This is a genomic window from Microbacterium sp. NPDC058389 (genome assembly GCF_042722305.1).
Taxonomy (GTDB): Bacteria; Actinomycetota; Actinomycetes; order Actinomycetales; family Microbacteriaceae; genus Microbacterium.
Window position 1 is genome coordinate 1 of record NZ_JBHXJQ010000002.1, and the last position, 56,045, is coordinate 56,045.

Genomic DNA, 56,045 nt, shown 5'->3' on the forward strand with positions numbered 1-56,045 from the left:
CCGCCGGGTAACCTGGGCCCCCCCGGGGTCGGCGCCCGGGTTGGGCGGGCGCCCCCCCCCCCCGGTCGGGTGCGGCGCCTCCGTCACAGCGGGCGGCCGGGCGAAGCCCGGCCCGGCTCACAGGGCCTTCTGACCCTTCTTGCCGACGGCCACGGCGACCGTGTCGGTCGCGGTGTTGCCCGCCGCGTCCGTCGCCGTCCACGTGAAGCGGTAGACGGCGCCGTTCACGGCCTTGACGTCGACCGAGCGGTCGCCGGTCTGCGTCCACGAGCCGCCGCCGGTCACCGTCACGTCGGTCAGGGCGACCTGGACGTCACCGGCGCTCTCGTCGGCGGCATCCACCGTGAAGTTCACCGACGTCGTCTTGCCGTTCGGCGGCATGATGACCTCACGGTCGGCCGTCACCTCGATCGTCGGCGGCGTGACGTCCGGCGGCGTGAGCTGCAGGCCCACGATCACGGGGTCGTGGTCGCTCGAGCGGTACGGGTCGGGCGCGTACAGCGCGTCCTGCGCCGGCAGCTTGAACGACGTGTCGTAGTCGATGAGGCTCGGCTCGTCGGCGTTGATGTGCCACGCCGCCGCTCCCGTCACGTCTGCGGCGAGCGCGGGCTGTGCGAGCGCGTAGTCGAGGTACCCCGACTGGCCGTCGAACACGTACGAGTACGCGTGCTCGCCGCCGAACTGCTTCTCCAGGTCGGTGAAGCCGCCGTTCACGAACGCGTCGATCGAGTCCTCGTAGTCGTACGAGTTGAGGTCGCCGATCACGACGGCGCGCCCGTCGGGTGCCACGGTCTCGTTCAGCCACTTCGTGAGCGCCGTCGCGGCCGCGGTGCGGGTCGCGCTGCAGTTGCCCTGGCCGTCGCCGAGGTCGGGGCTCTCGCTGCACGCCGAGCCCTTCGACTTGAGGTGGTTCACCGACACGACGAACTCCTCGCCGGTGGCGGTCGACGCGAAGCGCTGCGTCAGGCCCGGGCGGTTGCGGTTGTCGAGCCAGGCCGGGTCGACGGCGCTCGTCATCAGCTGGAAGTCGCCCACCGGGGTGACCGACGCCGGCTTGTAGATGAGCGCCGTGGCGATCGCGTCGGTGCCGATCACACCGGTGCGGACCGCCGCATAGGTGCCGGCACCCACCTCGGCGTTGAGCGCGTCGACGAGCGCCTGCACGGCCGGCACGTTGTTCTCGGCCACCTTGTCGTTGTTCTCGATCTCGAGCAGGCCGAACACATCGGCGTCGATCGCGGCGAGCGCCGACACGATCTTCGCCTGCTGACGCTGGAACTCCTCGGTGGTGTCGGCGCCGCGGTAGTAGCTGTCGTCAGCCGAGTTCTCGGGAGTCGGGTCGATCGAGGTGAAGTAGTTCAGCACGTTGAAGCTCGAGATGCGCACGTCGCCGCCCACCTCGGGCACGTCCGGCCGGGGATTCGCGACGGTGAAGTCCGCACCCTCCGTGGGCTGCACGTTCCAGCCGAAGCGGTAGTCCAGGATGCCGGTCGCGTTCTGCACCAGGTCGCCGGTGCGGAACGAGTGGTCGAGGCTGAACACCTGTCCGTCCGGGTGGATGGCCGGGTCGGGGTTCTGGGTGCTGCGGCCGTCGTCGAGGATGATGCTGCCGGCGACGTTCGCGGCCAGCACCGCGTTCGCGTCGGTGCCGGGCTCGGCCACCGCCGTGGGCGAGTCCTGCCGCCCATCGGTGAGGGTGACCGTGCCGAACCGGCCGAAGTCGAACGTCTCGCCGATCGTCAGCTGCTGCGGGAGCGTCACGTACATGCCCTCGAGCGCTTCGCGCTGGGCCTCGGATGCCGGCAGGCTGAAGACCGTCGGCTCGGGGATGGTGGCACCGCTGAAGCAGACCTTCACGTCGGCGGCGTCGATCTCGGTGAGACCGCTGAACTCCTTGGCGGTCCCGGCGACGCTCACCGCCTGGCCGACCTGGACGTCGATGCCGCCCGGCTCGTACACGAAGATGCCGTCGGACGTCGCCGGATCGCCGTCACCGGCGTCCTGCACGTAGAAGCCGTCGAAGCCGCCCTGCTGGAAGTCGCCGACGACGACGCCCGCGATGAGCACCTTCTGGCCCGCGATGGGCGTGGCCGCCCCGGAGCCCTGCACCGAGCCGATCGTCACGGGCGTGGCGGAGCAGTCCGCGACCGGGTCGGGGTCGGGGTCCACCCAGCGCGTGCCGAGCCCGTCGAAGGTGTCCTGGGGGAAGCCGGCCCATTCGACCGACGGGTCGAAGGCGTTCGATCCGTCGGGGTCTCCGACGACGATCGAAGGCAGGCGGCGAAGTGTGTGGTTCAGGGTGCTGGTGTCACCGGCACCCCACGCCGCACCGGGGTCGACGCCGATCTGGCCGAAGACGTCGACGACCGTGGTGCCCTTGACCAGCGCGACGGCGTCATTGCCGTTGTACAGGCTCGCGGTCGTGGTCTGGTCGGCGAGCGCGAGCAGGCCGGCGGCGGCGGCGCTCTGCACGACGACGAAGACGTCGTTCGGCGCGATCGACCCGGTCAGCGTGACAGTCTGGCCTGCCGTGGCGGAGCCGTTGGAGAACACCTGCAGCTTGTAGCCGGTGGCGGCGAGGTCGACGGCCGTCGTCGACGGGTTGTAGATCTCGATCGCCTTGTTGTTGGACGATCCTTCGACGTACTCGCTGATGAGCAGATCGCCGGATGCCGCGGCCGCGGGTGCGGTGACGGCGACGGCGCCGGCGGCGCCGAGTGCGAGAGCCGCGAGAGCGGCGACGAGTCTGCGGGGCGAATGGGACACAGGACCTCCACGTGACGTCAGGCGGTCGGTGGACCGCGCGTGCGAAACGGGCAGGCCGGTCGCCTCCCCGTCTGTCACAAGCTAGGGGAGCGGCATCCGCTCCCGAAAGACCCTGAGAGGAGAACTCCTTAACGTTCGGTGTCGTGTCGGTCCAGAATGGTAGGCATGACCGCCGGCGACGTGGCACCCTTCCGTGTCGTGTTCGTGTGCACCGGCAACATCTGCCGTTCCCCCATGGCCGACGTGGTCTTCCGGGGGTTCGCGGATGCCGCCGGCCTCGGTCCGCGCGTCGCGTCGACGAGCGCCGGCACGGGCGATTGGCACGTCGGCGAACGCGCCGATCAGCGCACCATCGACGCCCTTGCGCGTGCCGGCTACGACGGGTCGCACCACCGGGCGCGACAGTTCACGCACACCGACTTCGCCCGCAGCGACCTGGTCGTCGCCCTCGACCGCAGCCATGAGCGGATCCTCCGCGGCTGGGCGCGCAACGAGGCCGACGCCGACAAGATCGCGCTGCTGATGTCGTTCGACGCGTCGGCCCACACGCTGGACGTGCCCGACCCGTACTATGCCGGCCCCGGAATGTTCGACGAGGTGCTCGGTATGATCGAAAGCGCGAGCCGGTCGCTCTTCCGGCAACTCGAACCCGCGATCCGCCCGGTGTCCTGACCGGGGGTGCCGCGACGTCTTCGACGACACCGACGGGAGCCACCGTGACCTCTCTTCCTCCGCAGCCGCTCAGCCCTCTCGACGGCCGCTACCGCGCCGCCGTCGGCGAGCTCGGCGAGTTCCTGTCCGAGGCGGGGCTGAACCGCGCCCGCGTCGAGGTCGAGGTCGAATGGCTGATCGCCCTCACCGACCGCTCGCTGTTCGGCACGGCGCCGCTGTCGGACGACGACAAGACGAAGCTCCGCGCCCTGTACCTGGACTTCGGCCAGGCCGAGATCGACTGGCTCGCCGACAAGGAGGCGGTCACCCGCCACGACGTGAAGGCCGTCGAGTACCTCGTGCGCGACCGGCTGTCGTCGCTCGGCCTCGACGCCGTCGCCGAGCTCACGCACTTCGCGTGTACGAGCGAGGACATCAACTCCACCTCGTACGCGCTGACGGTCCGGCGCGCGGTCGAGCGCGTGTGGCTGCCGAAGCTCCGCGCGGTCACGGCGACCCTGTCGGCGCTCGCGGTGAAGCACCGTGACGCCGCCATGCTGTCGCGCACCCACGGCCAGCCGGCCACGCCCTCGACCATGGGCAAGGAGCTCGCCGTCTTCGCGTGGCGCCTGAACCGCGTCGCCGACCAGATCGAGGGCGGCGAGTACCTCGCGAAGTTCTCCGGCGCCACCGGCACGTGGTCCGCGCACCTGTCGGCCGCGCCGGACGTGGACTGGCCCGAGCTGTCGCGCTCGTTCATCGAGGGCCTGGGACTCGACTTCAACATCCTGACGACCCAGATCGAGTCGCACGACTGGCAGGTCGAGCTGTACGACCGCGCACGGCACGCGGGCGGCATCCTGCACAACCTCGCGACCGACATCTGGACCTACATCTCGATCGGGTACTTCACCCAGATCCCGGTCGCCGGTGCCACCGGCTCGTCGACGATGCCGCACAAGATCAACCCGATCCGCTTCGAGAACGCCGAGGCCAACCTCGAGATCGCGGGCGGGCTCTTCGCGACGCTGTCGCAGACGCTCGTCACGAGCCGCCTGCAGCGCGACCTCACCGACTCGACGACGCAGCGCAACATCGGCGTCGCCTTCGGGCACGCGCTCCTCGCGCTCGACAACCTGCAGCGCGGCCTCGGCGAGATCTCGCTGGCCGAGAGCGTGCTGCTGGACGACCTCGACGGCAACTGGGAGGTGCTCGCGGAGGCGATCCAGACCGTCGTGCGCGCCGAGATCGCGGCGGGCCGCTCGCAGATCAGCGACCCGTACGCGCTGCTCAAGGACCTCACGCGCGGCCGCCGCGTCGGAGCCGCCGAGCTCGCGGAGTTCGTGCGCGGCCTCGACATCGGCGACGACGCCAAGGAGCGCCTGCTGGCGCTCACGCCCGCGACCTACGACGGCCTCGCCTCGAAGCTGGTCGACGAACTCGGCTGACCGGCTCCCGCCGGAAGGAACGCGCCTGACCTCATCGCAAGGTCAGGCGCGTTTCGTCTGCGGGCGCTGGAGCGCCCTCCGCTCAACGACCGGTGTCGTCGGGGGATGCCGCGGCGCCGGGCTCGTCGCCGGCCTCGGGCTCGTCGCCGGCTGCGGGCTTCTCGGGCTCGTCCGGCAGCAGGACGGGCTTGTCGATCTGCTTGGTGACCTGCGCAGGATCGACGGCGAGCAGCAGCAGCGACACGATCAGCAGCACGGCGATGAAGCTCACGCCGGCGATCACCAGGGCCACGACGACGGCGCGCGAGGCCTCGCCGGCGGTGCGCTGCTGGAAGAAGCCCATCGAGACGAGCGTCACGACACCGGCGAACAGGGCCGCGCCGAACGCCATCCCCAGCAGCTGCAGGGGCTTGAGCAGGTCGCGGCGGGTGGGGCTTTCGTGGCTCACGCGGAGTCCTTCCGGTCTGCCTGCGGGGCGGGCGCGGCGGCGTCGGGCACGACGGCGTCCGCTTCCACAGGCGCGGCGGCGCGCGGCGAGAAGCCGGCGATGCCGAGATAGACGGCGACGATCGCGGCGTAGCCGCCGAACAGCCCGACGCCGATGGTGATGCCCGTGAGGGTGCCGGTGACACCGGCGTCGTCGAGACGATAGGTCAGCGAGTACGCGGGCTGCACACAGAGCAGTGCGATGCCGAGCAGGATCGTCAGGGCGCCGACGACGATCGCGTCGCGGCTCTCGGAGCGGGGACCGACCGGTGCGACCGGACGGGCATCGGCGACTCCGGGCGCGATCTCGCGGCGCGCGGTGCGGGTCGACAGACCGCGCCACCCGGCGACGAGCTCGATGACGCCGCTGGCGAGCGCCCACGCGATCACGATGACGAAGTAGCCGGTCACGGTGCGCAGCGGGAAGAGACCGCTCGCCATGCCGGCGACGAGGGTGACCGCGCCGAGCGAGGCCGACGGCCACCGGCGGCCGGCGGGGTAGACGAGCCACACCGCGAGCAGGTGGACGAGGGCGGTCGCGATCGCGAACCCGCTGAACACGGCGCTGCCGACCGCGGCGGAGTGATCGGACGAGAACGTGATCATGAGCGCCGCGATCGCGGCGAACGCGGCGCGCGCGAGCTGCACATGGCGCACGTCGAACGTGCGGGATTCGGCTGTGGTCACGGTGATCCTGCGAAGAGGCGGGTTCTCAGATGCGAGAACGGATGCCTCCAGTCTACGTGGGTCGAAGCTCGGAGCTCCCCGTGCCCGCGGCGGCCGGCATCCAGGTCACCCGAGCGTGTCGAGGATGCCGGTGAGCAGCTCGAACGTCGTGAGCGGCGAGATGATCGCGAAGCGCAGCACGGGCTCGCCGTGGTGCGAGCTCGGCACGACGAAGCCCTGCTGGTCGTCGAGGAGCTTCGCCGACCAGGCCTCGTAGTCGGCGAGGCTCCACCCGTCGCGGCGGAACACCACCACCGACAGCTGCGGGTCGCGCACGAGCGACAGCCCGTCGCGGGCGGAGATCTCGTCGGCGATGCGCCGGGCGAGGTCGACACCGTGCGCGATCGTGGCGCGGTACTGCTCGGTGCCGTGCGTCGCGAGCGAGAACCACAGCGGCAGGCCACGCGCCCGCCGGGTGAGCTGGATGGCGAGGTCGGACGGGTTCCAGTCCGGCTTGCCCGTGAGGGTGTCGAGGTACTCGGCCTTCTGCGTGTGCGCGGCCAGGGCGAGCTCGGGCTCGCGGTAGATGAGGGCGCACGCGTCGAACGGCGCGAACAGCCACTTGTGCGGGTCGACGATGAGCGAGTCGGCGAGCCCCACGCCCTCGAACGCGGGACGCAGCTCGGGCACGAGCATGGCGGCGAGGCCGTAGGCGCCGTCGACGTGGAACCACACCCCGCGCTCGCGGGCGACGGCTCCGATGCCGGCGATGTCGTCGACGATGCCGAAGTTCGTCGTGCCTCCGGTGGCGACGACCGCGAACACCGCGTCGCCGTGCGCGTCGAGCACCCGCGCGACGGCATCGCCGCGCAGGCGGCCCTCGGCGTCGACTTCGGCGGCGGCGACGTCGACGTCCATGACGGCCGCAGCCGATGCGATCGACGAGTGCGCTTCGGCGCTGCACACCACGACCCAGCGCGACGGCGTCGGGCGACCCTCTTCTGCGACGCGGCGGCGTGCGGCGTCACGGGCGGTGACGAGCGCCGACAGGTTGCCGATGGTGCCGCCCTGGACGAACACGCCGCCGGCGGTCGCCGGCATCCCGAACTCCGTCGCGAGCCAGTGCAGCACCTCGTTCTCGGCGAAGACGGCGCCCGCACCCTCCATCCACGAGCCTCCGTAGACGGCGGATGCCGACACGACGACGTCGAACGCGAGGGAGGCTTTGCTGGGGGCCGAGGGGATGAACGACAGGTACCCCGGGTGGTCCGTCGAGATGCAGGCCGGTGCGAGGACGTTCTCGAACAGGGCGATGGCACGGCGCGCGCCGATGCCGTCGGCGGTGATCGAGCCCGAGGCGAGGCGCTCCAGGTCGCGCGGGGTCATCGGCTTGTCGAGCGGCACGTCCCGGTACAGCGCCCGGCGGCGGGCGTAGTCCAGCACATCGTCGACCACGTGGGTGGTGTCGGACGAGATGGCGTGCATGTGGTCGGGCGAGGTCACGGTGGTTCCTTCCATCGGCGTGGCAAGGGTATGTCGGATGCCGCGCCGCCTTCAATCGCCTCGGGCGCCGGGCAGAGCGCCGACCCCCTGCGCGGTCGGGGCCCCGCGCGTAACGTGTGGGGCAGAGGGCGGCGAACGCCCGCCCCCGGGGGGAAGTGATTCCGATGACGAACCTGACCGAGTCGCACGAGGGTGGCGCCGCCCCGGCGGGGACCATGCGCGCCGCGGTGGTGGTCGCGCCCGACCGGCCGCTGGAGCTGCAGGACGTGCCGATCCCGTCGCCGGGCCGCGGCCAGGCGCTGGTGAAGGTGCTGACCTCGGGTGTCTGCCACACCGACCTGCACGCGGCACGCGGCGACTGGCCGGTCGCACCGAAGAAGGACCTGATCCCGGGGCATGAGGGCTACGGGCGCGTGGTGGCGCTGGGCGAGGGCGTGACCACGCTCGCCGTCGGCGACCTCGTCGGCAACGCGTGGCTGTGGAGCGCCTGCGGCGTGTGCGAGTACTGCCGCACGGGCTGGGAGACGCTGTGCCCCCAGCAGCAGAACGGCGGCTACTCGGTCGACGGCAGCTTCGGCGAGTACATGCTCGTCGACGAGCGGTTCGCCGCCCGCATCCCGGACGGTGTGGACCCGGTCGAGGTGGCGCCGATCCTGTGCGCGGGCGTGACCGTCTACAAAGGCCTCAAGATGACCGAGGCGCGGCCGGGCGAGTGGGTCGTCATCTCGGGCATCGGCGGGCTGGGCCACATCGCCGTGCAGTACGCGCGGGCGATGGGCCTGCGCGTCGCGGCCGTCGACATCGACGACGACAAGCTGGAGCTCGCGCGCAGGCACGGCGCAGAGGTGACGGTCAACGCGATGACCGAGGACCCGGCCGCGGCGGTGCAGGAGCAGACCGGCGGGGCGCACGGCGTGCTGGTCACGGCGGTGCACCCGAAGGCGTTCGGCCAGGCCGTGGGCGTCGCCCGCCGCGGCGCGACGGTGGTGTTCGTCGGACTGCCGCCGGGAGACTTCCCCGCCGAGATCTTCGACATCGTGCTGCGGGCGATCACGATCCGCGGATCGATCGTCGGAACGAGGCAGGACATGATCGAGGCGCTCGACCTCTATGCGCGGGGCCTCATCCACCCGACGGTGACGGTCGAACCGCTCGACGACATCAACGACATCTTCGAGCGCATGGAGCAGGGCAAGATCGACGGCCGCATCGTCATGCAGTACGAGTGACGAGCCCCGAGGGGCGGGGCGGCGCGCTCCGCCCCTCGTGGTCCGCGGATGCTGTCGCGCATCGGGCAGGAATGGAGAAGCGACCGGATGCCGTGCCCCGTAGCGTGAACGACATCAGGCGCACAGCGCCCCGAGCGTGAAGGAAGTGGATCATGGCTGAGACGACATCCGAGAACCTGTCGCAGATCGAACGCGACGCCGTCAAGCAGCGCGCCAAGGAGCTGCGGGAGCAGGCCAAGGCGGGCAAGAACCGCGAGGCGGGCCTGAAGCAGATCCAGGAGGCGATCGACAAGCTCGACGGACTCGACAAGCAGATCGCCGAGGCGTTCCGCGAGCTCGTGCTCGACGTCGCGCCCGAGCTCATGCCGAAGACGTTCTACGGCTTCGCCGCTTTCGCGAACAGCGACGGCAAGGTCGTCGTGTTCTACCAGCCGGCCAGCAAGTTCAAGACGCGGTACGGCACGATCAGCTTCGACGACCCGGCGCACCTCGACGACGGCGACGTCTGGCCCGTGAGCTACGCCGTCCTCGCGTGGAACGCCGACATCGAGGCGAAGTTCCGCGCGCTGGTGAAGACCGCGGCCTCCTGAGTCCCGCCGCGCCGGACCTGCCGGCCGCGAGGGCCTGCGGCTCAGGCGAGGAACTCCAGCCCGGCCTCGCGGAACACCCGCGACCCCGGCGCATTGAAGTGGTGCCGCCCCGGAATCTCGAGGAATGTGCCGTTCGGGGCGGTCGCGGCCAGAGCCCGCGACCGCTCCAGGATGGCGTCCTCGGTTCCGGTGGCGAACAGCACCGGCTGCTGCGGCGGCCGCTCCGGGTCGGGGTCGGCGTCGCCGAACCGCATCCCCTCGGCCAGCCCGATGAGTGCGCGCAGGTCGTTGTCGGGCACGCGCTCGGCCAGGCGCACGTAGTTCTGGGTCACCATGTCCTCGACCGGGGTGCCGTGCTCGGCGTAGGCCCGGGCCTGCTCGATGCGCAGCCGGCCGAGCGGGCGCCCGTCCGGGATGCCGCCGAGCACGGCCCGCCCGACATGCTCCGGGGCATCGACCGCGAGCTGCCAGCCGACGCGGGCGCCGAGCGAGTAGCCGAGGTAGCGCACGTCGTCGACGAGGTAGGTGTCGAGCACCGCCATCAGATCGCCGACGAATGCGGCCATCGAGTACGCCTCGGCGTCGTGCGGCTTGTCGCTGGCACCGTGTCCGCGCTGGTCGACGCCGATGACGCGATAGCCCGCGCTCGTCAGCATGCGCACCCAGCCGGTGTCGACCCAGTTGTCGCGGCAGCTGGACGCGAACCCGTGCACGCACAGCACGGTGTCGGCGTCGGGCTCCCCCCACGAGTAGGTCGCGATCTGGTACCCCTCGGCCGACATGATGTAGCTCGGGCGTGGCATCTCGGTGCGCACGAGCGGCGCGACGGCATCCATACCCGCCATTCTGCTCCCGTGCGCTCGGGCCTCGGCGTTCGCGGTCGCGGGACGCGTCAGAACACGTCCCACTCCTGGGCGCGGTCGACCAGCGCGTCGATGACGCGGCCGGTCGCCGGAGAGGGAGCCTCGGCCGCCCGGATCGCGAGGTGCAGCGTGTTGATCGGCGCCTCGTCGGGCCGGTGCACCACGACCACGGCGCCCGCGTCGATCGCGGGCTGGGCGAGGTAGCGGGGCAGCGCCGACACGCCGGCACCGGCGACGACCGCCGCCAGCACGCCGCGCAGGTCCGGCACGGTCATCGCGACCCGGTTCGCCGGCCGATGCCCGAACTGACTGCGCCAGTACCGCCGCACGATCGACAGCTCTGCGTCGTAGGCGATCAGCGGCAGGTGCTGCAGCGCGGCGGCGGGGTCGGCCGCCAGTCGTGCCGCGTCGACGGTGCCGGCCATCGACGGAGCGCCGACCAGCACGAACTCCTCGTCGACGAGCCCGCGATAGCGGATGCCGCGCATCGGCGTCCGCACCGACGACACCACGACGTCGAGCTCGGCGTCGGCGAGGCTCGCCAGCAGGTCGTGGGCGAGTCCGAGGGCGAACTCGACCCGCACACCGTGCGCGGTGAGCGGGGCGAGGGCTGCGACCAGCCTGGCCGCGGCGACATCGCTCGCCGCGCCGACGCGGACCGTCTCGGGCTCGGCCGCCGCGGGCGCCGCCCACACGTCGCGCAGCCGGTCGACGGGCTCCCCGATGCGCGCGGCGAGCGCATCGCCCGCGGCGGTCGGCGTGACACCGCGGGCGGTGCGCACGAGCAGCTCGGCGCCGAGCTCCGCTTCCAGGCGGGCGATGCGCTCGCTCACCGCGGGCTGGCTGACGCCCAGCCGACCGGCTGCGGCCGTGATCGATCCCGCGCGGTGGACCTCGAGGTACGTGTGCAGCAGGTCGAGCTCTTGCATGCGGCATCCACTCATCAAGAAATCTATGGCTGAGCCAAGCGTACGAAATGATCGCGATGGATGCCTCGTTCCTGACCTCAGCGGTTCGCCTGAGCCGCCGAACAAGGAGCAGACATGGCACACGTACTGATGGCAGTCACCGCGGCCGACACGATCGCACTCGCGGACGGCTCGGCGCACCCGACCGGGTTCTGGGCGGAGGAGCTCGTCGAGCTGCACCGCGGGCTGATGGCCGCCGGCCACGAGGTGACGATCGCGACGCCCGGGGGCGCGCGTCCGCCGGTCGACCCGGGAAGCCTGTCGGGCGATGCGGCCGGCGACCTGCGGGTCTACCTCGACGGGATCGACGGCCTGCTCGCGCAGCCCCGCGCCCTCCACGCGGTACACGACGGCGAGTACGACGCGATCGTCCTGCCGGGCGGCCACGGCCCGATGGTCGACCTCGCCGTCGATCCCGACCTGGGGCGCCTGCTGGTGGACGCGGCCGAGCGTGAGGCCGTCGTCGGAGTGCTGTGCCACGGACCGGCGGGGCTGCTCAGCGCCGTGCGCGAGGACGGCTCGTTCGCGTTCGCCGGCCGCCGGATCGCGGTGTTCACCGACGAGGAGGAGCGCCAGGGCGGGCTCGGCACGGGCACCCCGTATCTCGTCGCGTCGCGTCTGGCCGAGCTCGGCGCGATCATCGAGCCGGCGGCGCCGTGGTCGGTCGAGGTCGTGCGCGACGGTGCACTGGTCAGCGGCCAGAACCCGCAGTCGAGCGTCGCGACCGCCGCGCGCCTCGTCGAGGTGCTGGCGGAGCGGGCCGGGCAGAATACCGAACCCGGTGCTCGCTGACAACCCTCCTGAGGCTTCGCGCGAACGTGCCTAGCGTCGGCGCAGCGACCCCCGACGGGGCCACCCGCCCCGCCGTCGGATCGCGGTATCGAGTCCGCCACACGAAGGGAGATCCGCCATGGGTCTGGACGACGACATCAAGCACAACGCCGAGGACATGAAGGGCAAGGTCAAGGAGAAGATCGGCGACGCGACCGACAACGAGCGCCTGCAGGCCGAGGGCATGGCCGACCAGGCCAGCGCGAAGGTCAAGAAGGCCGGCGACGACGTCAAGGACGCACTGACCGACGACCGATGACCCCGAGAGGGCGCCCGGGATCAGCGAGGATCCCGGGCGCCCTCGCCTGGGGTCAGGCGACGGGCTGCTGCAGCTCTGTGACCCAGGTCGACTGGGGGCCGTCGGCCTGCAGGTAGACCTCGCGGCAGGGGCCGGAGAACTCGCCGCCGTCGGCGACGACGGCCTGCATGAAGGCGCCCCACGCGGCGCCGATGCCGCTCATCTCGCCGTGGTACGTGGTGACGGCGGCGCGTTCCACGGCGGGCAGCTCCACGACCTGCCAGCCGTCGTTCTCGACAGGCTCGCCGTCGGCGATCCACGAGACCCACACGCGCAGGTCCTCGGTGTCGTCGATCGGCTCGTACCAGAAGATGCCGGGCTCGCGATAGGCGGCGCCCGACGCTTCGAGGGCGTCATGCAGCCCCGGCAGCACCTGGTCGACGGCGCCGGGAACGTTGTCGCTGCCGGCGGCGACGGCCGACGCCGCGTAGACGGTGACGGGCTCGATGCGGCGGTATTCGACGGTGGTCATCTCTGTTTCTCCTTCAAGGTGGCGGAGCTGTTCGTCCAGACGCGCGAGACGCGCGGTGTCGGCGGCGACACTGGCGACGAGGTCGACCCGGCGACGCTCCAGCACGCGCCGGAGCGCGGCCGGTTCGTCATCGGCGTGCAGCACGTCGAGGGCGTCGTCGAGCGGGCAGCCGAGATCGCGCAGCTGCGCGATCCGCAGCAGGGGTGCCAGCTGCTGCGGGGTGTAGCGGCGGTACCCGGTGCGCTCGTCGACGTCGGCGGGCACGAGCAGGCCGATCGCGTCGTAGTGCCGCAGCATCCGCACGCTGACGCGTCCGAGGGCGGCGAACTGTCCGATGGTGTACATGGTGAGGACCACGCTCGACGATGACACAGTGTGAGGGTCAAGGGAACAATGGCCCTGTGCCGATTCTCAACAAAGACATGGTGCTCTGCATCTCGCTGGCCGCCCGCCCGTCGAACATCGGGACGCGGTTCCACAACTTCCTGTACGACGAGCTCGGGCTGAACTTCATCTACAAGGCCTTCACGACCGACGACATCGTGGCCGCGATCGGCGGTGTGCGCGCGCTCGGCATCCGCGGCTGCTCGGTGTCGATGCCGTTCAAGGAGGCGGTGATCCCTCTCGTCGACGAGATCGAGCCGTCGGCCGCGGCCATCGAGTCGATCAACACGATCGTGAACGACGGGGGCAGGCTGACGGCATCCAACACCGACTACGAGGCCGTGGCGGAGCTGCTCTCGTCGCACGCCGTCGACCCGTCGCTGCCGGTGCTGGTGCGGGGCGCGGGCGGAATGGCGAAGGCGGTCGTGGCCGCCTTCCGCGGTGCCGGCTTCGACGACCTCACGGTGCTCGCGCGCAACGCCGAGGCGGGCGAGGCGCTCGCCTCGAAGTACGGGTATCGCAGCGTCACCGCCGATCCCTCGCCCGGCCATGGCGTCATCGTCAACGTCACCCCGCTCGGCATGGCGGGGGTGGATGCCGGCACCCTGTCGTTCTCGCGCGCCCACGTCGATGCCGCCCACGTGGTCTTCGACGTCGTCGCCTACCCGGCCGAGACACCGCTCGTCCGGACGGCACGGGACGCCGGCATCCCCGTCATCACGGGCGCCGAGGTGATCGCCCTGCAGGCGGCCCGCCAGTTCGAGCGCTACACGGGCGTCACGCCGACGCCCGACCAGGTCGCGCGCGCCTCCGCCTTCTCGCGGGAGTGACGCGCCCGTGACCGTCGTGCTCGTCGAGGGGGAGAGCGATCGCGTCGCCCTCGAGACCCTCGCCGGACGGATGGGGATGGGGATGCCGGCGGTCCGCGTCGTCGGCGGCTCGAAGGGCGCGCGGGGTGCGGTGGCGGCGCTCGGCGGCGAAGTGCTCGTCGGGCTGGTCGACGCCGGCGAGCGCGCCGACTTCGAGCGCGTGCTCGACACGGTGTTCGTGTGCGACCCCGACCTGGAGGGCGAGTTCGTGCGGGCGCTGGGCGTCGACGGCGTGGAGGCGGTCATCGCCGCCCAGGGCGAGCTGGACTCGTTCCGCAGCCTGCAGCAGCAGCCCTTCCAGCGTGGACGCCCGCCCGAGGCGCAGCTGGCCAGGTTCTTCGGCGGCCGCAGCGGCAACAAGGCGCGCTACGCACGGCTGCTGGCCGAAGCGGTGCCGCTCGACCGGGTGCCGGCGCCGCTCGCCGCGCTGCTCGCGGCCCTGTAGCGGATCGCGCGCGCACGCGCGGGATGCCAGAGTCGAAGACGAGCACGCCCACTGAGAGGACGCCGTGATCGCCCCGCCCTACGACGAATGGTTCCCCGGCGCCCCCATCGACGGCACGTACGGGTACGACCTCGCCGGGCTGCGCGCGGTCGCCCCGGTGGCACCGCCGCCGGGCTTCGCCGACACGTGGGGGCGCTGGCGTCGTGAGAGCGCGGCCGCACCGGAGCCCGCGCTCACGCCGCTCGGCCGCCGCGGCGCGCACGACGTGTTCGAGGTCGCATTCGGCACCGCAGACGGCCTGCGGCTGCGGGGCTGGTTCGGGATGCCAGCGGCCGGGCCTGCGCGCGTGGGCGTGGTCCACAGCCACGGCTACGGCGGGCGCGACGCCCCCGACTTCTCGCGCGTGCCGGCGGACGCGGCCGTGATCTTCCCCGTCGCACGGGGACTCGGCGCGCTGAACGCCGGCATCGGGGCGCCGTCGACGTCGGAGCGGCACGTGCTGCACGGCATCGCCGACCCCGAGACGTACGCGATCGGCCGCTGTGCCGTCGATCTGTGGACGGCGGGCGACGTGCTGGTCGCGCTCGCCGGCGACCTGCCCCTGTACATCGTGGGCGAGAGCTTCGGCGGCGGCATCGGCGCCCTCGCGCTCCCGTGGGACGACCGCGTGATCGGCGCGACGCTCATCGTGCCGAGCTTCGGCCAGTACGACATCCGCCTGAGGGTGCCGTGCTCCGGCAGCGGCGAGCCGCTGCGTCGGTATGTCGCGGCCCACCCGGAGGCGCGCGACGTGCTGCGGCTCTTCGACGCGTCGACGGCGGCGACCTTCGCCCGGGTGCCCGTGCGGGTGGAGGCGGCGCTGTGGGACGCGAGCGTTCCGGCGCCCGGCCAGTTCGCGGTCGCCAACGCAGTCGCGAGGGCGCAGGATGCCGGCACGAGCGCGCGGCTCGAACTCGAGGTGCTGCCCGCCGGTCACGCGGAGTATCCCGGGATGCTGCGCGTCGTGGCCGCGGCGGCCCGGGCGACGCGGGCGCACATCGCGGCCAGCCTCGAGACGGCCGCAACCCGGGACTGGCAGACTTCGAGCACACCCCCCCGTGACCACGCCGTCGCGGCGGGCTCGTATGGGGACGAAGGGAAGCGCATGGCCATCGACGGCACCCCCGGAGCAGGTCTGACCAAGGAGCAGCTGGCGGAGGAGGTGACGCACCTCTCCACACCGGATCTGCTCAAGACGCCGTTCGGCGACCTCGAGTTCTTCGACGGCGTGCCGAAGGCGGACTCGGTGCAGACCATCTTCGACGCGCTGGACCTGCTGCGCGGCATCGACGCCTTCCTGACCGCGGTGCCCGGCGCATCGCTGGTCGCCATGCGGAATGGCCTGCGCACGGCCGGCGTGGTGTCGCCCGACATCATCGGGTTCACGGATCCGCGTGCGAACTCGGGTGGCCTGTACCTCACGCCCAACACCGAGACCACGTACGGCACGACGTTCCTCGACCTGAAGGCCTGGGGGCCGACCGTCATCGAGGCCCCGCCGCAGTCGCTGTGCGTCATCGACGACTTCTGGTTCCGGTACGTCACCGACATGGGCATCCCCGGTCCCGACAAGGGCGCCGGCGGCAAGTACCTGTTCCTCCCGCCGGGGTACGACGGCGAGCGCCCCGACGGGTACTACACGTTCGAGTCGCCGACCTACGCGAACTGGGTCGTGCTGCGCACCCTCGGCGGCGTGCCCGCCATGAAGCAGACGCGCATCTACCCGCTGTCGGAGGCCGGCGCGCCGCCTGAGAACACGTTCGTGAACATCGCCGACGTGCTGCAGAACACGGTGCATGCGAACGACTTCACGTTCTTCGAAGAGATCGCCCAGCTCGTCGCGGAGGAGCCGGTGACGGCTCTCGACCCCGAGCGTGCCGGGACGCTGGCCGCCGTCGGCATCGTCCACGGCACGCCCTTCACGCCCGACGAGCGGCTGCGCGGCATCCTCGACGACGCCGCACGGATCGGCGCGGCGATCTCCCGCGCACTCGTCTACAAACCGCGCGATCCCGGGGCATTCTTCTGGGAGGGCAACTCCTGGAAGAACGCCTTCGTCGGCGGCAGCTACGAGTTCCTGCGCGACGGAGCCCGAAACCTCGACGCACGCACGCAGTTCCACTACTTCGCGACCGTGATCACGCCGGCGATGGCGCACGCCCAGGTGGGTGCGGGCTCCGCCTACGCCTACACCGCCGAGGATGCCGCCGGACACGTGCTCGACGGCTCCGCCACGTATTCGCTTCGCATCCCGGCCGACCCGCCGGCGAAGAACTTCTGGTCGGTCGATCTGTACGACACGCAGACGCGCTCGCTGCTGCAGTCGACGCCCTACCCCGCGCTGTCGAGTCTCGGGGGCGACGTGCAGGCAGACGCCGACGGCTCGTACGTGCTGTGGTTCGGGCCGACCGCCTCCGAGGGCAAGGAGTCGAACTGGATCCCGACGATCCCGGGCAAGGCGTTCTTCCCCATGTTCCGCCTGTACGGCCCCCTCGAGCCCTGGTTCGACAAGTCGTGGCAGCTGCCCGAGATCCAGAAGGAGGCCTGATGACGGCCGACCTGGACGCCCTTGCCACCCAGGCGCGACTGTACGGCTTCCCACTGGTGTTCGACCTGGAGCAGGTGGTCCGCTACACCACCACCGGGGTGGGCGCGAACCCGCAGGCGTCGTTCAATACGTTCTCGCACGCGCGCGCCCTCGCCTCGGCGGCCGACACCTTCGTGTCGATCAACAACGACACGGTGTACTCGATGGCCTCGCTCGATCTGGGCGTCGGACCTGTCCGGCTCTCGGTGCCGGCATCCGACCGCTACTACGTGCTGCAGTTCGTCGACGCCTGGACCGACAACTTCGCCTACGTCGGCACGCGCGGCACCGGCAACGGGGCCGGCGAGTTCCTGATCGTCCCGCCCGGGTGGGAGGGGGATGCCGGCGGCCTGACCGTCGTCCACGCCCCGACCCGCGTGGTGTCGATCGTGGGGCGCTGGTCGTGCGCCGGCATCGACGACCTGCCGGCCGTGCACGCGCTGCAGGACGCCACGACGCTCACACCGTCGGACCCGGATGCCGTGGCCGGCGGCATCCCGACGACAGCGCCGCAGGGCGACGACGTCCTCGACTTCTGGGAGAAGTACCGCGTGTGGTCGCAGGCGTTCCCGCCCGCGCCCCGCGACGAGGCTCTGCAGGCGTCGTTCGCCGCGCTCGGTCTCACCGGCAGCACTCCCGTGAACGAGCTGACGGGCGAGCAGCAGGCGGCGCTGCGGGCCGGAGCGCAGGCCGGCGACGGAGTCATCGCGCAGGCGATGGCGGGCTCCGCCGTCGACGCGGCGCCCGGCACGTGGTCGCAGACGCTTCACGTGTTCGACTACAACCTCGACTTCTTCGAGGTCGGTGCGAAGGGCGACGACGAGTGGAAGATCGCTGACCCGAGGCTGCGCATCGGCGGGCGCGCCGTCGCCGCCAAGGCGGGACTGTGGGGCAACCACGGGTATGAGGCCGCGTACGTCATGACATTCCTCGACGATGACGGCCAGGCGCTCACCGGCGAGCACGAGTACGAGCTGCGGCTCACGCCGCCTCCGCCGGTCGGGGCGTTCTGGTCGGTCACGATGTACTCGCTGCCCGAGTTCTACCTCGTCGACAACGAGATCGACCGCTATTCGGTGGGCGACCGCACACCAGGGATCGTGACCGATGCCGCCGGCGGGCTCACGATCCGCATCAGTCGCACGCGGCCGTCCGATGCCGAAGCCGCCGCCAACTGGCTGCCGGCGCCCGAGGGAGCGTTCCGGCCGATCCTGCGCATGTACATGCCGGGCGACGCGGTGCTCGACGGCAGCTACGCCCCGCCGCCCATCACCCGTCTGAACGGCTGACGCCGACCGCACGCCCGCCAGGGAGGGGGATGCCGCGAGCAGCGGCATCCCCCTCCCTCGTGGGCGCAGTGCTCAGTGTCGCCGTGCGGGGAACAGTGCGGCGGCGAGGCCCACGGCCAGCGCTGCGCCCACGAGCTGGGCGCCGATGAACGGCACCGCCGAGGCAGGGGCGATGCCGGCGAACGTGTCGGTGAAGATGCGCCCGATGGTCACTGCGGGGTTCGCGAACGACGTCGAGCTCGTGAACCAGTACGCCGCGCCGATGTAGGCGCCCACCGCGGCCGCGGTCACGGCGACACTGCGCCCGGCGTGGGAGAGACCGACGATGAGCAGCACGAGCCCCGCCGTCGCGACGACCTCTGCCAGGAGGGTGGCCGGGGTCGCCCGGTCGGTCGTCGAGATCGCGACCGGCACCGCGAACATCGCGTCGGCGAGCACGGCTCCGCCGATCCCGCCCGCCAGCTGCGCCGCGAGGTAGACGGCGAGCGCACCCGCTGTCAGACCCGTTCGGTCACGTCGGCCGCGCACGAGGTCGGCGAGCGACACCACGGGGTTGAAGTGCGCCCCCGACACGGGCGCGAAGAGCACGATGAGCACGCCGAGACCGAGCGCCGTCGCGAACGAGTTCTCCAGCAGCCGCAATCCGGTGTCGGCCGACAGCCGCTGCGCCGCGATCCCCGAGCCGACCACGACAGCGACGAGAAGCCCCGTCCCGAGGAGCTCGGCGAGCGCCCGGCGCCACAGCGCAGCCCGGACGCGCACAGGCGCGTCGACCGTCACGACGTCGCGGGCGTCAGCTCGCTGATGAGCTGCTCGACGCGGGCGCGGATCTCGTCGCGGATACGCCGCACGGTCTCCATGTCCTGCCCCGCGGGGTCGTCGAGCTGCCAGTCCTCGTATCGCTTGCCGGGGAAGATCGGGCACGCGTCGCCGCAGCCCATCGTGATCACGACGTCCGACTCCCTCACGGCGTCGACGGTGAGCAGCTTCGGCGCGTTGCCCGCGATGTCGATCCCCTGTTCGCGCATCGCCTCGACCGCGACCGGATTGATCCGGTCCTTCGGCTCGGAGCCGGCGGAGAGCACCTCGACGCGATCTCCCGCGAGGGCCTCCAGGTAGCCGGCGGCCATCTGCGAGCGGCCGGCGTTGTGGACGCAGACGAACAGCACGGTGGGAGTGTTGGTCACGAGAAAAGCATAGACCACTATCTATCTATCGCCGCGTCTCTCCGTCCGACGCCGGCGCGCGATCGTCGTCACGTGCAGCACGACCCGCCGCCGGCGTCCGTCGAGCACACTCCCGTCGCCGGAAGCGTGAGCCGTACCTCGGTGGCGGCGCGCATATCGCCGTCGAGCCACGCGACCACCGACCGCACCTGTTCGTAGCCGGTCGCCAGCAGGAAGGTCGGGGCGCGGCCGTACGATTTCATGCCCACGACGAAGAAGCCGGATTCGGGATGCCGCAGCTCGTCGAACCCGTGCGGTGCGACCGTTCCGCACGAGTGGACATTGGGGTCGATGAGCGGAGCAAGGCGCACGGGGGCCTCGACGATGTCATCGAGGGCCAGCCGCACCTCGCGCAGCACGGCGAGGTCTGGACGGAACCCGGTCGCGTTGACCACGACGTCGGCGTCATGGATCGCCGGCTCACCGTGACGCGACCCGATGAGCCGGATGCCGCCGCCCTGGACCCCGTGGTCCAGAGCAGCGACGCGCGAGATCTCGAACGAGTCGACCTTGCCGACGGCACCGCCGGCGACGAGCCGGTCGACGCGCGAACCGAGGCGGGCCCGGTCCGCGAGCTCGTCGTCGTCGGACGACGACACCCGCACTGCCGAGGCGTTGCGGATCAGCCAGGTGACCCGAGTGCCGGGCTCGTGCTCGGCGAGCTCCGCGAGCGCGATGAGGGTGTTGGCCGCGGAGTGCCCGGCACCGACCACCGTCGTGTGGCGTCCGGCGAACCGCGCCCGGTCGCGGTCCAGGACATCGGGGAGCGCGTGGACGATCCTGTCCGTGACCGCGCCGGCGCCGATCGGGTCGAGTCCTGTCGAACTCAGCGGATTCGGGGTCGTGTACGTGCCCGACGCGTCGATGACCGCGCGACCCGTCAGCTCTTCGATCCGCCCGTCCGTCGTCTCGATCCGCACCAGGAACGGAGTCTTCGCGCGACCGGAGGTGCGCGTGCGGTCCATCCCCTCGCGCGCGACGGCGACCACGCGGGCGCCGTACCGGATGCGGGCACGCAGCGGCTGCAGCTCGGCGAGCGGTGCGAGGTACGCGTCGACGAGCTCCGAGCCCGTGGGCGCCCGCCCGTCGTCGGCGGGAGGCATCCAACCGGCGGCTTCGAGCAGACGGCGCGATGCGGGGTCGATCAGGTGACGCCAGGGCGAGAACAGCCGGGTATGGCCCCACAGCCGGATGCTCGATGCCGGCACATCGCCCGCCTCGAGCAGCGTGAAGTCGATGCCACGCTCGACGAGGTGGGCAGCCGCGGCGAGCCCGATCGGCCCGGCGCCGATGATGAGCACCGGCAGAGTGGCCAGCCGATCGGCGACGGTCGCGCGGGGCGTCAGATCGAGCAGGGTCATGAGAAGCCTCCGAGGCGGGATATCGATGAGTGTCGATGCTCAGTATGGACACCTCTATCGACGGCTGTCAATATCGACTATTGTCGATGTATGCCCACGCTGCTCGAGGTCACCGACGTCACGGCCGCCGGTGCGACATGCTGCGCCCCGCTCACGAAAGAGCCGCTCGCGCAGGACGAGGCCGAGCTGCTCGCGGTCACGCTGAAGGCCCTCGCGGATCCCGCCCGGCTGCGGCTGCTGTCGATCGTGGCGTCGTCCGAAGGTCAGGAGGCCTGCGTGTGCGACCTCATCGAACCGGTCGGCCTGTCGCAGCCGACCGTGTCGCACCACCTCAAGGTGCTGACCGAGGCCGGCTTCCTGTCGCGCTCCAAGCGCGGCACGTGGGCGTACTACCGGCTGCAGCCCGCCGCACTCGCGGGCGTGGCGGACTTCCTCACCACCTGACCCCGCCACCTGACCCTCGCGCGACGGTCGAGTGGATGCCGGCGGTCGCGGCATCCACCCTTCCGAAGCCTCAGCGCACGGCGCGGCCGTGGGCGATGTCGATCAGGCGCGACAGCACATCGCCGGCGCGCAGGCCGTTGTGCTCGTGCTCGCTCGTGATCCACGGCGTCACGCCGGGGAGGAGGCGAGCGGTCTCCATCGAGAACTCGAACGGCACATACACGTCGTTGACGTACACGGCGGCGGCTCCGCGCGCGCCCGAAGCGGCGATCGCAGCCTCGTCGTAGACGCACGGCCACTCGTGGTCGGCGAGCGCGAGGGTCACATCGCGCCACGGCTGCAGGCCGGGCACCGTATCGAGCCATTCACGGTGCACGTGCTCGCCGGTGAGCAGCGTCGGGTCGGCGCGGAAGTCGTCCGGCTCAGTGCGCTCGGCCGACCAGTTCGTCGCGAACCCGTCGGCGTAGCTCGACTCGTGGAACACGTAGTACAGCGGGTTGCGCGCGTCATACGGCATCGCGGCCGCCAGGTCGTGGCGGAACGCGTTGGTGTGCGGCGGCAGCTCCAGCAGCGACCACAGGGTCTGCCAGCCGTCGTTCGTGCCGAGGAGCGACCCGATCGACCGCGCGCGGGAGACCGATACGACCTCGCCGCCGGGCAGAACGATCGACCCGGCGCCGGCCAGATCGACGATGCGCCGCACCGCATCACGGTGTGACGGGAAGCGCCGGTAGTAGCGCTCGGTCGCCGTGCGCATCTTGTCGTACGTGAGGGCGTACACGTCATCGGGATGCCGCCCCACCGCGCTCAGGCCACCCGTGATGTACGCGTGCTCGATCGACGGGGCATCCGTCGACAGGTACGACAGCGTCGTGAACCCGCCGAACGACTGGCCGAGCACGCTCCACGTGTCGGCGCCGAGCTCCTGGCGCAGCGCCTCGGCGTCCCGCACGATGCTGTCGGCGCGCAGGTGCGTGATGTGCTCGGCGAGGGCCTCGGAGCCCCGTTCGAGGTCGACGTCGCCGACAGGGGTCGACAGACCCGTGCCGCGCTGGTCGAGCATCACGACGCGGTGATGCTGCAGCGCCGCATCGAGCCACGACGGAGCCGCCGGTGCGTGGAAGGGACGCGGCGCCTCATGACCCGGTCCGCCCTGCAGGAACACCAGGTAGGGCAGGTCCTCGCCGCCCTCGCGCGCGACCACCGCGGCGTGCACGTCGATCGTGCGGGCGTCGTCGGGATCACCCCACACCAGCGGCACCGTGAGGGTGTGGTCGTCGATGGTCAGATCCTGAAGGCGTCGCGTCGTCACGGGCATGCTGCGAGCCTAGGGGCCGGCTCGGACGCCCGCGGTCAGCGGCCGGAGCGCACCGTGACCGTGAAGTCGTCGACGTTGCGCAGGTGGGCACGAACGCTGCTCTCGGCGGCGAGCGCGACCGCCTCGGCGTCGTGGTCCGCGCGGCCGGCGACCAGGGCGTCGCCGTGCAGCCGGTGCCCCACCCAGCGCAGCCGCAGCCGATCGATGTGCTCGATGCCGTCGATGTGCTCGAGTGCGTGCTCGGCGCGATCGACGAGCTCCGGCTCGACGCCGTCCAGGAGCCGCCGGCCGACACTGCGCACGGTGCCGATGAGCAGCACGAAGATCGCGAGCGCGATGACGAGCCCCACAATCGGATCGGCGAGCGGGAAGCCCAGCAGGACGCCCACGCCGCCCAGCACCACGGCGAGCGACGTGAAGCCGTCGGTGCGCGCGTGCACGCCGTCGGCCACGAGCGCCGCCGAGCCGATCCGCTTGCCCACGCGGATGCGGTACACCGCCACGGCCTCGTTGCCCGCGAACCCGACGACACCCGCGGCGATGACCCAGCCGAGGTTCTCGAGCGGCTGCGGATGCAGGATCCGGTCGACCGCCTGCCACGCGGCGACGACGGCCGACAGCGCGACCACGAACACGATGAACAGTCCGGCGAGGTCTTCCGCACGACCCAGCCCGTAGGTGTAGCGGCGAGACGCCGCCCTTCGGCCCAGCACGAACGCGATCCACAGCGGCACCGCGGTGAGCGCATCCGAGAGGTTGTGGACGGTGTCGGCCAGCAGCGCGACCGAGCCGCTGAACGCCACGACGACTGCCTGCAGCACGGTGGTCGCGAGCAGGATCACGAGGCTGATCTTGAGCGCCCGGATGCCCGCCGCATTCGCCTCCATCGCGTCATCGATCGCGTCGGCGGCATCGTGCGAGTGCGGCACGAACAGCTCGTGCAGCACGCCGCGCAGACCGCCGGGGTGGCGATGGTCGTGGTCATGGTGGCCGTCGGCGTGGTCGTCGGCGTGGTCGTGGTCGTGGTCGTGGGGATGCCGGTGGTCGTCGTGGTCGTGGCGTCCGGCCGTCGCGGCGGTCATGCCTCGCCTCCGTCCGTGCGATGGTGGCGCGGCGTGCCGCCCAGCGAGTGCTCCGCCTGGTAGATCGCGTCGGCGACGAGGCGCGAGGCGTGCTCGTTCTCGAGGCGGTAGAAGACCCGCTGCCCCTCCTGGCGCGTCGAGACGATGCGGGCCAGACGCAGCTTGGCGAGGTGCTGCGACACCGCCGCCGGGGACTTGTCGACGATGTCGGCGAGATGGTTGACCGACAGCTCGCCCGCATCCTGCAGCGCCAGGACGATCCGCACCCGAGTCGCGTCGGCGAGCATCGCGAAGACCTCGACCGCGAGTTCCACGTAGGAGCTGTCGACCGCGTAGCCGCATCCCTGCTTATCTGCACTCATACGCAGATACGATAGCAACCTTCGCCGGCCGGCACGACCGGCAGGCGGACCGGATCAGCGCAGGATGCGCCGCCACACGTTGGTGTCGGCGAGGTCCAGCAGCTCGTCGCCGCGGCCCGACAGCACGGTGCGCAGCGCCCACAGCGTGAAGCCCTTGGCCTGGGCGACCGTGATCGCCGGCGGGATCGAGAGCTCCTGCCGCGCCACCACGACGTCGACGAGGACGGGGCCGGGCTCCCACAGCGCGCGCCGCAGCGCGGGCTCCAACTCCTCGCCGCGCTCGACGCGGATGCCCGTCATGCCCATCGCGGTGGCCATTGCGGCGAAGTCCGGATTGTCGAGCGTCGTGCCGAAGTTGACGATGCCCGCCGCCTTCATCTCGACCTCGACGAACCCGAGCGCGGAGTTGTTGAACACGATGACCTTGATCGGCAGATCGTTCTGGCGGATCGACAGCAGGTCGCCGAGCAGCATCGCGATACCGCCGTCGCCCGACAGCGCGATGACCTGCCGGTCACGGTCGACCGCCTGCGCACCCAGCGCCTGCGGCATGGCGTTGGCCATGGAGCCGTGCGCGAACGACCCGAGCAGCCGTCGTCCCTTCGTCATCGTCAGGTAGCGCGCGGCCCAGACGACCGGCTCCCCGACATCGGCGGTGAACACGGCGTCGTCCTCGGCCAGTTCATCCAGCAGCCGGGCCACGAACTGCGGGTGCAGCGGTCGCTTGCCGTCGTCGACCGCCAGCGCGTCGAGGTCCTTTCGGGTCTTGCGGTAGTTCGCAACCGCGTCGCGCAGGTGCGCGTCGTCGCGGTCCGCCCGCAGATAGCCGAGCAGAGCGGATGCCGTCACGCCGACGTCGCCCACGAGCCCGAGGTCGATCGGGGTGCGGCGGCCGAGCTGCTCACCCCGGATATCGACCTGCACGATCCTCGCCTTCGACGGGTAGAACTGCCGGTAGGGGAAGTCGGTACCGAGCATGAGCAGCGCGTCGCACTTCTCCATCGCCCGATATCCGGACGCGAAGCCGAGCAGCCCCGTCATCCCGACATCGTGCGGATTGTCGTACTCGATGTGCTCCTTGCCGCGGAACGCGTGCACGATCGGCGCCTGGAGCCGGCCGGCGAGGGCGATCACCTCGTCGTGGGCGCCCGCGACGCCGGCACCGGCGAGGATCGTGACGCGCTTGGCGCCGTCGAGGATGCCGGCGGCCTCGCGCAGCTCGGCGTCGCTCGGCACGATCGAGGGCTGCGCGGCACGGATCGGTGCCGACGGGCGCCGGGCCGGGGCATCCGCGAAGAAGACGTCTCCGGGCACCACGACCACGGCCACACCCCGCTTCTCGACGGCGGTGCGCATCGCGATCTCGAGCACCCACGGCATCTGCGACGGGTCGGAGATCAGCTCGGAGTACACGCTGCACTCGCGGAACAGCTCCTGCGGGTGCGTCTCCTGGAAGTAGCCGCTGCCGATCTCGGCCGACGGGATGTGCGAGGCGATCGCCAGCACCGGCACGCGCGAGCGCTGCGCGTCGAACAGGCCGTTCACGAAGTGCAGGTTGCCAGGCCCGCAGCTGCCGGCGACGACCGCGAGCTCGCCGGTGATCTCGGCCTCGGCGCCGGCGGCGAACGCCGCGGCCTCCTCATGCCGCATGTGCAGCCAGCGCAGGCGTCCGTCCCGGCGCAGGGCGTCGGTGAAGGCGTTGAGCGAGTCGCCCGGCAGCCCCCACACCCTCGTCACCCCCGCATCGACGAGCGTCTGCACGAACACGTCCGCAATGCTGGTGGCCATCTCAGCTCCTCGCCTCGGGTCCGCCTTCAGCGAATCAGCGGCCGACCGGTCGCGCAAGATGCCGTGGTGAAGCGACGGGCTCGATCGGTGACGGGCGACTCCCCGCCGGCCCCGTGGGGCGATCGAGCCCGTGCTGAGACGGGCCGGGCCCGCACCCGCGCCCGGAAGGCGCGATCTGCTGGAACGTCTTCGACGACTGACCGGATGCCGGCGGCCGCTCAGCCCTGGGTGCTGCGGTCGCGCGAGCGGCGGGCGGTGAAGCGGCGACGGCGCCGCGGCGCCGTGGGGCTCGCGGTCTGCGCGGCGGTCGGCAGGACGATCGGCGCGGTGACGACGGCATCCACCACCATCGATCCGTCGGTCGGGCCGACGATCGCGATGGGGGTCGTCGGGGTGGCGACCGCCGGGTTGATCGGTTCGTGCGCCAGGCGACGGTGGGCGTGGATGTACGCGGGGATGAGCACCACCACGGCACCGAGCCACGCCAGCGGGTTGCTCGCCGCGACGCCGATGAAGCCGAAGATCGCGCCGAGCACGACGGCCGCGACCACGCGCATGACGAGCTCGATGACGCCCGTGACAGTGGGGATCAGCGTGTGCCCGAGCCCCTGCAGGGCGCCGCGCAGCACGAACAGCACCGCGAGGATCCAGTAGGTCGCACCGTTGATCGCGAGCATCTGGGCGGCCATTCCCACGACCTCGGTCGCGGCGTCGCCCACGAACAGCTGCACGAGATGCGCGCCGAACGCGATGAGCAGCGCTCCGAGCACGACGGCGGCGGCGAGCGAGATCCAGGTCGCCTGCGTCACGCCCGTGCGGATGCGGTCGGGGCGCCCGCCACCGTGGTTCTGCGCGACGAACATCGACACGGCGAGGCCGAGCGACTGCAGCAGGGCCACGGCGAGGCCGTCCACGCGCGACGCCGCGGTGTAGGCGGCCACGGCGTCGGCACCGAGCTCGTTGAGCGCCACCTGGACCGACAGGGTGCCGATCGCGATGATCGAGGCCTGGAAGCCCATCGGCAGACCCAGGCGCAGGTGCTCGCCGAGGTCGGCACGGCTGACACGCCAGTCCTCGCGGTGCAGATGCAGCACCGGCACGCGCCGCCGCACGAACTCGAGGCACAGCAGCACCGAGATCAGCTGCGAGACGACCGTCGCGAGCGCCGCGCCGCCCACGCCCCAGCCGAAGGTGCCGACCATGAGGAGCACGAGCACGACGTTGAGGCCGCACGCGAGCGTCAGGAACACCAGCGGCGTACGCGAGTCGCCGATCGCGCGGATGATCGCCGACAGGTAGTTGAAGAACATCATGGCGCCGGCGCCGAGGAAGCTGATCTGCGCGAAGACGATCGCGTCGTCCATGAGCTCGGCGGGCGTCTGCAGGAGCGTCAGCAGCGGACCGGCCAGCAACGGCGCCCCGACGGTCAGCACGACGGTGCAGATGCCGGTGAGGATGGTTCCGGCTGCGACGGAGCGGCGAACGGCCGCGTAGTCGCGGGCGCCGAACGCCTGCGCGGTCGGGATCGCGAAGCCCGACGTCAGACCCCATGCGAACCCCAGCAGCAGGAAGATCATGCTTCCGGTCGCACCGACGGCCGCCAGCGCGTCGACGCCGAGATGGCGTCCGACGACGATCGCGTCGACGAACTGGTACAGCTGCTGGACCACGTTGCCGATCAGCAGCGGCACGGCGAACAGGGCGATGACGCGCCAGGGGCGGCCCGTCGTCAGGGCGGTGGACATGAAGGCGAGCTCTCGAGGGAGAAGGCGAAGACGGAAGGGCCGGAAAGCGGCTGCCGAACATCTTATCGAATCGATTCGGAATTGTCTGGACGAATGTTGTGCCTTGCGCAAAACCGAGACGGTGGATGCCGTCGCCGCGACGCGCCCGCGGCCGTGGTTCCGCGTGTCGGACGACGGGCGTAGCGTGCCGCCATGGCCGCCGAACCTCAGGTGCTGGAATGGCTGCTCGACTCCGACCCGGCGTTGCGCTGGCAGGTCGAGCGCGACCTCGCGGGCGCTCCCCCCGAGGTGTGGCAGTCGACGCGTGCCCGCGTGTCCGTCGAAGGATACGGCGCCGCCCTGCTGACGCGACAGGACCCCGACGGGCGATGGGCCGGCGGCGCGTTCTTCCCGGGGGGCACGGCGTTCTTCGACACCCCCGAGGCCAAGGAGCCCGGGCAGCCGTGGGTCGCGACGACCTGGTCGCTGCGCGACCTGAGGGAGTGGGGCGTCGACGCCGCGGCGCTCGGCGACACGGCCCGGCGCATCGACGCGAACAGCCGGTGGGAGTACGACGACATGCCCTACTGGGGCGGCGAGGTCGACGTGTGCATCAACTCGTACACGCTCGCCGCCGGCGCCTGGCTCGGCGCCGACGTCTCACGGCTCGTGGAGTGGTTCCCCGCGCATCGGCTCGCCGACGGCGGCTGGAACTGCGAGGCGGAGGAGGGTGACTCCGTGCGCTCGTCGTTCCACTCGACACTCAACGCGGCGCGCGGGATCCTCGCGTACGAGCGGATCACCGGCGACACGAGCATGCGCGAAGCCCGTCACGGCGGCGAGGAGTACCTGCTGTCGCGCCGGCTGATGCTCCGCGCGAGCACGGGTGAGGTCGTCGGCCCCTTCGTGACGCGGTTCGTGTACCCGAACCGCCACCGCTACAGCGCCCTCTCGGCCCTCGACCACTTCCGCGATGCGTCGCTGCTCGAGGGCACGGCACCCGATCCGCGCCTGGCCGAGGCCGTCGAGGCGGTGCGCGACGCGCGACAGCCCGACGGCACGTGGCTGCAGACGACGCCCCTGCCCGGCCGCACGTGGTTCGACGTCGATGTCGCCGAGGGTGAGGCATCCCGGTGGCTCACATTGTTCGGCACACGGGTGCTGGACTGGTGGGATGCCGCGACCTGACGTCCACAGCCGCGCTTCGTCTCGGTCGTTCCTCCCTCGCTCAGCGACCGCAACCCCGGCCATCCCGCCGACCCGACCCCCGGACGCTGAGCGAGCGCCAGCGAGACGAAGCGCGGCGCGCGAACGGGAGCTCACCCGGACTCCTCGGCTCCGCCAGCGGCGAGCGTGCCCCGTTCAAGCCCGAGGGCCCACTCGGCGGTATCGGTCACGAAAAGCCGGTACGCCTCGTGGGTGAAGCCGCCGACGTCGTTGACGTAGGCGCCGTGCCCGTCGATGGCGACCAGGATGCGCACGCATGCGGCGAGCGCGTCGTCACAGCGGAAGGTGCCGTCGGCGATGCCGTCGTCGATGATCGCGCGCAGACTCGCGACGTTGAGCTGCTCCTGCTCGTGGACGGCCTGGGCGAGCGCCGGGGTGAACCGCGACAGGTGCCGCGCGTTGAGCCACAGCTTCGAAAGCGGATCGGAGGCCGGCGACTCCATGTCGTACACAAGGGTCGCCACGCGCGCGAGCGGTGCACCCTGGGTCGGGTAGGCGGTGGCGCGCTCACCCTCGGCCGCGCGCACGAACGCGGCGATCACGAGGTCCTCGGCCGACGGGTAGTAGTGCGTGATGAGTCCGGGGCGGACGCCGATGCGTTCGGCCACGGCGCGCAGCGTGATGCGCTCCAGCCCTTCGTCGAGCGCGATGTCGGCGGCGGCGGCGAGGATCTCGGCGCGGCGCTCATCCGGGTGCTTGCGGACTCTGCGTGTGCCAGGGCGCACATCGGGGCTTGACACCATGCCCGCCATGTTATTGGATGTGTGACCAATAGTCTATTGTCCACTCGGCCAATAGCATTGGCATCCCGAACCATCCCCACACCCGCAGCAACGAAGCCGCCGGCGAAGACGACGACGTCCTGCCGTCCCGAGAGGAACCCCGTGTCATCAGAAACGCAGACCATGAAGACACCGCCGTCGGCGGGCGAGGGATTCGTGGATGCCGCCACCCAGCCCGAGACGCGCGGCATCGAGCTCATCGGGGCGGGTGAGCGCCACGGCCGGGCCCGCGACCTCTTCTTCGTGTGGGCGGCGCCGAGCGTCAGCATCCTGAACTTCACCGTCGGCGCGACGCTCGTGCTGCTGGGCCTGGAGCTCTGGCAAGCGATCCTGGTCGTCCTCGCCGGCTCCGCGATGTGGGTGTTCCCCGGCATCATCGCCATCAGCGGCCCCGCCGCGGGCACCTCCGGCTCGGTGATCACCCGAGCCATCTACGGCATCATCGGCAACAAGCCCGTCGTCGCGTTCACGGGCTGGCTCATCGGCGCCGTCTTCCTCGCGCTGAACTGGCTGGCGTCGTCGTTCCTCGGCGCCGACATGCTCGCGGGCATGGGCCTCACCGACCCGGTGGTCGTCCCGATCGCGGTGACGCTCGTCATCTCCGCGCTCACCGTGCTCGTCGCCGTGTACGGCCACGCGCTCATCCTGCGCATCTACTCGTGGCTCGCGATCGTGCTCGCCGTGATCTTCGTCACCGTGACGGCGTTCATCCTGCCGCAGGTGGACTGGAGCTACCAGGCCGCGGAGCCGCTGGCGGGAGTGCCGCTGTGGTCGGCGATCACCATCGGATTCACCCTCGTCGCTTCGGGCCCCATCTCGTACATCAACAGCCCCGACATCGCGCGGTACCTGCCGCGATCGACCAAGGCCTCGCACATCATCGCCGCGACCGCCCTCGGCGGCGCCCTGCCCGGCGCCGTGTTCACCGCCGTGGGCGTGCTGCTGGCGACCGTCGTGATGGGCGGCATGGACGCCGGCATCGAGTCGGCGCTGCTGGGGATCCTCCCCGCCTGGCTCGGCCCGGTGTTCGTCATCGGCGTCATCGTGAACACCGTCGCCCTCAACGGCATGACGACGTACACGTCGAGCATGGCGCTGCAGGCGATCGGGCTGCCGCTGCGCCGCATCCCGGCCGCCGTCATCGTCGGCGTCATCGGCACCGCGCTCACCATCTACCTCGTGCTGTCGACGAGCCTGCTCGACGCCGTCAACCTGATGCTGCAGTTCCTGGTGATCGTGTCGGCACCGACGATGGCGGTGTTCGTCGCCGACGTCGTGCTGCGGCGCAATCGGTACGACGGCGTCGATCTGTTCGACGAGGAGCGCGGCGGACGCTTCTGGTACAGCGGCGGTTGGAGCATCCCCGGCGTCGTGGCGGTGCTCGCCGGCGGCATCGTCACGGCGCTGTGCCTGTCGACCACGGTGTGGACGGGTCCGGTGTCGGAAGCGCTCGGCTACGTCGACCTGTCCGTCCCGGTCGGCATGCTGGTGTCGGTCGTCCTCTACACCGCGCTGCTGCGCACCCCCCTCGGAAAGGCAGGTCGCCCGTGACCACCACCCTGTACGCCGACGGTCACGTCTTCACCGCCGACGCCCGCCGCTGGGCCACCGCGATCGTGGTGCGCGACGGCCGCGTCGCCTACGTCGGCGACGACGCCACCGCACGGCGCATCACCGGGGCCGAGGTGACCGAGGTCGACCTCGGCGGCGCGACGGTGCTGCCCGGGTTCGTCGACGGCCACGCCCACATCGTCGGCACGGGGGAGGCCGCCGGGCAGGTCGACCTGTGGGGCGCCGACACGCTCGACGAGATCCAGCGTCGCATCCGGGCGTTCGCCGATGCCCACCCCGAGGCTGCGCGCATCCGCGCCCAGGGCTGGCAGCACGCCGCCGTCGGCGGTCGTCCGACGCGCGAGCTGCTCGACGCCGTGGTCGCGGACCGCCCGGTGTACGCGGACGCGTACGACTTCCATTCGATCTGGCTCAACACGGCCGCCCTCGTCGAGGCCGGCATCGACGACGACACCGCGGACCCGGCGGGCGGCATGGTCCACCGCGACGCCGACGGGCACGCGACGGGACTCGTCGACGAGACCGCGATGCACCTGCTGGTGCAGCCGGTGCTGGCCGGCTTCACGACCGACGACGACCGTGACGCGGCCCTCGTCGCAGCACTGCGCGGCTACGCGGAGGCGGGCGTCACCGCGGCCACCGACATGGGACTCGACGAGGCCGACCTCGCGACCATGGCGCGCGCCGAGCGCGCGGGCACGCTGACGGCGCACGTCGCGGGGCACTGGCGCGTGCAGCCCACCGGCGACGAGGCGCAGAACCTCGAGCAGGTCGCGCGGGCCGTCGAGCTCGCCTCGGCGCACACCTCGCAGTGGCTGCGGATCGTCGGCATCAAGGTCATGATCGACGGCACGGTCGACGGCTGCACCGCGGCGGTCGGGCACCCGTACTCCGACGGCAGCGACCCCGACCCGGTGTGGAGCCTCGACGAGCTCGCCCCGGTCGTGGCGGCCGCCGACGAGGCGGGCCTGCAGGTGGCGATGCACGCGATCGGCGACGAGGCGGTGCGCATCGCGATCTCGGCCGTCGAGCACGCGATCGCCGTCAACGGGCCGCGGGAGCGCCGTCACCGCATCGAGCACCTCGAGGTCGTGGAGCGCGCAGACATCGACCGCCTGGCGGCGATCGGCATCACCGCGAGCATGCAGCCCGTGCACGCCGATCCCGCGATCCAGGCGAACTGGCGCGCGATGCTCGGCGACGAGCGCGTCGACCGCGGCTTCCCGTGGCCCGAGATGACCGACGCCGGCGCCCCGCTGGTCTTCGGCACCGACTCGCCCACGTCGCCCTACGCTCCGCTGCCGAACATGTTCATCGCCGCCACGCGGCGCTCGGCGCTCGACCCGTCGCTGCCGGCCAACATCCCGGCGTACGCGCTGCCGCTCATGACCGCGATCGAGCACGCGACCCGCGACGCCGCGTGGGCGAGCCGTGCCGAGGGCTCGTACGGCCGCATCGCCGCCGGCCTGAGCGCCGACTTCATCGTGCTGGACCGCGACGTGTTCGCCGCAGCGCCGGACGAGCTGCTCGAGACCCGGGTGGTGCGCACGGTGGTCGGCGGGCGCACGATCCACGAGGCGTAGGCGGCGGAGACAGGGGGAGAGTGGATGCCGGAGGCCCGGGCATCCACTCTCCCTCTGTTCTGCGTCGGTCGATCAGGCGCGGCCCTCGTACGCGGCGTCGCTGATGTGCTCCTTCCACACGGTGGTGGCGGCAGGGTCGTCGCCCGCCTCGAGCATGGCGAGGTGCTCCATGAAGCAGTCCGGTGAGGCGCCGTGCCAGTGGTCCTCGCCGGGCGGCGTGTAGACGGTCTGGCCCGGGTGCACCTCGATCATCCCGCCGTCGCGCGTGCCGAGCCGCGCGACGCCGTGCGTGACGCGCAGGTACTGGCCGCGTGCGTGCGAGTGCCAGGCGGTGCGGGCGCCCGGCGCGAAGCGCACCAGTGCGACGGTCATGCGCTGGCCGTCGTCGTGCGGGGCGGCGATGGTGTCGACCCAGACGTCGCCTGCGAAGCGCTCGGGCGGGTTCTTGACGGTGGATGCCGTCGGCTCGATGTTCATGCGAACCTCCTTGTCGTTGCGGTCAGGGCGGCGGTCACAGCGTGAGCAGCACCTTGGTCGCGCGGCGCTCGTCCATCGCACGGTAGCCCTCGGCGGCGTCCTCGAGGGGGAGCGTCAGGTCGAACACCACGCCGGGGTCGATCTCGCGGTCCCAGATGAGCCGGATGAGGTCGGGCAGGAACCGCCGCACGGGCGCGGGTCCGCCGTGGAGGTGCACGCCGGAGAAGAACAGCTCCATGCCGTCGAGCGAGACGCCGTGGGCGACGCCGACGTACCCGATGTGGCCGCCCGGTCGGGTGGCGCGGATGGCCTGTTCCATCGACTCCTGCGTGCCGACCGCCTCGATGACCGAGTGCGCGCCGAGGCCGTCGGTGAGCTCCTTGATGCGCGCCACACCCGCGTCGCCGCGCTCCTCGACGATGTCGGTCGCCCCGAACCTCGTCGCCAGAGCCTGGCGGTCGGCGTGGCGGCTCATCGCGATGATGCGCTCGGCGCCCAGCTGCTTCGCGGCGAGCACACCCAGGAGTCCGACGGCGCCGTCGCCGACCACCGCGACGGTCTTGCCGGGGCCGGCCTCGGCGGCGACGGCGGCGAACCATCCGGTGCCGAGCACGTCGGAGGCCGCGAGCAGCGCCGGCACAAGGTCGGGGTCCGGCTCGCCCGGCGTGGCCACGAGCGTGCCGTCGGCGAGCGGGATGCGGGCGTACTCGGCCTGTGTGCCGATCGAGCCCATCATCACGTTGTGCACGCAGCGGGACTGGTAGCCGGCCCGGCAGATCTCGCACGTGTTGTCGGAGGCCACGAACGAGCCGACGACGAAGTCGCCCACCGCCACGGTGGTGACCTCCGCGCCGATCTCGGTGACGACGCCGACGTACTCGTGCCCCATGGGCTCGTGGTCGACGTGCTGGATGCCGCGGTACGGCCACAGGTCCGACCCGCAGATGCAGGTGGCGGTGAGGCGGATGACAGCGTCGGTGGGCTCGATGATCGTCGGACGTTCGCGGTCTTCGACCCGGACGTCGCCCGGGGCGTGCATGATGACTCCGCGCATGGGTGTCTCCTTAGTGTGCGTTCTCGAGGGTGCGGGTTTCGCCCGCGGGCGAGTGGTCCGGCGCCAGAGCGCTCGCCCGCCGCGGCGCGATGACGAGCAGCGACGAGACGGCGGCGAGCATGGTCGCCGTCACGGTGACCAGACCGAGCGGCAGGATGCTGGCGGCCCCGGCCAGTCCGACCAGCGGCGCCGCGACGGCGCCGAAGCCGAACCGCACGGTGCCGAGCAGCGACGAGGCGGTGCCGGCGATCCGCGGATAGCGGACGAGGGCGAGGGTGGTGGCGGGCGGCGACGTGACCGCGACACCGCCGGCGAGCGCGAACAGCGACATGATCACCACCCACAGCGGCATCGGTGTGAGGCCTGCGGCCAGCAGCCCCGCCGACCCCAGTCCGGTGAGCGCGACTCCCGCGGCGAGGGTGCCACGCACGCTCCAGCGCTCCGCGACGCGCCCGGAGAGGTAGCCGAACACCATGAATCCGACCGAGTTGAGTCCGAAGGCGGCCGCGTACTGCAGCGGCGTGAGCCCGTAGATCTCCTGCAGCACGTACGTGGCGCCGGCGAGGTAGGCGAAGGTCGCCGCATACATGAACCCCTGGTTGAGCACGGCGCCCACGAACGTGCGGTCGGCCACGAGCGTGCGGTAGGCGCGTGCGGTCTGCCCGAACCCGCCGCTCGTGCGGCGATCGGCGGGGAGGGTCTCGTCGAACGCGAACAGCGTGACCAGCAGGATGCCGGCGCCGACGACCGCCAGGAACACGAACAGTCCCCGCCAGTCGACGATGCTGCTGAGCACGCCGCCGAGCATCGGTCCGACGACGGCTGCCAGCCCGCCGACCACGGTGAGCCGGCCGTAGAAGCGGATGAGCGCACCGCCGGAGTACACGTCGCGACCCGCGGCCTGCGCGATGACGATGCCGACGCCACCGGCGAGCCCCTGCACGAGGCGTGCCGCGACGAGAAGCTCGACGGTGGGGCTGATCGCGCACAGCAGTGAGACGCCCACGTACGCGGCGACGCCGACGAGCAGGATGCCGCGCCGGCCGTAGCGGTCCGACAGCGGTCCCGCGACCAGCTGGCCCACCGCGAGCCCTAGCAGGCAGGCCGTGATGGTGAGCTGCGCGACGGAGGTCGCGGCATCCAGCTCGGTCGTCAAGGCAGGAAGAGCCGGGAGGTACAGGTCCATCGAGATCGGTCCGAAGACCGTCAGCAGCAGGAGCAGGCTCGGCAGCAGCCTCCGGTGGACGGGAACCGGTGAGGGTGCGAGAGAGGTCATGACTCCGATGCTCCCGGCGGGCGCGCGGGGGCGGGAGTTCCTGCTGAGACATGTACTGACAGGGCACCCCTCGCCTGATCCGGTCGGCCTAACCTGTCGGCATGGACAACAGGGCCGAGGTGCGCGAGTTCCTCATGACGCGTCGCGCCCGCGTCTCGCCGGAAGCCGCCGGGATGCCGGCCGGGCCGAACCGGCGCGTCGCCGGCCTGCGTCGCAGCGAGGCGGCGATGCTCGCGGGGGTCAGCGTCGAGTACTACGCCAAGCTGGAGCGTGGCGCGATCGCGGGCGCGTCGGCGTCGGTTCTCGACGCCGTCTCGCGGGCGCTGCAGCTCGACGACACCGAGCGCGCGCACCTGCTCGACCTGGCGCGCGCGGCCGACGGCATCCCGACCTCCGGCCGGCCCCGCCGTCGCACGTCCAAGCCGGGCCCACCGCGCGCGAGCCTCGAATGGGCGCTCGCGGCGATCACCGACGGCATCGCTGTGGTTCGCAATCCGCGGCAGGAGATCGTCGCGGTGAACGAGCTGGGTCGCGCCTTCTACTCACCCGTGATCGGCGACGGCGGACGCACCCCGAACCTGGCCCGGTTCCAGTTCCTCGACCCGGCCGCGCACGACTTCTACCCGGACTGGGAGCTGTTCGCGCGGATGTGCGTGGGGATCATGCGCGCCGAGGCCGGCCGCGACCCGCACGACAAGGGTCTGCAGGACCTCGTGGGTGAGCTGTCGACGCAGAGCGAGACGTTCCGCACCCTGTGGGCGGCGCACGACGTGCGCACCCACGGCGCAGGCACCAAGCGGTTCGTGCATCCGGTCGTCGGCGAGCTCACCCTGGCGTACGAGGAGCTCGTGCTCACCGCCGAGCCCGGCAACGTGATGCTCATCTACACGGCCGAGCCGGGATCTCCCTCGTCGGAGCGGCTGCGGCTGCTGTCGTCGTGGGCGGCGACGCAGCCGGTCGAGCAGTCGTAGGCAGGCACGGGTCCGCACGACCCGGGCCTTCGCCTCAGGCGTGCGCGCGCCCGCGGAACTCTGCACGATGCGTCGCAGGGCTCGCCCCGAGCCGGCGCGAGAAGTGGTGGCGCAGCGTCACGGCGCTGCCGAATCCGGACTGCTCGGCCACCAGCTCGATCGGTGCGTCGTCGGTCTCCAGCAGCAGCCGCGCGTGATCGAGGCGCTGGTTCAGCAGCCACTGCTGCGGGCTTGTGGCCGTGCGCTCGCGGAACCGGCGCGTGAACGTGCGCCGCGACAGGTGCACGGCGGCCGCCCACGTGTCGAGCTCGAGCGGCTCGGCCAGGCGCGCCCGCGCCCAGGCCATCGCATCCTCGATGGGTTCGCCGCCGGCCGGATCGACCACAGGCACCGGGATGTACTGGGCCTGCGAGCCGCTGCGGTGCGGCGCCAGCACGAGCGCGCGGGCGAGGGTGTTCGCGGCGGCCGCGCCGTGGTCCAGGCGCGCGATGTGCAGGCAGCAGTCGAGTGCGGCGGCGACGCCCGCAGAGGTGATCACGTCGCCGTGGTCGAGCCACAGCACGTCGCGGCGCACGTGCACGCCCGGGTACTCGGCGGCGAGCCGGTCGGCGGCCGCCCAGTGCGTGACCAGCTCGCGGTCGTCGGCGATGCCGCTGGCCGCGACGACGAAGCCGCCGAGGCACAGCCCGACGATGCGTGCGCCGCGGGCGTGGGCCGCGCGCACCGCGTCGAGCAGCGCGTCGGACGGCGCACGGTCCTGCCGCCAGCTCGGCAGCACGATCATGTCGGCCGACGCGAACGCCTCCAGGCCGTCGTCGACGGCGATGCGGTACCCGGCGCCTGTCACGAGCGACCCCGGCTGCTCGGCGCACACGACCACCTCGTACAGCGGCTCCGCGCTGTCGAGTCCAGCGGCCGCGAACACGAGTGTCGGCACCGACAGGTGGAACGGGCTGATGCCCTCGAAGGCCAGCACGGCGACGCGACGCAGGGGGACAGCATCCATCATGGCCCGATCTTAGCGAAATGCTGCCTTCGGGCCACTGTTGCGTGACCGTCGGCAGCGCGAGCATCGAGTCATGACCGAAACGATCGCTCCCGCCTCACTGTCCGCCCTGCTCGTCGGCGGACCCACGCTGCAGTTCGACTACGCCGGGCTGTCGTTCCTGACCGACCCGACCTTCGACGAGCCCGGCGACTACGACGGCCCCGTGGTGCTGCACAAGCTCACCGGCCCCGCCGTTTCCGCCGACGCGCTCGGCGCCGTCGACGTCGTGCTGCTGTCGCACGACCAGCACTTCGACAACCTCGACCACTCCGGGCGGGCGCTGCTCGGCCGCGTGCCGACGGTGCTGTCGACGTCCGCCGCGGCCGGGCGCATCCCCGGCGTCGTGGGACTCGAACCGTGGCAGACGACCGCCGTCGGCGCGGTCGAGATCACCGCGGTGCCGGCGCTGCACGGGCCCGAGGGCGCCGAGGCGCTGAGCGGCGTCGTCACCGGCTTCGTCCTGCGGGCCGACGGCGAGCCCACCGTGTATGTGTCGGGCGACAACGCGTCGGTCGACCTCGTGCGCGAGATCGCGGCCCGGTTCCCCTCGATCGACGTCGCGGTGCTGTTCGTCGGCGCCGCCAACCCCGGCCGGTTCGGCGACATCGACGTGACCCTCAACGCCCACACGGCGCTGCAGGCCGCCGAGGCGCTGGGCGACGCGCTCATCGTGCCCGTGCACGGCGAGGGCTGGGCGCACTTCAGCGAGACGCTCGAGCGCCTCGAGCTGGTGTTCGGGTACGCCGGCAAGGCCGCGCGGCTGCGAGTGCCCCAGCGCGGCGAGCGCCTCACGGTCGCCTGACGCCGGGAACGAGGGATGCCGCCACCCGCCGCCCGGTCGGGCGGTGGTGGCGGCATCCCTTCGTCTCACTCGTAGCGCAGCGACTCCACCGGGTCGGCTCGTGCCGCGCGGGCGGCGGGGAGGGTGCCGGCGAGGAACGCGATCACCATGACGACGAGGATGATGGTCGCGATCGACACCGGGTCGAAGGCGATCAGCGTCAGCCCCGGCAGGTCGGCCAGCAGCGAGTCGGCGAGCACCGCGCTGAGGCCCGTGCCGACGACCATCGCGATCACCACGCCGACCGCGCTCCCCAGGAACCCGAGGAAGGTCGCCTCGAGACTGAACAGGCTGAAGACGCGTCCCGACCCCATGCCCATCGCCTTCATGAGGCCGATCTCGCGGGTGCGCTCCTGCACCGACATGAACAGTGTGTTCACGATGCCGAAGCTCGCCGCCAGCAGCGCGATGATCGCGAACGCGTTGAGCACCAGGACGATGCCGTCGATCACCGTCGTGAACGCGCCGATCTGGTCGGCGACCGTGGTGCCCGTGAAGCCGGCGTCGGCGAGGCGGTCCTTGAGCGCGGCGATGTCGTCGTCGCTCGCATCCGCGTCGAACCACACCGTCGCCTGCGCGTAGCGGTCGACCTGGTCGGTGGGCACCCCGATGTTCTGCGTCTCGAACAGGGTGTCGGTGAGGGCGTCGTTCGGGATGATGCTCGTGCCGTTGGGCGAGGCGAGCGCTTCCTCGGCGACGCCGACGACGGTCGCCTCGATCACGTGCTGCTCACGATTCGCGTCGGTGATCGCGATCGACACCGTGGCGCCGAGCGCATCGTCGTCGCCGGCGAAGCCCAGCGGCTCGACGTACGACGTGGGCAGCACCAGCTGGTACGCATCGGTGCTGTCGTCCGGGTCGACGCCCGCGCTCAGCTGCGTGGTCTGTCCAGGGACGAGGCTCCCGACGCTGACGACGTACTTCGTGCCCCCGTCGTGCTGGATGAAGTCCGGGCTGATCGACTTCGTGGCGTGCACATCGGTGACGCCCTCGATCGAGGCGAGCTCGCCGAGGTCGTCGGGGGTCATCGCGGTGACGGTGCCCCCGCCGCCCGGGCCGAGGCCGCCCGCCGACACCGCGTCGGGGTCGTATTCGGCCGGACCGGAGTCGCCGCCGAAGCCGGCATCCGCATCACCCGACGTCTTCGTGACCGTCATCGCGTTGGACGCGCCGATGCCGCTCACTGTGTCGTCGATGTACGCGTTGATGCCCGTGCCGAGGCCGCTCGTGAGCGTGAGGGTGAAGGCGCCGACGAAGATCGCCAGGATCGTCAGCACCATGCGGGTCTTGGAGCGGAACGTGTTCGAGATCGCCGAGGCGACGAGGTCGGTGGTCCTCATGCCGCCACCCCCTCGGGCGCCGCGGGCGCCGACGGGCCGGAGCCCGAGTCCTCGACGATCTCGCCGTCGCGGATGAGGATGCGGCGGTCGCAGCGGGCCGCCAGCTCCTCGTCGTGCGTGACCACCACGAGGGTGATGCCGTGCTCGCGATTGAGGGTGAACAGGATGTCCTCCACGACCGCGCCGGTGTGCGAGTCGAGGTTGCCCGTCGGCTCGTCGGCGAAGATCACCCGCGGGTTGTTGACCAGGGCGCGAGCGATGACGACGCGCTGCTTCTGGCCGCCCGAGAGGTTCACGGCCTTGTTCTTCGCCTTGTCGGCGAGGTCGAGCTGCTCGAGGGCGGCAAGTCCCCGGCGGCGGCGCTCGGCCCGGCCGACCCCCGCGATCTTCATCGGCAGGATCACGTTCTCGAGCACGGACTGCGAGCCGGTGAGGAAGAACTGCTGGAACACGAACCCGAACGTCTTGTTGCGCGTGCGATTGAGCTTCGTGCCGCGGAGGCTGCGCGTGTCGATCCCCTCCAGCGCGAGGGCGCCCGCGTCGGGCCCGTCGAGCAGCGCGAGCACATGCATGAGCGTCGACTTGCCCGAACCGCTCTTGCCGACGATCGCGACGGACTCGCCCTCGCGGATGTCGAAGCTCACCCCCTTGAGCGCCTCGAACCGGTTCTGGCCCTTGCCGTAGGCCTTGCGGACATCGCGGGCCGAGATGATCGGTGCGGGAACGGTCGTGGTCATTTCGCCACCTCCAGGACGAGATCGGATGCCTCATCCGCGGGCTCGTCGTCGAGCTCGGCCCGCAGCGGCACCTCCTTGATGAACAGCACGGCGACGAGTCCGAGCGCGACCATCGGGATGAGCATCGTGAACACCGGCGTCAGCGCGTCGTTGTACGCGCCGACGATGATGTCGCGCAGCTGGTCGGGCAGGGAGTTCACGACGGCCGGGGTGAACGAGTTCGTGTCTCCCGCCGCGCCCGCGGCCGCCGGCATCCGCTCGTTCAGCAGGTCGGTGAGACGCGACGTGAACACCGCGCCCACGATCGCCCCGCCGAGGGAGGCGCCGATCTCGCGGAAGAAGTTGTTCGACGCGGTGGCCGTTCCCACCTGGCTGTCGGGGAACGAGTTCTGCACCACCAGCACCAGGATCTGCATGCCCAGGCCGATGCCGGCGCCCAGCACGAACAGGTACGACAGCAGCACCCACAGCGGCGTCGACACCGTGAGCGTCGACATGAGGGCGAGCGCGATGCCGAGCACGATCATGCTCGCGATCGGCATCCACTTGTAGCGCCCGGTCCGCGACGCGAGCGAGCCGGTGAGCAGCGCCGTCGACATGAGGCCCAGCACCATCGACACCATGAGCAGCCCCGACTCCGTTGCGCCCACGCCGGTCACCATCTGCAGGTACGTCGGCAGGTAGGCGATCGTGCCGAACATCGCGACGCCGATGAAGAGACCGGCGACGGTCGAGAGCACGAAGTTGCGACTGCGGAAAAGCGCCAGCGGGATGAGCGGCTCGGCCGCCTTGTGCTCGGCGAGCACGAACAGTGCGGCGAAGACGACGGCAGTCGCGATCAGGCCGAGGATCATCGGCGATTCCCACGCGTACTCGCCACCGCCCCACGAGGCGATCAGGATGATCGCGGTGACCGAGACGGCCATGGTGATGGTGCCCCACAGGTCGAAGCGCACCTTGACGTCGTGCTTCGGGATCTTCAGGAACACCGCGGCGAGCGCGATCGCGGCGATGCCGAGCGGGATGTTGATCCAGAACGCCCAGCGCCAGCCGACGCCGTCGGTGAACCAGCCGCCCAGAAGCGGTCCGACGACCGACGAGATGCCGAACACGGCGCCCATCACGCCCATGTACTTGGCGCGCTGCTGCACCGGGACCACGTCGGCGATGATCGCCATCGCGAGGATCATCAGCCCGCCGCCGCCGAGGCCCTGCACGGCGCGCGCCACGATGAGGCCCGTCATGTCCGTCGCGAGCCCGCCGATCACGGAGCCCACGAGGAACACCGACAGGGCGCCGATGAACAGGCCCTTGCGGCCGATGAGGTCGCCGAGCTTGCCGTAGATCGGCATGGTGATGGTCGCCGCGAGCATGTAGGCGGTCGTCACCCACAGCATGTGGTCGACGCCGTCGAGGTCGCCGACGATCGTCGGCAGGGCGGTGGAGAGGATGGTCTGGTCGAGCGACGCGAGCAGCATCGCGACGAGCAGGCCGGCGAAGACGGCGAAGATGCCGCGTCGCGGGGTCTGGGTCTCGGCCCGGGAGGTCATGGAGGAAGTCACCCTCCCAGGCTCGCCGCGCCGGAGCTTTCGCGCGTCCCCCAGCGGCGGCATCCCGCGTACTGCATCCGCGGTATTTCCTGGGGTCACGTGCCGGGGGTGAGCAGTCCCGTCTCGTACGCCACGATCACGAGCTGCGCGCGGTCGTGCACCTGCAGCTTCGTCATGATGCGGTTCACGTGCGTCTTGGCGGTGTGCGGCGAGATGAACAGCTCGGCGGCGATCTCGTCGTTCGAGCGCCCGCGCGCCACCAGCACGAGCACTTCGAGTTCGCGCTCGGTGAGGTGCTCCAGGGCGGTACGGTCGGCGGGAGCGGGCTCGGGCCGGAGATACCGCGAGATGAGCGATCGCGTCGCGGTCGGCGACAGCAGCGCGTCGCCGGCGTGCACGGCCCGCACCGCGCGCACGATGTCGTCCGGCTCGGAGCCCTTGCCGATGAATCCGCTCGCCCCGGCGCGCAGCGCCGCGACGACGTACTCGTCCTCTTCGAACGTCGTGAGGATCAGCACCCGGGTGTCGGCGAGGGCCGGGTCGGCGCAGATCTCGGCGGTCGCCGCGATGCCGTCGAGTTCGGGCATGCGGATGTCCATGAGGACGACATCGGGATGGGTCGCTCCGGCCTGCGCGACGGCGTCGCGACCGTTCACCGCCTCGCCGACCACCTCGAGGTCGTCCGCTGCGCCGAGGATGTCGCGCACCGCCTGCCGGATGAGAGCCTGATCGTCGACGACGAGCACGGTGGTCATGCGGGGGCCTCCCCTCGCGGCGCAGCCGGCGGCGCGGCGGCCGGCGCAGCAGCGGGATCGGTCAGCGGCAGCCGGGCGACCAGCCGCCAGCCGCCCGTCGCCGGTCCGGTCTCGACCGTGCCGCGGACGCTCGCCACCCGTTCCCGCAGGCCGGTGAGCCCCAGCCGGGAACCGGGCGCGGCGGCGCCGGGAAGGTCGGCGACGGGATTGGTCACGACCACCGTGAGGACGTCGGGCTCGACGGTGACCAGCACGTGCGCACGATGCTCGGCGCCGTGCTTGTGGGCGTTGGTCAGCGCCTCCTGCATCACGCGGTAGGCGACCCGGCTCTGCGCACCGGGCACGCCGGCGAGGTCACCCTCGGTGCGGACGGTGACGTCCAGCCCGGAGGCGCCGAAGGTCTGCACGAGCTCGTCCAGCTGTTCGAGCGTCGGCTGCGGCGGCGCCGCGCGGCCGGGTTCGCCGTCGGTGCCCTCGTCGGTCGCCCGGAGCACCTCCAGCAGCGTGCCGATCTCGCCGAGGACCGTGCGCGCGGCGCTGCGGATCGTGGCCAGCGCCTCCTTCGCCCGGTCCGGCCGGGTGTCGATCGCCGACGACGCGACGCCGGCATTGAGGCTGATCACCGAGATCTGGTGCGCGACGGCGTCGTGCAGGTCGCGGGCGATCCGCAGGCGCTCCTCGCTCACCCGGCGCTGGGCCTCGGCCTCGCGCGTCTGCTCGGCACGCTCGGCGCGCTCGGTCATCGCGGCGATGAAGTCGCGCCGGGAGCGGTTCGCATCGCCCACGGCCGCGCCGATGACGACGGTGAGCCCGAACTGGATGACACGTGGATCCCAGCCGGTCCAGATCGTGGCGATGAGGCTCAGCCCCACGACGACCACCACCGTGATCGCGGTGGCGACGAATCCCGTGCCGCGCGACAGCCGGTTCGTCACACCGAACATCCCGACCGCGACCGCGAAGGCGAGCCCGGGACTCGGCATCCCGGTGAACAGGTCGAGGCCGAACAGCACGACGACGGCGGCCAGTGTGGGGATCGGAAGGCGCCGCCGCACCGGAAGCACCGCCGCGGCGACGACAGCCAGCACGATGGTCAGCGGCTCGGGCGGCGCATAGGCGTCGCCCGGCGACGGCGCGAAGGTGACCAGCAGCACGATCGCCGCGACGATCAGATCCGAGACGACGTGCGGGATGCGTGGCCGCGGGTCGCTGATCCCGGGCTTGGCTCCCTCGCTGCCGGTCATGGCTCCAGTGTGCCCTGTGACGGCGTGCAGATCCCCGCGCGACGCTGCGGACGCTTCGGGATGCCGGCGGTCACGCGAACGCGAACTTCAGGGTGTTCAGGTGGGCGCGGCTGAGCTCGGCCGCCGCGCGCGCGTCACGCGCCGCGATGGCGTCGACGACCGCGGCGTGGGCGGCGTGGTCCGCCTCGTGCGAGGCGGTCGGGCGGATCTTGAGCATGTCGACCATCGCCGTTCGCACGCGGGGCACGAATCCGTCGAAGAGCTCGACGAGCACCTCGTTGCCCGATGCGACGACGATCAGCCGGTGCAGCGCCATGTCGACGTCGACGTGCGGTTCAGGTGCCGGGTCGGCGGCCGCGCGGGCGGCGAGCGCGGCACGCAGCGCCCGAAGCTGCGCGGGGCTGCGCCGCTCGGCCGCGAGCGCGGCGGCCTCGGCCTCGATCGCGATGCGCGCCTCGATGACGGTGGTGATGGAGGCGCGGCGCAGCACGGTGTCCCAGTCGTCGGCGACGTCGAGGGCGGTGACGAACACGCCTGCCCCCTGGCGCGAGTCGAGCACGCCTTTGCCCGCGAGCTCGCGCACGGCCTCGCGGATCGTCGAGCGCCCGACGCCCAGCTGGGCGGCCAGGGTCGTTTCTCCCGGCAGGCGCTGCCCGAGCGCGAACTCGCCCGCGCGGATGCGGCCCAGCAGGATCTCGGCGGCCTGCGCAGCGAGCGGCGCCCGGTGGACGATCGCGGCCATTGTCAACCTCCGGTTGTCGGACGGGTGGTGTGCCAACCCGTCCACAGCCTACTCCGACACCGCGCTCCGCTTACTTGACTTATCAACTTGTCTGAGGAGTAAGGTATCCGCCATGACTTCCGCACCACCCGTCGCCCTACCACGGCGAGCCCTGTTCTGGTCGCTCGTCGGCACGCATCTGATGAACGACTTGCAGACCGGCGCCGCGGCCGCCCTGCTCCCGTACTTCATGCTCGAGCAGCGGTACGACTACGCGGCCGTCGCCGGGCTGACCCTCGCGGCGACCTCGCTGTCGAGCATCTTCCAACCCGTCTTCGGCTGGCTCACCGACCGCTTCGCGCTGCGGCCGCTCATCGTGGTGGGCCTCGCCGTCGCCGCGCTCGGCATCGCCGTGGCCGGCCTCACCTCGGCGAACTACTGGCTCACCTGGATCGTCTTCGCGCTGTCGGGTCTCGGCGTCGCGGCGTACCACCCGGCCGCGACGGTCGCCGCGAAGGAGGCCGGTGGCGGCACCAACCGCGCCATGAGCATCTTCTCGGTCGCCGGCAACGTGGGCGCAGCGATCGCGCCGATCGGCGTCGGTCTCACGGTGGGGGTGCTGGGACTGCAGGCGACACCGCTCCTACTCATCCCCACGATCGCGATCGCGGCGGTCTACCTCGTGCTCAACCGCCGTGCGGCGCTCACCCCCACCCGGACGGGCCCGGTAGACGCGGGCGCGCCTGCGGCGGCATCCATCCGCCCTCCCCGCGACCTGTGGGGGCGGTTCGCGTGGCTGCTGCTGATCGTCAGTCTGTGGTCGGTCGCGTACGTCGGGGCGCGCTCGTTCGTCGCTCTCGACGTCATCGCCCGGTTCGGCACCACGACCGGCGTCGGCAACCTCGCCCTGACCGTCTTCTCGCTGGCCGCGGCGCTCGGCACGCTCGTCGGCGGCTTCTTCGCCGACCGGTTCGGGCGCACACGGGTGATCGTGCTCGGCTACGCGCTGGCAACGGCCGCCGCGATCGGCTATCTGTTCGCTCCGACCGAGGCCGCCGCGGTCGTGCTGGCGGGCCTGCTCGGTGGGGCGCTGTTCCTGCCCTTCGCGCTGCACGTGACGCTGTCGCACGCGTACCTGCCGCGCCACCTCGGCACCGCGAGCGGCGTGACGCTCGGCATGGCGACGGCGCTCGGCGGACTGCTCACGCCGGTGCTGGGCGTGCTCGCCGACGCCGTCGACCCGCGCGCCGTGTTCGTCGTGCTGGCCGGTGTCATCGCCGCGGCGTTCGTGTGCGCGCTGTTCGTCCGCGAGCGTACCGACCTCACGCCGGAAAGGGATGCCGCGGCCCCGGCAGGGTCTGAGGTAGAGGCATCCCCGTCCCGCACGTGACGCCGCTCAGCTCCGCCGCGGGGTGGCCGTCGCGGCGGAGGCGGCGGGCGCCGGCACGACGGCCAGAGCTTCGGTGACCGGCGCCGGCGGGGTCGCCTCACGCCGACGGAAGCGCAGCCCCGTGACCAGCACGCCCCCGACGAGCAGCACGCCGCCGACGATCTCGGCCGGCGCCGGGATCTGCCCGAGCAGCAGGGCGGCGGAGGCCATGGCGACGACGGGCGCGAGCAGCACCCAGGGCACGACGGCGGCCGAGGGGTTGCGCGCCAGAAGGCCGTTCCAGATCGAATAGCCGACGATCGTGCACAGCACCGCGGTGTACAGCGTCGACAGCGCGGAGTGCCAGCCGAAGGCGGCGATCCCCGCGATGATCGCGTCGGACCCCTCGACCGCGAACGACAGCGCGAGGGCGGGGACCGGCACGACGATCGCCGACCACACCGTGAGCGACAGCGAGCCGAGCCTGCCCGCACCGCTCACCGCCCCGGCGCGGCGCGAGATGACGTTGCCGATGCCCCACGAGAACGCGGCGGCGAGCGCCAGGGCCACCGCGAGCGCCGGGGCGTCGCCGCCGCGGCCGGCGGCGACGATCGCGAGCCCGACGATGCCGAGGCCGACGCCGATGATCTGGGGGACCGTCGGCCGCTCGCGCAGGACGGCGGCGGCGGTGAGGATCGTGAACACCGCCTGCGCCTGGAGCACGAGTGCCGCGAGGCCCGGCTGCAGACCGAGTGCCATCGACGTGTACAGCAGCCCGAACTGGCCGAGGCTCATGAACAGCCCCACACCGACGACGGTGCGCCACGAGGTGCGGGGTCGGGGCACGACGAAGGCGGCGAGCGCCACGACCGAGAACCGGATCGCCACGAACAGCAGCGGGGGCACGCCGACCATGCCCCAGTCGATGACGACGAAGTTGAAGCCCCACAAGGCCGCCACGGTCGCCGCCAGCACCATGTCACGTCTCTGCATGCCTCCACTTCACCGCGAGAGTGAATGAAGCACAAGCAACCCTTTTCTCATGGAATCTTGTAGATTTGCTTCATGATCGATCTCGAAGCGGTGCTGTCGCTCCGCGCGGTCGCGACCCAGGGCAGCGTGGTCGCCGCCGCGACGAGCCTCGGCTACACCCCGTCGGCTGTCTCGCAGCAGGTCAAGCGGCTCGAGCGCGAGACGGGCATCGCGCTCCTGGAGCGAGCCGGGCGCGGCGTCATCCTCACCGAGGCGGGCACACGGCTGGTCGTCGCCTCCACGCCGATCCTCGCCGACCTCGAGCGCCTGCGGGCCGACCTCCAGCTCGCCGCCGGGCCCGACCGGGTCGTGGGCGAGATCCGCGTCGCCGCCTTCTCGACCGTCGTCCGCGGACTCGTCATCCCCGTGCTGAGCGACCTCGCCGAGCGGCACCCCGATCTCGCGCTGCCACTGCGTGAGAGCGAGCCGTGGGAGACGATCGCCCTGGTCGCCTCGGGCCAGCGCGACCTCGGCATCGTGCACCGCTGGGGAGGAGTGGCCCTCGCGATGCCCGACGACCTCGTCTCGACACCCCTGTTCACCGACGTCGCCGACGTGATCCTGCCTCGCGACCACCCGCTCGCCGACCGTGCCGAGCTGCGCCCCGAAGAGCTCGCCGGCGAGCGCTGGGCCGCCACCTTCGAGGCCACCATCTGCCGCCAGTGGCTGCGACGGCTCTTCGACGGCGTCCCGAACGCGCCGCGCATCGTTCACGAGTCGATGGAGTTCCAGAACCACCTCGAGCTCGCCCGTGCCGGCCTCGCGGTCGCCCTCGTGCCCCGCCTCGGCCGCGGCGACCTCGGCCCCGACCTCGTCGCGATCCCCACCGTCGCGCCCGCCTCGACGCGTGACGTCCTCGCCGTGCACCGCCGGTCGCAGGGGGATTCCCCCGCGCTGCGCACGACGCTCGACGCGTTCGTGGAACACGCCCGCGACATGTGAGGCCAGCGTTCCCGCTCGTTGCGCGAAGCGAGGAACGAGCGAAGACGAAACGCCCCGAGCGCACGAGCAACGTCGTGCCGGGATGCGTTTCGTCTTCGGGCGCCAGAGCGCCCTCCGCTCAACGGCCGGGTGGCTGAGTTCAGTTCCAGGCGGTGCGGCCGAAGCGCTCCCAGCGCTCGACGACGCGCGAGCCGCCGTCGGCGGGCTCGTAGACCGGTCGGCCTTCGATGAACACGCGCTGGACGCGCGAGTCGACCGCGAGCGGGTCGCCCGACCACACCACGACGTCGCCGTCGCGGCCGACCTCGAGGGCGCCGACGCGCTCGTTCAGACGCAGGATGTCGGCAGGGTTCGCGGTGAGCGCCTCGAGCGCGGTCGTCGCGGGGAGCCCGTCGCGCACCGCGAGGATCGCCTGCAGGCGGATCTGGTCGATCGGCACCACCGGGTGGTCCGTTGTGATCGCGACCTTGACGCCCGCCTCGGCGATGAGGGCGAGGTTGCCGATCGCGCGGTCGCGCAGCTCGACCTTCGAGCGCGAGGTCAGCAGGGGCCCGAAGATCACCGGGATCTGCTTCTCGGCGAGCACGTCGGCGATCTTGTGCGCCTCGGTGCCGTGGTTGACGACGAGCGTGTAGCCGAACTCGTCGGCGATGCGGATCGCCGTGGCGATGTCGTCGTGGCGATGGCAGTGCTGGTCCCACAGCAGGTCGCCCGCGAGCACAGCCGCGAGCGTCTCCTTGCCCAGGTCGCGCTCGAAGGGCTCGCCCTTCTCTGCCGCGGCGTCCCGCTTCTCGGCGTAGGCCTGCGCGGCCGCGAACGCGTCGCGGAGGACGGATGCCACACCCAGGCGCGTCTGCGGCGTCTTGCCCTTGTCGCCCCACACGCGCTTGGGGTTCTCGCCGAGGGCCGACTTGACCGACACGTTGGCGGCGAGGATCTGCTCGTCGACCGTGCGGCCGCCCCACGTCTTGATCGCGACCGTACGACCGCCAATCGGGTTGCCGGACCCAGGCTTGATGACGGCCGTCGTGACGCCGCCGCGGAGGGCGTCGCGGAAGCCCTCCTCCTCGATGTCGATGCCGTCGATCGCACGGAACCGCGAACCGTTGGGGTCGGTCATCTCGTTGGTGTCGTTGCCCGACCAGCCCTCGCCCTCCTCGTGCACGCCGATGTGCCCGTGCGATTCGACGAAGCCGGGGACGACCCAGCTGCCGGTCGCGTCGACGACCTCGGCGCCGTCGGGCACCACGGTGTCGGACCCGCCGACGGCGGTGATCCGGCCATCGGTGACGATCACGGTGCCGTTCTCGATGGGGTCGGAGCTGACAGGGACGACGTAGCCGCCGGTGACGGCGAGGATGCGAGCCATGCTCTCCAACCTACGCCTGCCCCCGCCGGCGCCCTTCCGTGCTCTGTTCGCGCGCGGAATGCCCTTCGAGGGGAAGTGCGTCCACCCGCCCGGGTCCGACAGCTGCTCCACTCAGCTCGGCATCGAGGGACTCCTGCGCATGCTGCATGTTCTCGGCGTATGCCGGCGAAACCACCTCTCGCGGTTTGCCGAGGCGTCTGTCATCCTTGGCGCAGGTAGGTCGCTGTGAAGCCGAAATCAGAGGTTTCTTCGCCGTTCGCGTCAATACCGCGATCCCGGCGCACCGCCGCCGGGGTGCTCGGCGGCATCGTCGGGCTGCTGGCGCTCAGTGGAATCGCCGGCGTGCTGATCGTGGCTCCGCTGGCCCCGGCCATCGCGATCTCGGGGAGCGCCGCAAGCACCGCCGCCTCTCTGTTCGACAGCCTGCCGAGTTCCCTCGAGATCGACAGGCTCATGCTTCCGACGACGATCTTCGCCCGCGACCCCGCGAGCGGGAAGGACGTCGAGCTCACGTCCTTCTACGACCAGAACCGCGTCCCGGTGGCGTTCGACGAGGTGTCGGTCGTCATGTACGACGCGATCCTGGCATCGGAGGACCCGCGCTTCTACGAGCACGGCGGCATCGACATCCTGGGCACGACGCGCGCGCTCATCCGCAATGTCCAGGGAGGAGTCACCCAGGGCGGCTCCTCGATCAGTCAGCAGTACGTCAAGAACGTGCTGGTGCAGCGCTGCGAGCGCGACGCCGTCGCCACGGACACGCAGACACGCGACGAGGCGCTGCGCGCGTGCTGGCTCGACGCCACCGATGCGAGCGGGGTCGACGGCTACCAGCGCAAGCTGCAGGAGATCCGGTACGCCGTCGCGGTCGAGCAGAAGTACTCGAAGAACGACATCCTGCTGGGCTACCTCAACATCGCCAACTTCGGGGGCACGACCTACGGCATCGAGGCGGCGGCGCGCTACTACTTCAGCACCACCGCGGCCGGCCTCACCCTCGGGCAGGCGGCCACGCTGGCGGGGATCGTGCAGAACCCCAACACCTTCCGCATCGACCGGCCGAACGGCTCGATCCCAGGCCCGGACGGGACTGCCTTCAACAAGGCCGCAGACGGCTCCGTCGACGATGTCAACCCCGGCACGCTGGCGGCCCTGGACACGCTCCTGGCCAAGGGGACGATCACACCGGAGCAGTATCTCGCGGCCGGGGACGCCTACAGCGCGACGAAAGGGCGGCAGCTCTACGTGCTCGACCGGATGCGGGAGGACGGGCGCATCACGGAGGAGCAGTACGTCGCCGCGGCCGTCGAGCCCATCGTGCCGGTGCTGCAGCCCGCCCTCGTCGGCTGCGCGGCGACCTCGGCGCCCTTCTTCTGCCAGTACGTGGTGTACACGGTGCGCAACGACCCCGACTACGCGAGCGCGTTCGGCGAGACGCCGCAGGACCGGCAGCGCTCCCTCACCCGGGACGGCCTGAACATCTACACGACATTGGACTGGCAGCTGCAGAACGTGTCGCAGGACGCGATGCAGCGGTACGCCCCGCAGACGGTGGCGGGCATGAACTTCGGCGCGGCGACCGTCAGCATTGAAGCCGCAACAGGACGCATTCTCGCGATCAGCCAGAACAACGTCTTCAGCGAAGACCGCGATCTCGTCGCCTCCAGCCCGGCGTACACCTCCCTCGTCTACGCGGGGGACCTGGTGCACGGGGTGTCGAAGGGCTTTCCGACCGGGTCGACCTTCAAGCTGTTCACCCTGGTGGACTGGCTCGAGAAGGGCCATTCGCTCTACCAGAGCGTCAACGGCAGCCTGCGGCTGATCCCGCGGCTGGCCGACCGGTGCGAGGGCGCGTGGATCAATCGCGAGAAGCACATCGTCCGCAACTTCGGGGGCGTGAAGGGGTACACCGGCACGCCGATGCAGTTCACCGCGCAGTCGTTGAACAGCGGCTACCTCGGCATGGCCGAGCAGCTCGACCTCTGCGACATCGAGGACGTCGCGGCGCGCCTGGGCGTGACCCGCGGCGACGGGACGCCCGTCGACATCGACGGCGCGGCGGCGATCATCGGCACGAACAACATCGCGCCGGTCGCGCTGGCCGCCGCCTACGCCGCGATCGCGAACAACGGCGTCTACTGCATCCCCCGCGCGATCGAACGAGTGGTGGATGCCGACGGCACCGAGCTCCCCGTGCCTGGCGACCGCTGCACCCAGGCCGTCAGCCCCGGGGTGGCCGCCGCGGCCGACTTCGCGCTGCAGGGAGTCACCCGCGCGGGAGGGACGGGCGCCGCCGGCAACCCGGGCGACGGCACGCCGACGATCGGCAAGACCGGCACGCACGAGCAGTACCAGACCTGGTTCGTCCAGTCGAACACCCGCGTCACCACGGCGGCGTGGGTCGGCAACACCGACGGCTTCGGCGACCTGTTCCACACCTCGTTCAACGGCCGGCTGCTGTCGGCCATCCGATTGCCGCTGGTCAAGGACATCCAGCTCACGGCCGATCAGCTCTACCCCGGCGGAGGCTTCCCCGAGCCGCCCCCGGAGCTGGTGAGTCGTGGCCGGGCCAAGCCGCCATCCACCACCCCGGCCCCTCCGCCCGATGACACGACGACCGATCCGGGCAACGGCAACGGCAACGGCAACGGCAACGGCGGGAACGGTCGCGGCAACGGCTGACGCGGTGATCTCCGCGGACGCGGGCGAGGAGGTGCGCGTCAGCCTGCCCGCGATGGGCGTTGCGGGTGGGATGCCGTCATCCGGCGCTCGTCAGCCCCGCGCGGCTCGGCGCCGCAGAGCGATCAGCCCTGCGCCGAGTGCGAGCAGCAGCCCGGCGAGCACGACGGGCACGACGGACGCCGTGCCCCCGGTCGCAGGGAGTCCGGCGTCCGAGCCGCCGCCGTCGGAACCGCCGCCGTCGGAGCCTCCGCCGTCGGGGACTGCGGAGATCACTGCGGTCGCCGTGGCGGTGTCGTCGTCGGTCGACGCGTCGACGCAGGCGTCGCACGCCGTGAGCGACGCGGTGTTCGTGACCGTGCCTGCGGCGGAGGCAGGCACCCGCGCCACGACGGTCGCGGAGCCGTCGGAGGGGATCGTGGCCGTCACGTCGACGGGGCCCGTGCCCGCGGCGGCGTCGCAGGCCGAGCCGTCCGAAACGGTGCAGGTCCACTCCGCCGATGCCGGCAGCGCGTCCGAGATCGCGGTCTGCGGTGCCGCGACGGGGCCGGCGTTCGAGACGGTCACCGTCCACACGACGGTGCCGCCCACGGTGACGCCCGTGTTCGCGGCCTTCGCGATCGCGAGGTCGACCGGCACGACGCAGGGCGTCGAGACCGTGGCCGAGTTGTTGGCGACGACGAGCTCGCGCCGTGTGGTCGCCGCGTCGGCCGTGAGGGTCGCGGTCTCGTCGGTGCAGACGGCGAGATCCGCGGTCGCGTCACCGGTGACGGTCAGCTGCGTCGCCGCGCCCGCGATGAGGTCGCCGAGCACGCACGTGAGCGTCGAGCCGGTGAGGGTGCATCCGGGCGGCGCGGTCACGCTCGCCGGGTCCAGGATGGCCGGGAGGGCGATCGCGACGGTCGAACCGGGCGCGTCGCCGGCGCCGATGTTCTCGACGTCGACCGACCAGGTCGCGCTCTGCCCGTACATGAGCGGCGCCGGTGTCGAGAGCGCGGTCGAGACCGCGAGGTCCGGGAAGGCCGGCACGATCGTCGTCGACACGGAGGTGTTGTCGGCGAGATCCGTCTCGGTGCGGTCCGCAGGGGCGGCGACGTTCGCCGTGTTCACGATCGTCGAGCCCGCCGACGCATCGGGGACCGTGCCGGTCACGACGAAGGTCGCGGTGCCGCCGCGCTCGAGGTCGACGGCCCACGGACCAGAGCCGATGCCGGCGTCGGCGGGGCAGACCCCGGCGGTCGCGGTGCAGGTCCACGCGGCATCCGTCATCCCCGCCGGCAGCCCGGAGTCGGTCACGGTCGCCCCCTCGACGGGATTGGTGTCGTCGTTCGCGACGACGATTGTCCACGTGCCCGTCGTGCCGGGCTCGACGCTCGCCGGGCCGGTCTTCGTGATCGCCAGGTCTGCGGCCGCCGTGGCGACGAGGTTCGTGATGTCGTAGTTGTCGGTCGCGCCGCCGGTCCCGGCCGAGAAGCCGAGCGCGAACGTGGCCGGCCGCGCCGGCTGCAGACGGGCCGGGATGCCGGCGCCCGCATCCGCCGCGGGGGCGATCGTGCGCACGTCGACGGCGTCGAACAGCGTCGCCCCGTCGACCACGACCGTCAGCAGGATGCTGTCGGCGCCGGACGGCGCGACGGTGACCGCGACGTGCCGCGGCGTCACGCCGTCGGTCTGGATGGTCGCGGGCTCGATGGCGAGCACGGGCCATTGCGGCGCGTTCGGCGTCGCCGCGCCGCCGCGCAGCACGACGTGGTTCGGGGCGCCGACGTTGAACGGGGCGAAGTTGTCGGCGCTGAAGTTGCCGGCGTTGTCGAACCCGACGGCGACGTACCCGCCCTGCATGCCCGCGTAGCCGGCGGCGCCGCCGCCGATGCCCAGATTGGGGGCCTGCGCGCCGTCCATGAGGAAGAACGTGAAGGCGTCACCGGGATTGCCGCCGCCGAACGCCTGGTAGTCGAATTCGGCGTGGAACGCGACATCGGAGCGGAACGGCTGCGCGAGGGTCGCGTTGCCGGTGCCGCCGGTGACGGCGTTCGTCAGCCGCAGTCCCGTCGGGAGCAGCTCCGTGGCGTTGTTCGCGTCGTCGGGCAGCACCCACTGGTCGCTCGTGAACGAGCCCGCGAACGGCTCCTCCACGGGGAACGGATCCGCCGGCGGCGGCGCAGCGACAGCGGTCACGGTGCCGCCGCTCACGAGGGCTGCGACAGCCGCCGACACGACGACGAGCTTCAGAGATGCACGCACGGGTCCTCCTGCATCCGGTGCCACCACGCTAGCCCACGTCCCCCGTTACGGTGAGGAGGTGGAGATCACCGAAGCACGCCGGTTCGCGCAGCAATGGGTCGACGCATGGAACGCCCACGATCTCGACGGCGTGCTCGCGCACTTCGCCGATGACGCGGAATTCTCGTCACCGGTCGCCGCCCAGCTGCTGCCCGAATCGGAAGGCGTGCTGCGCGGCAAGGCGGCGATCCGCGCCTACTGGGCGGTCGGCATCGAGCGCATCCCCGACCTGCGGTTCGAGGTCGTCGACGTCTACACCGGCGTCGACCTGATCGTCATCAACTACCGGAACCACACCGGCGGACTGGTCAACGAGGTGCTGCGCCTCGGCGCCGACGGTCTCGTCGTCAGCGGGGGCGGCACGTATCTCGTGGCCGACGCGGGGGCGGTCAGCGGCGTCCAGCCCGGCTGAGACGGGTCAGAGGATCCCGAGCACGGACTCGGGACTTCGAGTCGAGCTCGGCGCCGACCGGACCTAAGCCCTCGGGTCCGTCCCCGAGGCGTTCGGGTGGCACGACACGCGGCATCCACCACCGCGAACCCGCGTGTCGCGGCACCCGGAGCACGGGCTCAGGGGCGCAGCAGCACCTTGCCCACGCGGCCGGGGCGCGCGCCCGCCTCGACCGCGGCGCGCACGTCGTCGAACGAGTGGATGCTGTCGACCGGGAGGGTCAGCCGGCCGCTGCCGACCAGCTGGAACAGCTCGCCGAACAGCGCCTGCCGCGTCTCGGACGGCATCGCCGCCGACACCTTGCTGCCCCAGAAGCCCTTGACGATCGCCTGCTTGAAGATCAGGTCGCCCGACGACAGCTCCATGCGGTCCGACGCCATGGCGCCGAACGACACGAGCGTGCCGCCCTCGCCCAGCAGGTGCAGCAGATCGCCCGACGCGGAGCCGCCGACCGAGTCCACGGCGGCGCGGATGGGCCGGCCGCCGGCGAGCTCGAGCGCCCGTTCGCGCCAGCCCGCATCGGCGGTGGCGACGACGTCCGGGATGCCGGCGGCGGCCAGCTCTGCGGCATCCGCCTCTCTTCTCACGATGCCGATGACGTGGATGCCGCGGCTCGCGCCGATCTGGGCCACGAGGCGCCCCACCGTGCCGTTGGCCGTGTTCTGGACGATGACGTCGCCCTCGCCCACCCCGAGGAAGTCGACGAGCGAGATCGCGCTGAAGGGCATCGAGATGAGCTGGGCCGCGACCTCGTCGGGGATGCCGTCGGGCACCGGCACGACGGCGCCGGCCTTGGCGATCGCGTACTCCGCCCACACGCCGAACGTGCCGCCGGTGGCCACGCGCTGACCCACGGCGATGCCCTCGACCTCGTCGCCGATCGCATCGACGATGCCGACCGCCTCGGTGCCGGTCCGGGCGGGCAGCTCGGGTTTGTAGCCGTAGGTGCCGCGGATGGTCCACAGGTCGTGGTTGTGGATGGGAGCCAGCAGGATGCGCAGGCGCACCTCGCGGGGTCCGGGCTCGGGGAGGGGCAGGTCTTCGACGCCGAGC

Annotated in this window: 51 protein-coding genes (1 of these 51 running past the window's edge); 20 read left to right on the top strand and 31 right to left on the bottom strand. The window is 71.6% G+C overall.

Translation table 11 applies throughout. The features are described from left to right. Positions 1-117 precede the first annotated feature (117 nt). Positions 118-2,766, bottom strand: coding sequence for an ExeM/NucH family extracellular endonuclease (locus tag ACFWJ8_RS02815; protein WP_378808681.1), 2,649 nt, complete (start codon positions 2,764-2,766; stop codon positions 118-120). A gap of 165 nt (positions 2,767-2,931) precedes the next feature. On the opposite strand from ACFWJ8_RS02815, the gene ACFWJ8_RS02820 reads away from it, so the two are divergent. Both ACFWJ8_RS02820 and purB read left to right on the top strand, forming a co-directional pair. Continuing rightward, the gene (locus ACFWJ8_RS02820; protein WP_378808684.1) at positions 2,932-3,438 is read left to right on the top strand and encodes a low molecular weight protein-tyrosine-phosphatase; all 507 of its coding nucleotides are present in this window, start codon (positions 2,932-2,934) and stop codon (positions 3,436-3,438) included. Between the two features lie 44 nt (positions 3,439-3,482). Beyond that, the gene (purB, locus tag ACFWJ8_RS02825) at positions 3,483-4,865 is read left to right on the top strand and encodes an adenylosuccinate lyase (protein ID WP_378808686.1); all 1,383 of its coding nucleotides are present in this window, start codon (positions 3,483-3,485) and stop codon (positions 4,863-4,865) included. A gap of 82 nt (positions 4,866-4,947) precedes the next feature. Here purB and ACFWJ8_RS02830 read toward each other — a convergent pair whose 3' ends face one another. The 3 genes from ACFWJ8_RS02830 to ACFWJ8_RS02840 form a co-directional block, all read right to left on the bottom strand. Next, positions 4,948-5,313, bottom strand: a complete 366-nt coding sequence (locus tag ACFWJ8_RS02830) for an amino acid transporter (protein WP_378808689.1) — start codon at positions 5,311-5,313, stop codon at positions 4,948-4,950. After that, entirely contained in the window at positions 5,310-6,038 is a 729-nt protein-coding gene (locus ACFWJ8_RS02835; protein ID WP_378808692.1) for an acyl-CoA synthetase, read from the bottom strand. The genes ACFWJ8_RS02830 and ACFWJ8_RS02835 overlap by 4 nt, the downstream gene beginning before the upstream one ends. 105 nt (positions 6,039-6,143) lie before the next feature. After that, complete coding sequence (locus tag ACFWJ8_RS02840; protein ID WP_378808695.1) at positions 6,144-7,535, bottom strand: pyridoxal phosphate-dependent decarboxylase family protein; 1,392 nt, start codon at positions 7,533-7,535, stop codon at positions 6,144-6,146. Positions 7,536-7,684: 149 nt separating this feature from the next. On the opposite strand from ACFWJ8_RS02840, the gene adhP reads away from it, so the two are divergent. Further along, positions 7,685-8,749, top strand: a complete 1,065-nt coding sequence (gene adhP, locus ACFWJ8_RS02845) for an alcohol dehydrogenase AdhP (protein WP_378808698.1) — start codon at positions 7,685-7,687, stop codon at positions 8,747-8,749. A gap of 152 nt (positions 8,750-8,901) precedes the next feature. Then, positions 8,902-9,339, top strand: a complete 438-nt coding sequence (locus ACFWJ8_RS02850) for a hypothetical protein (RefSeq protein WP_378808700.1) — start codon at positions 8,902-8,904, stop codon at positions 9,337-9,339. 41 nt (positions 9,340-9,380) lie between these two features. Here the strand turns inward: ACFWJ8_RS02850 and ACFWJ8_RS02855 are convergent, their stop codons facing one another. Both ACFWJ8_RS02855 and ACFWJ8_RS02860 read right to left on the bottom strand, forming a co-directional pair. Then, positions 9,381-10,175, bottom strand: a complete 795-nt coding sequence (locus tag ACFWJ8_RS02855) for an alpha/beta fold hydrolase (RefSeq protein WP_378808703.1) — start codon at positions 10,173-10,175, stop codon at positions 9,381-9,383. Between the two features lie 56 nt (positions 10,176-10,231). After that, the gene (locus ACFWJ8_RS02860; protein WP_378808706.1) at positions 10,232-11,131 is read right to left on the bottom strand and encodes a LysR family transcriptional regulator; all 900 of its coding nucleotides are present in this window, start codon (positions 11,129-11,131) and stop codon (positions 10,232-10,234) included. Positions 11,132-11,245: 114 nt separating this feature from the next. Here ACFWJ8_RS02860 and ACFWJ8_RS02865 point away from each other — a divergent pair, with 114 nt between their 5' ends. Together ACFWJ8_RS02865 and ACFWJ8_RS02870 are read left to right on the top strand one after the other, a co-directional pair. Further along, entirely contained in the window at positions 11,246-11,962 is a 717-nt protein-coding gene (locus ACFWJ8_RS02865) for a type 1 glutamine amidotransferase domain-containing protein (RefSeq protein ID WP_378808708.1), read from the top strand. A 118-nt stretch (positions 11,963-12,080) separates the two neighbouring features. Continuing rightward, on the top strand, positions 12,081-12,260 hold the full coding sequence (locus tag ACFWJ8_RS02870) for a CsbD family protein (RefSeq protein WP_378808710.1): 180 nt from the start codon (positions 12,081-12,083) through the stop codon (positions 12,258-12,260). A gap of 52 nt (positions 12,261-12,312) precedes the next feature. On the opposite strand, the gene ACFWJ8_RS02875 is transcribed toward ACFWJ8_RS02870, so the two are convergent. Further along, on the bottom strand, positions 12,313-13,143 hold the full coding sequence (locus tag ACFWJ8_RS02875) for a MerR family transcriptional regulator (RefSeq protein WP_378808712.1): 831 nt from the start codon (positions 13,141-13,143) through the stop codon (positions 12,313-12,315). 29 nt (positions 13,144-13,172) lie between these two features. Between ACFWJ8_RS02875 and ACFWJ8_RS02880 the strand changes: the two genes are divergently transcribed. From ACFWJ8_RS02880 to ACFWJ8_RS02895, 4 genes are all read left to right on the top strand, one after another. Next, complete coding sequence (locus ACFWJ8_RS02880; RefSeq protein WP_378808714.1) at positions 13,173-13,985, top strand: shikimate 5-dehydrogenase; 813 nt, start codon at positions 13,173-13,175, stop codon at positions 13,983-13,985. A gap of 7 nt (positions 13,986-13,992) precedes the next feature. Further along, positions 13,993-14,469 (top strand): ATP-dependent endonuclease, encoded by a 477-nt coding sequence (locus ACFWJ8_RS02885; RefSeq protein ID WP_378808716.1) that lies wholly within the window; start codon positions 13,993-13,995, stop codon positions 14,467-14,469. Between the two features lie 64 nt (positions 14,470-14,533). Further along, the gene (locus ACFWJ8_RS02890) at positions 14,534-17,056 is read left to right on the top strand and encodes a DUF1214 domain-containing protein (RefSeq protein ID WP_378808719.1); all 2,523 of its coding nucleotides are present in this window, start codon (positions 14,534-14,536) and stop codon (positions 17,054-17,056) included. Continuing rightward, positions 17,056-18,384: a DUF1254 domain-containing protein gene (locus tag ACFWJ8_RS02895; RefSeq protein ID WP_378808721.1), complete on the top strand. Its 1,329-nt coding sequence runs from the start codon at positions 17,056-17,058 to the stop codon at positions 18,382-18,384. Before ACFWJ8_RS02890 ends, ACFWJ8_RS02895 begins: the two co-directional genes overlap by 1 nt. A gap of 72 nt (positions 18,385-18,456) precedes the next feature. Here the strand turns inward: ACFWJ8_RS02895 and ACFWJ8_RS02900 are convergent, their stop codons facing one another. The 3 genes from ACFWJ8_RS02900 to ACFWJ8_RS02910 form a co-directional block, all read right to left on the bottom strand. Continuing rightward, positions 18,457-19,164: an aquaporin gene (locus ACFWJ8_RS02900; protein WP_378808724.1), complete on the bottom strand. Its 708-nt coding sequence runs from the start codon at positions 19,162-19,164 to the stop codon at positions 18,457-18,459. Then, positions 19,161-19,571, bottom strand: coding sequence for an arsenate reductase ArsC (locus ACFWJ8_RS02905; protein WP_378808727.1), 411 nt, complete (start codon positions 19,569-19,571; stop codon positions 19,161-19,163). Before ACFWJ8_RS02905 ends, ACFWJ8_RS02900 begins: the two co-directional genes overlap by 4 nt. 68 nt (positions 19,572-19,639) lie before the next feature. Then, entirely contained in the window at positions 19,640-20,971 is a 1,332-nt protein-coding gene (locus ACFWJ8_RS02910) for an FAD-dependent oxidoreductase (protein ID WP_378808730.1), read from the bottom strand. 90 nt (positions 20,972-21,061) lie between these two features. Between ACFWJ8_RS02910 and ACFWJ8_RS02915 the strand changes: the two genes are divergently transcribed. After that, a complete protein-coding gene (locus ACFWJ8_RS02915) occupies positions 21,062-21,415 on the top strand; it encodes a metalloregulator ArsR/SmtB family transcription factor (protein ID WP_378808733.1) in 354 nt (117 codons plus the stop codon). A gap of 70 nt (positions 21,416-21,485) precedes the next feature. On the opposite strand, the gene ACFWJ8_RS02920 is transcribed toward ACFWJ8_RS02915, so the two are convergent. From ACFWJ8_RS02920 to ACFWJ8_RS02940, 5 genes are all read right to left on the bottom strand, one after another. Then, entirely contained in the window at positions 21,486-22,733 is a 1,248-nt protein-coding gene (locus ACFWJ8_RS02920; RefSeq protein ID WP_378808736.1) for an alpha/beta fold hydrolase, read from the bottom strand. 35 nt (positions 22,734-22,768) lie between these two features. After that, the gene (locus ACFWJ8_RS02925) at positions 22,769-23,815 is read right to left on the bottom strand and encodes a cation diffusion facilitator family transporter (protein WP_378808738.1); all 1,047 of its coding nucleotides are present in this window, start codon (positions 23,813-23,815) and stop codon (positions 22,769-22,771) included. After that, the gene (locus ACFWJ8_RS02930; protein ID WP_378808740.1) at positions 23,812-24,177 is read right to left on the bottom strand and encodes an ArsR/SmtB family transcription factor; all 366 of its coding nucleotides are present in this window, start codon (positions 24,175-24,177) and stop codon (positions 23,812-23,814) included. The genes ACFWJ8_RS02925 and ACFWJ8_RS02930 overlap by 4 nt, the downstream gene beginning before the upstream one ends. 54 nt (positions 24,178-24,231) lie before the next feature. Next, positions 24,232-25,965, bottom strand: coding sequence for a ubiquinone-dependent pyruvate dehydrogenase (poxB, locus tag ACFWJ8_RS02935; protein WP_378808743.1), 1,734 nt, complete (start codon positions 25,963-25,965; stop codon positions 24,232-24,234). Between the two features lie 218 nt (positions 25,966-26,183). Continuing rightward, entirely contained in the window at positions 26,184-27,710 is a 1,527-nt protein-coding gene (locus tag ACFWJ8_RS02940) for an MATE family efflux transporter (protein WP_378808746.1), read from the bottom strand. A 192-nt stretch (positions 27,711-27,902) separates the two neighbouring features. On the opposite strand from ACFWJ8_RS02940, the gene ACFWJ8_RS02945 reads away from it, so the two are divergent. Further along, entirely contained in the window at positions 27,903-28,877 is a 975-nt protein-coding gene (locus ACFWJ8_RS02945) for a squalene cyclase (RefSeq protein WP_378808748.1), read from the top strand. Between the two features lie 131 nt (positions 28,878-29,008). Here the strand turns inward: ACFWJ8_RS02945 and ACFWJ8_RS02950 are convergent, their stop codons facing one another. After that, positions 29,009-29,659: a TetR family transcriptional regulator gene (locus ACFWJ8_RS02950; RefSeq protein ID WP_378808750.1), complete on the bottom strand. Its 651-nt coding sequence runs from the start codon at positions 29,657-29,659 to the stop codon at positions 29,009-29,011. Between the two features lie 162 nt (positions 29,660-29,821). On the opposite strand from ACFWJ8_RS02950, the gene ACFWJ8_RS02955 reads away from it, so the two are divergent. Both ACFWJ8_RS02955 and ACFWJ8_RS02960 read left to right on the top strand, forming a co-directional pair. Then, the gene (locus ACFWJ8_RS02955; RefSeq protein WP_378808753.1) at positions 29,822-31,249 is read left to right on the top strand and encodes a purine-cytosine permease family protein; all 1,428 of its coding nucleotides are present in this window, start codon (positions 29,822-29,824) and stop codon (positions 31,247-31,249) included. Further along, positions 31,246-32,853, top strand: a complete 1,608-nt coding sequence (locus tag ACFWJ8_RS02960) for an amidohydrolase (RefSeq protein ID WP_378808755.1) — start codon at positions 31,246-31,248, stop codon at positions 32,851-32,853. Before ACFWJ8_RS02955 ends, ACFWJ8_RS02960 begins: the two co-directional genes overlap by 4 nt. 72 nt (positions 32,854-32,925) lie before the next feature. Here ACFWJ8_RS02960 and ACFWJ8_RS02965 read toward each other — a convergent pair whose 3' ends face one another. Genes ACFWJ8_RS02965 through ACFWJ8_RS02975 form a run of 3 tightly spaced genes read right to left on the bottom strand, consistent with a single transcriptional unit; the run spans position 32,926 to position 35,660 of the window. Beyond that, positions 32,926-33,330, bottom strand: a complete 405-nt coding sequence (locus ACFWJ8_RS02965) for a cupin domain-containing protein (RefSeq protein WP_378808757.1) — start codon at positions 33,328-33,330, stop codon at positions 32,926-32,928. A gap of 34 nt (positions 33,331-33,364) precedes the next feature. Further along, the gene (locus ACFWJ8_RS02970; protein ID WP_378808760.1) at positions 33,365-34,384 is read right to left on the bottom strand and encodes a zinc-dependent alcohol dehydrogenase family protein; all 1,020 of its coding nucleotides are present in this window, start codon (positions 34,382-34,384) and stop codon (positions 33,365-33,367) included. A gap of 10 nt (positions 34,385-34,394) precedes the next feature. Beyond that, entirely contained in the window at positions 34,395-35,660 is a 1,266-nt protein-coding gene (locus ACFWJ8_RS02975) for a multidrug effflux MFS transporter (protein ID WP_378808763.1), read from the bottom strand. 101 nt (positions 35,661-35,761) lie between these two features. On the opposite strand from ACFWJ8_RS02975, the gene ACFWJ8_RS02980 reads away from it, so the two are divergent. Next, positions 35,762-36,631 (top strand): helix-turn-helix transcriptional regulator, encoded by an 870-nt coding sequence (locus ACFWJ8_RS02980; RefSeq protein ID WP_378808766.1) that lies wholly within the window; start codon positions 35,762-35,764, stop codon positions 36,629-36,631. 34 nt (positions 36,632-36,665) lie between these two features. Here the strand turns inward: ACFWJ8_RS02980 and ACFWJ8_RS02985 are convergent, their stop codons facing one another. Continuing rightward, positions 36,666-37,640 carry a GlxA family transcriptional regulator gene (locus ACFWJ8_RS02985; protein WP_378808768.1) on the bottom strand — a complete coding sequence of 325 codons (975 nt, stop codon included), beginning with the start codon at positions 37,638-37,640 and terminating at the stop codon, positions 36,666-36,668. A gap of 70 nt (positions 37,641-37,710) precedes the next feature. On the opposite strand from ACFWJ8_RS02985, the gene ACFWJ8_RS02990 reads away from it, so the two are divergent. Beyond that, on the top strand, positions 37,711-38,481 hold the full coding sequence (locus ACFWJ8_RS02990) for an MBL fold metallo-hydrolase (RefSeq protein ID WP_378808771.1): 771 nt from the start codon (positions 37,711-37,713) through the stop codon (positions 38,479-38,481). A 65-nt stretch (positions 38,482-38,546) separates the two neighbouring features. Here the strand turns inward: ACFWJ8_RS02990 and ACFWJ8_RS02995 are convergent, their stop codons facing one another. From ACFWJ8_RS02995 to ACFWJ8_RS03020, 6 genes are all read right to left on the bottom strand, one after another. Further along, positions 38,547-39,860, bottom strand: coding sequence for an ABC transporter permease (locus tag ACFWJ8_RS02995; RefSeq protein WP_378808773.1), 1,314 nt, complete (start codon positions 39,858-39,860; stop codon positions 38,547-38,549). Further along, positions 39,857-40,597 (bottom strand): ABC transporter ATP-binding protein, encoded by a 741-nt coding sequence (locus tag ACFWJ8_RS03000; protein WP_378808776.1) that lies wholly within the window; start codon positions 40,595-40,597, stop codon positions 39,857-39,859. Before ACFWJ8_RS03000 ends, ACFWJ8_RS02995 begins: the two co-directional genes overlap by 4 nt. Beyond that, positions 40,594-42,147 carry an MDR family MFS transporter gene (locus ACFWJ8_RS03005; protein ID WP_378808778.1) on the bottom strand — a complete coding sequence of 518 codons (1,554 nt, stop codon included), beginning with the start codon at positions 42,145-42,147 and terminating at the stop codon, positions 40,594-40,596. The genes ACFWJ8_RS03000 and ACFWJ8_RS03005 overlap by 4 nt, the downstream gene beginning before the upstream one ends. Positions 42,148-42,242: 95 nt before the next feature. After that, positions 42,243-42,902 carry a response regulator gene (locus ACFWJ8_RS03010; RefSeq protein WP_378808780.1) on the bottom strand — a complete coding sequence of 220 codons (660 nt, stop codon included), beginning with the start codon at positions 42,900-42,902 and terminating at the stop codon, positions 42,243-42,245. Beyond that, positions 42,899-44,146, bottom strand: a complete 1,248-nt coding sequence (locus ACFWJ8_RS03015; RefSeq protein WP_378808782.1) for a sensor histidine kinase — start codon at positions 44,144-44,146, stop codon at positions 42,899-42,901. Before ACFWJ8_RS03015 ends, ACFWJ8_RS03010 begins: the two co-directional genes overlap by 4 nt. A gap of 70 nt (positions 44,147-44,216) precedes the next feature. Next, positions 44,217-44,888: a FadR/GntR family transcriptional regulator gene (locus ACFWJ8_RS03020; protein ID WP_378808784.1), complete on the bottom strand. Its 672-nt coding sequence runs from the start codon at positions 44,886-44,888 to the stop codon at positions 44,217-44,219. 112 nt (positions 44,889-45,000) lie between these two features. On the opposite strand from ACFWJ8_RS03020, the gene ACFWJ8_RS03025 reads away from it, so the two are divergent. Continuing rightward, positions 45,001-46,257, top strand: coding sequence for an MFS transporter (locus ACFWJ8_RS03025; RefSeq protein WP_378808786.1), 1,257 nt, complete (start codon positions 45,001-45,003; stop codon positions 46,255-46,257). A gap of 6 nt (positions 46,258-46,263) precedes the next feature. On the opposite strand, the gene ACFWJ8_RS03030 is transcribed toward ACFWJ8_RS03025, so the two are convergent. After that, a complete protein-coding gene (locus tag ACFWJ8_RS03030; protein WP_378808789.1) occupies positions 46,264-47,229 on the bottom strand; it encodes an EamA family transporter in 966 nt (321 codons plus the stop codon). Positions 47,230-47,301: 72 nt separating this feature from the next. On the opposite strand from ACFWJ8_RS03030, the gene ACFWJ8_RS03035 reads away from it, so the two are divergent. After that, on the top strand, positions 47,302-48,210 hold the full coding sequence (locus ACFWJ8_RS03035) for a LysR family transcriptional regulator (protein WP_378808792.1): 909 nt from the start codon (positions 47,302-47,304) through the stop codon (positions 48,208-48,210). Positions 48,211-48,349: 139 nt separating this feature from the next. Here the strand turns inward: ACFWJ8_RS03035 and ACFWJ8_RS03040 are convergent, their stop codons facing one another. Together ACFWJ8_RS03040 and ACFWJ8_RS03045 are read right to left on the bottom strand one after the other, a co-directional pair. Next, on the bottom strand, positions 48,350-49,579 hold the full coding sequence (locus tag ACFWJ8_RS03040; protein ID WP_378808795.1) for an amidohydrolase: 1,230 nt from the start codon (positions 49,577-49,579) through the stop codon (positions 48,350-48,352). A 200-nt stretch (positions 49,580-49,779) separates the two neighbouring features. Next, on the bottom strand, positions 49,780-50,034 hold the full coding sequence (locus ACFWJ8_RS03045) for a hypothetical protein (protein ID WP_378808798.1): 255 nt from the start codon (positions 50,032-50,034) through the stop codon (positions 49,780-49,782). Between ACFWJ8_RS03045 and ACFWJ8_RS03050 the strand changes: the two genes are divergently transcribed. Further along, positions 50,033-52,261: a transglycosylase domain-containing protein gene (locus ACFWJ8_RS03050; RefSeq protein WP_378808801.1), complete on the top strand. Its 2,229-nt coding sequence runs from the start codon at positions 50,033-50,035 to the stop codon at positions 52,259-52,261. The genes ACFWJ8_RS03045 and ACFWJ8_RS03050 overlap by 2 nt on opposite strands. 90 nt (positions 52,262-52,351) lie before the next feature. Here ACFWJ8_RS03050 and ACFWJ8_RS03055 read toward each other — a convergent pair whose 3' ends face one another. Next, positions 52,352-54,502: an LPXTG cell wall anchor domain-containing protein gene (locus tag ACFWJ8_RS03055; protein ID WP_378808803.1), complete on the bottom strand. Its 2,151-nt coding sequence runs from the start codon at positions 54,500-54,502 to the stop codon at positions 52,352-52,354. 58 nt (positions 54,503-54,560) lie between these two features. Between ACFWJ8_RS03055 and ACFWJ8_RS03060 the strand changes: the two genes are divergently transcribed. Next, a complete protein-coding gene (locus tag ACFWJ8_RS03060; RefSeq protein WP_378808805.1) occupies positions 54,561-54,953 on the top strand; it encodes a nuclear transport factor 2 family protein in 393 nt (130 codons plus the stop codon). A 158-nt stretch (positions 54,954-55,111) separates the two neighbouring features. Here the strand turns inward: ACFWJ8_RS03060 and ACFWJ8_RS03065 are convergent, their stop codons facing one another. Further along, positions 55,112-56,045: the 3' portion of a zinc-binding dehydrogenase gene (locus tag ACFWJ8_RS03065; RefSeq protein ID WP_378808808.1), read on the bottom strand. 44 nt of this gene lie beyond the right edge of the window; the window shows 934 of its 978 coding nt (coding positions 45-978); the start codon falls outside the window, past its right edge; it ends in the stop codon at positions 55,112-55,114.

Bases quoted from the DNA above. Each gene is read 5' to 3' on its own strand.
- ACFWJ8_RS03010 (WP_378808780.1), bottom strand. From the start codon at position 42,902: ATGACCACCGTGCTCGTCGTCGACGATCAGGCTCTCATCCGGCAGGCG.
- ACFWJ8_RS02850 (WP_378808700.1), top strand. From the start codon at position 8,902: ATGGCTGAGACGACATCCGAGAACCTGTCGCAGATCGAACGCGACGCC.
- ACFWJ8_RS02920 (WP_378808736.1), bottom strand. From the start codon at position 22,733: ATGCCCGTGACGACGCGACGCCTTCAGGATCTGACCATCGACGACCAC.
- ACFWJ8_RS02990 (WP_378808771.1), top strand. From the start codon at position 37,711: ATGACCGAAACGATCGCTCCCGCCTCACTGTCCGCCCTGCTCGTCGGC.
- ACFWJ8_RS02910 (WP_378808730.1), bottom strand. From the start codon at position 20,971: ATGACCCTGCTCGATCTGACGCCCCGCGCGACCGTCGCCGATCGGCTG.
- ACFWJ8_RS02985 (WP_378808768.1), bottom strand. From the start codon at position 37,640: ATGATGGATGCTGTCCCCCTGCGTCGCGTCGCCGTGCTGGCCTTCGAG.
- ACFWJ8_RS02995 (WP_378808773.1), bottom strand. From the start codon at position 39,860: ATGAGGACCACCGACCTCGTCGCCTCGGCGATCTCGAACACGTTCCGC.
- ACFWJ8_RS03040 (WP_378808795.1), bottom strand. From the start codon at position 49,579: ATGGCTCGCATCCTCGCCGTCACCGGCGGCTACGTCGTCCCTGTCAGC.
- ACFWJ8_RS03045 (WP_378808798.1), bottom strand. From the start codon at position 50,034: ATGAGCCTGTCGATCTCGAGGGAACTCGGCAGGCTGTCGAACAGAGAG.
- ACFWJ8_RS03020 (WP_378808784.1), bottom strand. From the start codon at position 44,888: ATGGCCGCGATCGTCCACCGGGCGCCGCTCGCTGCGCAGGCCGCCGAG.
- ACFWJ8_RS02950 (WP_378808750.1), bottom strand. From the start codon at position 29,659: ATGGTGTCAAGCCCCGATGTGCGCCCTGGCACACGCAGAGTCCGCAAG.
- ACFWJ8_RS02930 (WP_378808740.1), bottom strand. From the start codon at position 24,177: ATGAGTGCAGATAAGCAGGGATGCGGCTACGCGGTCGACAGCTCCTAC.
- ACFWJ8_RS03030 (WP_378808789.1), bottom strand. From the start codon at position 47,229: ATGCAGAGACGTGACATGGTGCTGGCGGCGACCGTGGCGGCCTTGTGG.
- adhP (WP_378808698.1), top strand. From the start codon at position 7,685: ATGACGAACCTGACCGAGTCGCACGAGGGTGGCGCCGCCCCGGCGGGG.
- ACFWJ8_RS02925 (WP_378808738.1), bottom strand. From the start codon at position 23,815: ATGACCGCCGCGACGGCCGGACGCCACGACCACGACGACCACCGGCAT.
- poxB (WP_378808743.1), bottom strand. From the start codon at position 25,965: ATGGCCACCAGCATTGCGGACGTGTTCGTGCAGACGCTCGTCGATGCG.
- ACFWJ8_RS02855 (WP_378808703.1), bottom strand. From the start codon at position 10,175: ATGGATGCCGTCGCGCCGCTCGTGCGCACCGAGATGCCACGCCCGAGC.
- ACFWJ8_RS02915 (WP_378808733.1), top strand. From the start codon at position 21,062: ATGCCCACGCTGCTCGAGGTCACCGACGTCACGGCCGCCGGTGCGACA.
- ACFWJ8_RS03050 (WP_378808801.1), top strand. From the start codon at position 50,033: ATGCTTCCGACGACGATCTTCGCCCGCGACCCCGCGAGCGGGAAGGAC.
- ACFWJ8_RS02965 (WP_378808757.1), bottom strand. From the start codon at position 33,330: ATGAACATCGAGCCGACGGCATCCACCGTCAAGAACCCGCCCGAGCGC.
- ACFWJ8_RS02860 (WP_378808706.1), bottom strand. From the start codon at position 11,131: ATGCAAGAGCTCGACCTGCTGCACACGTACCTCGAGGTCCACCGCGCG.
- ACFWJ8_RS02865 (WP_378808708.1), top strand. From the start codon at position 11,246: ATGGCACACGTACTGATGGCAGTCACCGCGGCCGACACGATCGCACTC.
- ACFWJ8_RS03015 (WP_378808782.1), bottom strand. From the start codon at position 44,146: ATGACCGGCAGCGAGGGAGCCAAGCCCGGGATCAGCGACCCGCGGCCA.
- ACFWJ8_RS02945 (WP_378808748.1), top strand. From the start codon at position 27,903: ATGGCCGCCGAACCTCAGGTGCTGGAATGGCTGCTCGACTCCGACCCG.
- ACFWJ8_RS02820 (WP_378808684.1), top strand. From the start codon at position 2,932: ATGACCGCCGGCGACGTGGCACCCTTCCGTGTCGTGTTCGTGTGCACC.
- ACFWJ8_RS03000 (WP_378808776.1), bottom strand. From the start codon at position 40,597: ATGACCACGACCGTTCCCGCACCGATCATCTCGGCCCGCGATGTCCGC.
- ACFWJ8_RS02980 (WP_378808766.1), top strand. From the start codon at position 35,762: ATGGACAACAGGGCCGAGGTGCGCGAGTTCCTCATGACGCGTCGCGCC.
- ACFWJ8_RS02940 (WP_378808746.1), bottom strand. From the start codon at position 27,710: ATGTCCACCGCCCTGACGACGGGCCGCCCCTGGCGCGTCATCGCCCTG.
- ACFWJ8_RS02840 (WP_378808695.1), bottom strand. From the start codon at position 7,535: ATGGAAGGAACCACCGTGACCTCGCCCGACCACATGCACGCCATCTCG.
- ACFWJ8_RS02895 (WP_378808721.1), top strand. From the start codon at position 17,056: ATGACGGCCGACCTGGACGCCCTTGCCACCCAGGCGCGACTGTACGGC.
- ACFWJ8_RS03025 (WP_378808786.1), top strand. From the start codon at position 45,001: ATGACTTCCGCACCACCCGTCGCCCTACCACGGCGAGCCCTGTTCTGG.
- ACFWJ8_RS03005 (WP_378808778.1), bottom strand. From the start codon at position 42,147: ATGACCTCCCGGGCCGAGACCCAGACCCCGCGACGCGGCATCTTCGCC.
- ACFWJ8_RS02970 (WP_378808760.1), bottom strand. From the start codon at position 34,384: ATGCGCGGAGTCATCATGCACGCCCCGGGCGACGTCCGGGTCGAAGAC.
- ACFWJ8_RS02975 (WP_378808763.1), bottom strand. From the start codon at position 35,660: ATGACCTCTCTCGCACCCTCACCGGTTCCCGTCCACCGGAGGCTGCTG.
- ACFWJ8_RS02955 (WP_378808753.1), top strand. From the start codon at position 29,822: ATGAAGACACCGCCGTCGGCGGGCGAGGGATTCGTGGATGCCGCCACC.
- ACFWJ8_RS03035 (WP_378808792.1), top strand. From the start codon at position 47,302: ATGATCGATCTCGAAGCGGTGCTGTCGCTCCGCGCGGTCGCGACCCAG.
- ACFWJ8_RS02870 (WP_378808710.1), top strand. From the start codon at position 12,081: ATGGGTCTGGACGACGACATCAAGCACAACGCCGAGGACATGAAGGGC.